Source organism: Kribbella sp. NPDC050281 (genome assembly GCF_040655855.1).
Lineage (GTDB): Bacteria > Actinomycetota > Actinomycetes > Propionibacteriales > Kribbellaceae > Kribbella.
Window position 1 is genome coordinate 1 of record NZ_JBFAKS010000046.1, and the last position, 56,207, is coordinate 56,207.

Annotated in this window: 53 protein-coding genes (1 of these 53 running past the window's edge); 24 read left to right on the forward strand and 29 right to left on the reverse strand. The window is 69.0% G+C overall.

Features of this window, described 5'->3' with window-relative positions; translation table 11 throughout:
• Nucleotides 1–159 precede the first annotated feature (159 nt).
• The 7 genes from AB0I34_RS36485 to AB0I34_RS36515 all read right to left on the reverse strand — a co-directional run bounded on the left by AB0I34_RS36485 (nucleotide 160) and on the right by AB0I34_RS36515 (nucleotide 9,029).
• A complete protein-coding gene (locus AB0I34_RS36485) occupies nucleotides 160–1,629 on the reverse strand; it encodes a glycoside hydrolase family 3 N-terminal domain-containing protein (RefSeq protein WP_360454450.1) in 1,470 nt (489 codons plus the stop codon).
• Between the two features lie 19 nt (nucleotides 1,630–1,648).
• Entirely contained in the window at nucleotides 1,649–2,488 is an 840-nt protein-coding gene (locus AB0I34_RS36490; protein WP_360454453.1) for a carbohydrate ABC transporter permease, read from the reverse strand.
• Nucleotides 2,485–3,459, reverse strand: a complete 975-nt coding sequence (locus tag AB0I34_RS36495) for a sugar ABC transporter permease (protein WP_360454456.1) — start codon at nucleotides 3,457–3,459, stop codon at nucleotides 2,485–2,487. The genes AB0I34_RS36490 and AB0I34_RS36495 overlap by 4 nt, the downstream gene beginning before the upstream one ends.
• Nucleotides 3,460–3,471: 12 nt before the next feature.
• Nucleotides 3,472–4,770 (reverse strand): extracellular solute-binding protein, encoded by a 1,299-nt coding sequence (locus AB0I34_RS36500; protein WP_360454459.1) that lies wholly within the window; start codon nucleotides 4,768–4,770, stop codon nucleotides 3,472–3,474.
• Nucleotides 4,767–5,993 (reverse strand): ROK family transcriptional regulator, encoded by a 1,227-nt coding sequence (locus AB0I34_RS36505; RefSeq protein WP_360454462.1) that lies wholly within the window; start codon nucleotides 5,991–5,993, stop codon nucleotides 4,767–4,769. The genes AB0I34_RS36500 and AB0I34_RS36505 overlap by 4 nt, the downstream gene beginning before the upstream one ends.
• A 271-nt stretch (nucleotides 5,994–6,264) precedes the next feature.
• Nucleotides 6,265–7,605: a GGDEF domain-containing protein gene (locus AB0I34_RS36510; RefSeq protein WP_360454465.1), complete on the reverse strand. Its 1,341-nt coding sequence runs from the start codon at nucleotides 7,603–7,605 to the stop codon at nucleotides 6,265–6,267.
• Between the two features lie 179 nt (nucleotides 7,606–7,784).
• Nucleotides 7,785–9,029: an MFS transporter gene (locus AB0I34_RS36515; RefSeq protein WP_360454468.1), complete on the reverse strand. Its 1,245-nt coding sequence runs from the start codon at nucleotides 9,027–9,029 to the stop codon at nucleotides 7,785–7,787.
• Between the two features lie 181 nt (nucleotides 9,030–9,210).
• Between AB0I34_RS36515 and AB0I34_RS36520 the strand changes: the two genes are divergently transcribed.
• The gene (locus AB0I34_RS36520) at nucleotides 9,211–9,675 is read left to right on the forward strand and encodes a hypothetical protein (RefSeq protein WP_360454471.1); all 465 of its coding nucleotides are present in this window, start codon (nucleotides 9,211–9,213) and stop codon (nucleotides 9,673–9,675) included.
• Nucleotides 9,676–9,939: 264 nt separating this feature from the next.
• Here the strand turns inward: AB0I34_RS36520 and AB0I34_RS36525 are convergent, their stop codons facing one another.
• The 3 genes from AB0I34_RS36525 to AB0I34_RS36535 form a co-directional block, all read right to left on the reverse strand.
• Nucleotides 9,940–10,911, reverse strand: a complete 972-nt coding sequence (locus AB0I34_RS36525; RefSeq protein ID WP_360454474.1) for a quinone oxidoreductase — start codon at nucleotides 10,909–10,911, stop codon at nucleotides 9,940–9,942.
• The gene (locus tag AB0I34_RS36530; RefSeq protein ID WP_360454477.1) at nucleotides 10,911–12,131 is read right to left on the reverse strand and encodes an MFS transporter; all 1,221 of its coding nucleotides are present in this window, start codon (nucleotides 12,129–12,131) and stop codon (nucleotides 10,911–10,913) included. Before AB0I34_RS36530 ends, AB0I34_RS36525 begins: the two co-directional genes overlap by 1 nt.
• 110 nt (nucleotides 12,132–12,241) lie before the next feature.
• Nucleotides 12,242–12,745 (reverse strand): MarR family transcriptional regulator, encoded by a 504-nt coding sequence (locus AB0I34_RS36535; protein ID WP_360454480.1) that lies wholly within the window; start codon nucleotides 12,743–12,745, stop codon nucleotides 12,242–12,244.
• A gap of 90 nt (nucleotides 12,746–12,835) precedes the next feature.
• Between AB0I34_RS36535 and AB0I34_RS36540 the strand changes: the two genes are divergently transcribed.
• On the forward strand, nucleotides 12,836–13,282 hold the full coding sequence (locus AB0I34_RS36540) for an ester cyclase (protein ID WP_360454483.1): 447 nt from the start codon (nucleotides 12,836–12,838) through the stop codon (nucleotides 13,280–13,282).
• Here the strand turns inward: AB0I34_RS36540 and AB0I34_RS36545 are convergent.
• Complete coding sequence (locus tag AB0I34_RS36545) at nucleotides 13,271–13,954, reverse strand: GAP family protein (protein ID WP_360454486.1); 684 nt, start codon at nucleotides 13,952–13,954, stop codon at nucleotides 13,271–13,273. The genes AB0I34_RS36540 and AB0I34_RS36545 overlap by 12 nt on opposite strands.
• A 110-nt stretch (nucleotides 13,955–14,064) precedes the next feature.
• Here AB0I34_RS36545 and AB0I34_RS36550 point away from each other — a divergent pair, with 110 nt between their 5' ends.
• The 9 genes from AB0I34_RS36550 (at nucleotide 14,065) to glsA (ending at nucleotide 25,756) form a co-directional block, all read left to right on the forward strand.
• Nucleotides 14,065–14,574, forward strand: a complete 510-nt coding sequence (locus AB0I34_RS36550) for a hypothetical protein (RefSeq protein WP_360454489.1) — start codon at nucleotides 14,065–14,067, stop codon at nucleotides 14,572–14,574.
• A gap of 103 nt (nucleotides 14,575–14,677) precedes the next feature.
• Entirely contained in the window at nucleotides 14,678–15,511 is an 834-nt protein-coding gene (locus AB0I34_RS36555) for a cytochrome c (protein WP_360454492.1), read from the forward strand.
• Between the two features lie 176 nt (nucleotides 15,512–15,687).
• Nucleotides 15,688–18,363 (forward strand): LuxR C-terminal-related transcriptional regulator, encoded by a 2,676-nt coding sequence (locus tag AB0I34_RS36560; protein ID WP_360454495.1) that lies wholly within the window; start codon nucleotides 15,688–15,690, stop codon nucleotides 18,361–18,363.
• Nucleotides 18,364–18,487: 124 nt separating this feature from the next.
• Nucleotides 18,488–19,036 carry a hypothetical protein gene (locus tag AB0I34_RS36565; RefSeq protein ID WP_360454498.1) on the forward strand — a complete coding sequence of 183 codons (549 nt, stop codon included), beginning with the start codon at nucleotides 18,488–18,490 and terminating at the stop codon, nucleotides 19,034–19,036.
• Between the two features lie 8 nt (nucleotides 19,037–19,044).
• Nucleotides 19,045–19,545 carry an RDD family protein gene (locus AB0I34_RS36570; RefSeq protein WP_360454501.1) on the forward strand — a complete coding sequence of 167 codons (501 nt, stop codon included), beginning with the start codon at nucleotides 19,045–19,047 and terminating at the stop codon, nucleotides 19,543–19,545.
• Nucleotides 19,546–19,756: 211 nt separating this feature from the next.
• Nucleotides 19,757–21,286, forward strand: coding sequence for a leucyl aminopeptidase (locus tag AB0I34_RS36575; protein WP_360454504.1), 1,530 nt, complete (start codon nucleotides 19,757–19,759; stop codon nucleotides 21,284–21,286).
• Complete coding sequence (locus AB0I34_RS36580) at nucleotides 21,283–22,944, forward strand: AbgT family transporter (RefSeq protein ID WP_360454507.1); 1,662 nt, start codon at nucleotides 21,283–21,285, stop codon at nucleotides 22,942–22,944. The genes AB0I34_RS36575 and AB0I34_RS36580 overlap by 4 nt, the downstream gene beginning before the upstream one ends.
• Before the next feature lie 15 nt (nucleotides 22,945–22,959).
• Nucleotides 22,960–24,756, forward strand: coding sequence for an SLC13 family permease (locus AB0I34_RS36585; protein ID WP_360454510.1), 1,797 nt, complete (start codon nucleotides 22,960–22,962; stop codon nucleotides 24,754–24,756).
• Between the two features lies 1 nt (nucleotide 24,757).
• Nucleotides 24,758–25,756 (forward strand): glutaminase A, encoded by a 999-nt coding sequence (gene glsA, locus AB0I34_RS36590; RefSeq protein WP_360454513.1) that lies wholly within the window; start codon nucleotides 24,758–24,760, stop codon nucleotides 25,754–25,756.
• 4 nt (nucleotides 25,757–25,760) lie between these two features.
• On the opposite strand, the gene AB0I34_RS36595 is transcribed toward glsA, so the two are convergent.
• Nucleotides 25,761–26,906: a trypsin-like peptidase domain-containing protein gene (locus AB0I34_RS36595; protein ID WP_360454516.1), complete on the reverse strand. Its 1,146-nt coding sequence runs from the start codon at nucleotides 26,904–26,906 to the stop codon at nucleotides 25,761–25,763.
• 20 nt (nucleotides 26,907–26,926) lie between these two features.
• Nucleotides 26,927–28,936, reverse strand: a complete 2,010-nt coding sequence (locus AB0I34_RS36600; RefSeq protein WP_360454519.1) for a hypothetical protein — start codon at nucleotides 28,934–28,936, stop codon at nucleotides 26,927–26,929.
• A gap of 260 nt (nucleotides 28,937–29,196) precedes the next feature.
• Here AB0I34_RS36600 and AB0I34_RS36605 point away from each other — a divergent pair, with 260 nt between their 5' ends.
• Entirely contained in the window at nucleotides 29,197–29,439 is a 243-nt protein-coding gene (locus AB0I34_RS36605) for a hypothetical protein (protein ID WP_360454522.1), read from the forward strand.
• Here the strand turns inward: AB0I34_RS36605 and AB0I34_RS36610 are convergent.
• Complete coding sequence (locus AB0I34_RS36610) at nucleotides 29,433–29,831, reverse strand: VOC family protein (RefSeq protein ID WP_360454525.1); 399 nt, start codon at nucleotides 29,829–29,831, stop codon at nucleotides 29,433–29,435. The genes AB0I34_RS36605 and AB0I34_RS36610 overlap by 7 nt on opposite strands.
• A gap of 230 nt (nucleotides 29,832–30,061) precedes the next feature.
• On the opposite strand from AB0I34_RS36610, the gene AB0I34_RS36615 reads away from it, so the two are divergent.
• Both AB0I34_RS36615 and AB0I34_RS36620 read left to right on the forward strand, forming a co-directional pair.
• Nucleotides 30,062–30,967, forward strand: a complete 906-nt coding sequence (locus tag AB0I34_RS36615; RefSeq protein ID WP_360454528.1) for a GTP-binding protein LepA — start codon at nucleotides 30,062–30,064, stop codon at nucleotides 30,965–30,967.
• Nucleotides 30,967–31,551, forward strand: coding sequence for a TetR/AcrR family transcriptional regulator (locus AB0I34_RS36620; protein WP_360454531.1), 585 nt, complete (start codon nucleotides 30,967–30,969; stop codon nucleotides 31,549–31,551). The genes AB0I34_RS36615 and AB0I34_RS36620 overlap by 1 nt, the downstream gene beginning before the upstream one ends.
• A gap of 7 nt (nucleotides 31,552–31,558) precedes the next feature.
• On the opposite strand, the gene AB0I34_RS36625 is transcribed toward AB0I34_RS36620, so the two are convergent.
• Nucleotides 31,559–32,044 (reverse strand): DUF6328 family protein, encoded by a 486-nt coding sequence (locus tag AB0I34_RS36625; protein ID WP_360454534.1) that lies wholly within the window; start codon nucleotides 32,042–32,044, stop codon nucleotides 31,559–31,561.
• A 70-nt stretch (nucleotides 32,045–32,114) separates the two neighbouring features.
• Nucleotides 32,115–32,810, reverse strand: coding sequence for a GAF and ANTAR domain-containing protein (locus AB0I34_RS36630; RefSeq protein WP_360454537.1), 696 nt, complete (start codon nucleotides 32,808–32,810; stop codon nucleotides 32,115–32,117).
• Between the two features lie 369 nt (nucleotides 32,811–33,179).
• Between AB0I34_RS36630 and AB0I34_RS36635 the strand changes: the two genes are divergently transcribed.
• Nucleotides 33,180–34,127, forward strand: coding sequence for a helix-turn-helix domain-containing protein (locus AB0I34_RS36635; protein WP_360454540.1), 948 nt, complete (start codon nucleotides 33,180–33,182; stop codon nucleotides 34,125–34,127).
• Nucleotides 34,128–34,152: 25 nt separating this feature from the next.
• On the opposite strand, the gene AB0I34_RS36640 is transcribed toward AB0I34_RS36635, so the two are convergent.
• Nucleotides 34,153–34,836: an ANTAR domain-containing protein gene (locus AB0I34_RS36640; protein ID WP_360454543.1), complete on the reverse strand. Its 684-nt coding sequence runs from the start codon at nucleotides 34,834–34,836 to the stop codon at nucleotides 34,153–34,155.
• Nucleotides 34,837–34,977: 141 nt separating this feature from the next.
• Here AB0I34_RS36640 and AB0I34_RS36645 point away from each other — a divergent pair, with 141 nt between their 5' ends.
• From AB0I34_RS36645 to AB0I34_RS36665, 5 genes are all read left to right on the forward strand, one after another.
• Entirely contained in the window at nucleotides 34,978–35,121 is a 144-nt protein-coding gene (locus AB0I34_RS36645) for a GPGG-motif small membrane protein (protein WP_360454546.1), read from the forward strand.
• A 662-nt stretch (nucleotides 35,122–35,783) separates the two neighbouring features.
• On the forward strand, nucleotides 35,784–37,211 hold the full coding sequence (rox, locus tag AB0I34_RS36650; protein WP_360454549.1) for a rifampin monooxygenase: 1,428 nt from the start codon (nucleotides 35,784–35,786) through the stop codon (nucleotides 37,209–37,211).
• A gap of 36 nt (nucleotides 37,212–37,247) precedes the next feature.
• On the forward strand, nucleotides 37,248–38,171 hold the full coding sequence (locus AB0I34_RS36655) for a 2-dehydropantoate 2-reductase (protein ID WP_360454552.1): 924 nt from the start codon (nucleotides 37,248–37,250) through the stop codon (nucleotides 38,169–38,171).
• 61 nt (nucleotides 38,172–38,232) lie between these two features.
• Nucleotides 38,233–39,228, forward strand: coding sequence for a cation diffusion facilitator family transporter (locus AB0I34_RS36660; RefSeq protein WP_360454555.1), 996 nt, complete (start codon nucleotides 38,233–38,235; stop codon nucleotides 39,226–39,228).
• Between the two features lie 64 nt (nucleotides 39,229–39,292).
• On the forward strand, nucleotides 39,293–39,586 hold the full coding sequence (locus AB0I34_RS36665; protein ID WP_360454558.1) for a DUF1905 domain-containing protein: 294 nt from the start codon (nucleotides 39,293–39,295) through the stop codon (nucleotides 39,584–39,586).
• On the opposite strand, the gene crcB (AB0I34_RS36670) is transcribed toward AB0I34_RS36665, so the two are convergent.
• The 5 genes from crcB (AB0I34_RS36670) to AB0I34_RS36690 form a co-directional block, all read right to left on the reverse strand.
• Nucleotides 39,587–39,961 carry a fluoride efflux transporter CrcB gene (gene crcB, locus AB0I34_RS36670; protein WP_360454561.1) on the reverse strand — a complete coding sequence of 125 codons (375 nt, stop codon included), beginning with the start codon at nucleotides 39,959–39,961 and terminating at the stop codon, nucleotides 39,587–39,589.
• Nucleotides 39,958–40,440, reverse strand: a complete 483-nt coding sequence (crcB, locus tag AB0I34_RS36675; protein ID WP_360454564.1) for a fluoride efflux transporter CrcB — start codon at nucleotides 40,438–40,440, stop codon at nucleotides 39,958–39,960. The genes crcB (AB0I34_RS36670) and crcB (AB0I34_RS36675) overlap by 4 nt, the downstream gene beginning before the upstream one ends.
• 185 nt (nucleotides 40,441–40,625) lie before the next feature.
• A complete protein-coding gene (locus AB0I34_RS36680) occupies nucleotides 40,626–40,769 on the reverse strand; it encodes a hypothetical protein (RefSeq protein ID WP_360454566.1) in 144 nt (47 codons plus the stop codon).
• A gap of 93 nt (nucleotides 40,770–40,862) precedes the next feature.
• Nucleotides 40,863–41,714: a helix-turn-helix transcriptional regulator gene (locus AB0I34_RS36685; RefSeq protein WP_360454568.1), complete on the reverse strand. Its 852-nt coding sequence runs from the start codon at nucleotides 41,712–41,714 to the stop codon at nucleotides 40,863–40,865.
• Between the two features lie 56 nt (nucleotides 41,715–41,770).
• The gene (locus AB0I34_RS36690) at nucleotides 41,771–43,183 is read right to left on the reverse strand and encodes an MFS transporter (protein ID WP_360454571.1); all 1,413 of its coding nucleotides are present in this window, start codon (nucleotides 43,181–43,183) and stop codon (nucleotides 41,771–41,773) included.
• A 137-nt stretch (nucleotides 43,184–43,320) separates the two neighbouring features.
• Here AB0I34_RS36690 and AB0I34_RS36695 point away from each other — a divergent pair, with 137 nt between their 5' ends.
• Both AB0I34_RS36695 and AB0I34_RS36700 read left to right on the forward strand, forming a co-directional pair.
• Entirely contained in the window at nucleotides 43,321–43,980 is a 660-nt protein-coding gene (locus AB0I34_RS36695) for a class I SAM-dependent methyltransferase (RefSeq protein ID WP_360454574.1), read from the forward strand.
• A gap of 62 nt (nucleotides 43,981–44,042) precedes the next feature.
• Entirely contained in the window at nucleotides 44,043–45,119 is a 1,077-nt protein-coding gene (locus AB0I34_RS36700) for an enolase C-terminal domain-like protein (RefSeq protein WP_360454577.1), read from the forward strand.
• Here the strand turns inward: AB0I34_RS36700 and AB0I34_RS36705 are convergent.
• Genes AB0I34_RS36705 through AB0I34_RS36725 form a run of 5 tightly spaced genes read right to left on the reverse strand, consistent with a single transcriptional unit; the run spans nucleotide 45,106 to nucleotide 50,680 of the window.
• Nucleotides 45,106–46,989 (reverse strand): Na+/H+ antiporter NhaA, encoded by a 1,884-nt coding sequence (locus AB0I34_RS36705; protein WP_360454580.1) that lies wholly within the window; start codon nucleotides 46,987–46,989, stop codon nucleotides 45,106–45,108. The genes AB0I34_RS36700 and AB0I34_RS36705 overlap by 14 nt on opposite strands.
• A complete protein-coding gene (locus AB0I34_RS36710) occupies nucleotides 46,986–47,411 on the reverse strand; it encodes a VOC family protein (RefSeq protein WP_360454582.1) in 426 nt (141 codons plus the stop codon). Before AB0I34_RS36710 ends, AB0I34_RS36705 begins: the two co-directional genes overlap by 4 nt.
• Nucleotides 47,411–49,093 (reverse strand): MOSC and FAD-binding oxidoreductase domain-containing protein, encoded by a 1,683-nt coding sequence (locus AB0I34_RS36715; RefSeq protein WP_360454584.1) that lies wholly within the window; start codon nucleotides 49,091–49,093, stop codon nucleotides 47,411–47,413. Before AB0I34_RS36715 ends, AB0I34_RS36710 begins: the two co-directional genes overlap by 1 nt.
• Nucleotides 49,090–49,947: a DUF427 domain-containing protein gene (locus AB0I34_RS36720; protein WP_360454587.1), complete on the reverse strand. Its 858-nt coding sequence runs from the start codon at nucleotides 49,945–49,947 to the stop codon at nucleotides 49,090–49,092. Before AB0I34_RS36720 ends, AB0I34_RS36715 begins: the two co-directional genes overlap by 4 nt.
• A 13-nt stretch (nucleotides 49,948–49,960) precedes the next feature.
• Entirely contained in the window at nucleotides 49,961–50,680 is a 720-nt protein-coding gene (locus AB0I34_RS36725) for an SDR family oxidoreductase (RefSeq protein ID WP_360454591.1), read from the reverse strand.
• A 178-nt stretch (nucleotides 50,681–50,858) separates the two neighbouring features.
• Here AB0I34_RS36725 and AB0I34_RS36730 point away from each other — a divergent pair, with 178 nt between their 5' ends.
• Nucleotides 50,859–53,606 carry an AAA family ATPase gene (locus tag AB0I34_RS36730; RefSeq protein WP_360454593.1) on the forward strand — a complete coding sequence of 916 codons (2,748 nt, stop codon included), beginning with the start codon at nucleotides 50,859–50,861 and terminating at the stop codon, nucleotides 53,604–53,606.
• On the opposite strand, the gene AB0I34_RS36735 is transcribed toward AB0I34_RS36730, so the two are convergent.
• Nucleotides 53,603–54,601 (reverse strand): aminoglycoside phosphotransferase family protein, encoded by a 999-nt coding sequence (locus AB0I34_RS36735; RefSeq protein WP_360454596.1) that lies wholly within the window; start codon nucleotides 54,599–54,601, stop codon nucleotides 53,603–53,605. The genes AB0I34_RS36730 and AB0I34_RS36735 overlap by 4 nt on opposite strands.
• On the reverse strand, nucleotides 54,598–56,052 hold the full coding sequence (locus AB0I34_RS36740) for a sulfatase (protein WP_360454599.1): 1,455 nt from the start codon (nucleotides 56,050–56,052) through the stop codon (nucleotides 54,598–54,600). The genes AB0I34_RS36735 and AB0I34_RS36740 overlap by 4 nt, the downstream gene beginning before the upstream one ends.
• 24 nt (nucleotides 56,053–56,076) lie before the next feature.
• Between AB0I34_RS36740 and AB0I34_RS36745 the strand changes: the two genes are divergently transcribed.
• Nucleotides 56,077–56,207, forward strand: the start of a protein-coding gene (locus AB0I34_RS36745; RefSeq protein WP_360454602.1) for an acetylxylan esterase. 883 nt of this gene lie beyond the right edge of the window; the window shows 131 of its 1,014 coding nt (coding positions 1–131); it begins with the start codon at nucleotides 56,077–56,079; the stop codon falls past the right edge of the window.

Sequence of the window (56,207 nt, forward strand, 5' to 3'; positions counted from 1 at the left end):
GCCCGCGGCCGGCCGGGGCGCCACGGGCGGGTGTTACGAGCGGCCGGCCGGCGCCGTGCGGTGGCTCTCCGGGGCCGAGGGCGGTGATGCGGCCGTGCTCGATCTGCAGCCAGCCCTCGAGGAGGGTCGGCGTGCAGATGCGGGCGTTGGCCACGGTGATCATGAGCCGAGTAGCCGCCGGGTGGCCGCTTCGGCGCAGACGCGGGCGCTGCCGAAGGTTTGGATCCAGCCGGCGAAGCCCGAGTAGTCCGTGCCCGGGACGCCCATGTCGACGACGATCATGTCCGGGTGCTGGCCCTGCAGCTCCCCGATCAGCTTCTCCTGCCAGTCGAACCGGTGAGCGCCGCGAACCATCAGCACCACCTGACTGTCCGCGCCGTACTCCGACCGGAATTCGCCGACCCCCGCCCGAGCCATCCCAGGCCCGTTGTACGTCTGCCCCGACAACCCGATGCTCTCGACAACCTTCCCGGCGTCCCGTAGCAGCTTCTCCACGCCCCAGCCGGACGAGCCGGCCGCGGGGGAGTGCGTCGGCTCCAGCCGGATGATCAGTACGGCGTCACTCCGCAGTACCGGATCCCCATGAGCTACCACCACCTGCTCGGCAAGCCGCCCACCGAGTGCGTTGTCCCGCAAACCGACATCGGCCTTTGGTCGAGTCCCGAGCCGAGCCAATCGATCGTTGGCACTCTGCAACCGCTCCAACGGCAGCCGTCCACTCTCGACGGCTTCGACCAGAGCAGCCGCCGCCACGTCCACGTCGTCGAGGAACGCCCACGATCCGAGGCACAGCGCGTCGGCTCCGGCCTCGATCGCCCGTACGGCGGCCTCCGGCAACGGCGCCACGTCGGCGATCCCGTACATCTCCAACGCATCGGTGATCACCACCCCGTCGTACCCGAGCTCTCCGCGCAGGATGTCGGTGAGCAGCACCTTGCTGATGGTCGCCGGTACGTCGTCCAGCTGCGGAACGAGGTCGTGCGACACCATGATGCTGTCGACCCCGGCCTCGATCGCGGCACGGAACGGATCGAGGTAGCTCGCCAGCAACTCCTCCCGGGAGACGTCGACAAGCGGCGTCGCCAGGTGCGCGTCGGTCCCGCTCATGCCGTGGCCCGGGTAGTGCTTGGCACATGCACTGACCCCGGCCGCCTGCAGGCCTTCGACCCAGGCTGCCGTGTGCCGGCTGACCAGGTCGCGGTCCGCTCCGAAGCAGCGGATCCCGTTCGGGCTCAGCGGGTTGACGGCCGTGTCCACCGCCGGCGCCAGGTCCCAGTCGACCCCGGCCTCGACCAGCGACAGGCCGATCTGGAACGCCGCCTGCCGGGTCAGCTCGACGTCGTTCAGCTCACCGAGCGCCCGGTTGCCGGGCATCGAGAAGCCGCCGAGGTTCGCCAGCCGGCTGACATCACCACCTTCCTCGTCGATCGACAGCAGGACGTGGTCACGCAGACCGTGCAGCTCGGCGGCCAACGTCTGGAACTGCGAACCGTCGACGATGTCTCTGCCGAAGATCACGAAACCGCCGAGGCCGGCCTCGATCCTCGGCCCGACCCAGTTGGGAACTTTGGGCCGGCCGAGTGCGGGGAACAGCACACCATGGGCGAGCCGGTCGAGCTCTGAACTCACAACATCCTCCTGAGGGGATTCATCCTTTGACGGCGCCGCTGGTCATCCCGCCGACCAGCCGGCGCTGGACCAGCAGGAAGACGACCAGCACCGGGAGCGAGAAGACCGCCGACGCCGCGATGGTGGCGCCGTTGTCGATGCCGTCGGAGGTCTGGAACGAGACCAGCCAGACCGGCAGCGTGTAGTTGCTCTGCGACTTCAGGAACACGTAGGCGAACAGGTAGTCGTCCCACGCGCTGATGAAGGCGAAGATCGAGGTGGCCACGATGCCCGGGGCGAGCAGCGGGAGCTGGATGTGCCAGAAAGCACCGAACCGGCCGCAGCCGTCGACCATCGCGGCCTCCTCCAGCTCCAGCGGGATCCCGTGCACGAAGCCGCGCAGCGTCCAGATCGTGAAGGGCAGTACGAAGGTCATGTACGTGATGATCAGACCGGGGACGAAGTCGATCGCCCCGACCGAGCGCAGCATCAGGTAGAGCGGGATCACCATCGCCGACCCCGGCACCATCTGGACCAGCACGAGCCCGATCAGGAAGGCCCGGCGGCCGACGAACCGGAACCGGGCCAGCGCGATCGAGGCGCCGAGGGCGACGACCAGTGCGATCAGTACGGTCGACACCGAGACCAGCAACGAGTTGCGGACGTAGTGCAGGAACGAGCCGTGCGTGAGCGCCGTACGGAAGTTCTCCAGACTGATCGGCCACGGGATGAACTCCGGCGTCGCCGACAGGATCTTGCCCGGCTCCTTCAGCGCGGTCGCGAACATCCAGTAGACCGGGAAGATCACGATCAGCGAGACGACGACCGCGATCACGTTGGGCACGGTCCGCTTCCGGCCGGGCGCTCCCGCGGCCCTCATGCGGTCACCTCGCCTTGCGCGAACAACCGGCGTACATAGAGCACGGCCAGGGCGGCGAGCAGGATGACGGTGATGATCGCGATCGCCGCGCCGCCGCCGTAGTCGTTGCGGGTGAAGGCCTCGAGGTAGGAGTAGACGCCGAGCGTCGTCGTACCGCCGTCCGGGCCGCCCTGGGTGAGCACCCAGAACGGCGTGAACGAGTTGACCGACCAGATGACTTCCAGCAGCACGAGTACGGCGAGCACCGGGCCGAGAATCGGCAGCGTGACATGGCGCGCCATCGACCACCGCCCGGCACCGTCCAGGCCGGCCGCCTCGTACAGGTCGTCGGGGATCTGGCCCATCGCGGCGTACAGGGTCAGCGCCACGAACGGCAGCCCCTTCCAGACGATCAGCGCGATGATCAGGAACAGCGCCTGGCCCGGCGACCCGAACCAGTCGTGCGCGGAGAAGTCACCGAAGACCTTGAGCTGCGTGATCACCCAGTTCAGTACGCCGTACTGCGGTTCGAACAGCCACCGCCAGATCATCGACGCGGACACCATCGGCATCGCCCAGACCAGCACCAGACAGACCGACAGCATCACCCGGGCCCAACTCGACACCTGGCGCAGCAGTGACGCGAGCAGGAACCCGATCACCATCAGCCCGGCGACACAGGCCACGCTGACGATCAGCGTGCGGAGCAGGACGGACCAGAAGTCGCTGTCGCCGAGCACCCGGGTGAAGTTGCCCAGGCCAACGAACGGCGCCTCCCCGGTGAACAGCGACCGCGGGCCGAAGTCCTGCACCGACAGCCAGATCAGCCGCACCATCGGGTACCCGAGCACGACCGCGAACGCGATCACGGCCGGCCCGACCAGCCCGTACGGCGTGAAGCGGGCAAGCCGGTTCGTCCGGACCGCCTCGTCGCTGCGTGGTGGCGTCGGCGCGGCGGTTCCCGCCTCCGGCGCTTGGGTGAGCGAGGTCATCAGCCGCTACCGTCAGCGCGGACCGGACTGGGCGTTGAACGCCTCGGTCGCGTGTTTGTCGTACGCCGCGGTGGCGCTGCCGATATCACTGCCCTTGGCGATCTTGGAGAAGAACTGCTCGTTGTAGCTCTCGGTCTCCAACGTCGCCTCACCCGGAGTCGCCGGCAGGGCCTGGCTGACGGTCGCGGCCTGAGCGCCGAGCTTCAGCACGTCCGGCACGTTCTGGGTCGGCAGGAAGTCGGTGACGACCGGGAGTTGGTGGATGGTCTGCGTCATCGTCTGCTGGAAGGTCTTGCCGGTGATGATCTTCAGCCAGTCGACCGCGGTCTCCTTGTTCGGGCTGTTCTGGGCGATACCGATGGTGGAGCCGGCAACGATCACCGGCAACGGCGAGCCGGCCTGGTAGCCCGGCATGATGAAGTAGCCGGCATCCGCGGCCGCCTTGGCGTTGATCTCCTTCACCGCGCCCGGTTCCCACGCCTTGACGTAGATCATGGCCGCCTTCTGATCGGCGAAGATCTGGTCCTGATCCGGACTGTCGGTGTTCGCGCCGATCGAGGACGGCGTCGAGCAGGCGTTCTGGAACTTCTTCCACTCCGCCAGGCCGGCCTGGTTCTCCGCGCTGCTCATCGTCGCGGTCCACTTGCCGTTGTCCTCGGTGGCGATCTTGCCGCCCTTGCCGAACAGGAACGGCATCCCGGCGAACCAGTACTGGCCGGGCATGTAGAACGCGGAGAAGTTGGGGATCGAGGTGTGCGCCTTGGCCAGCGTCGCGCAGTCCGCGACCAGCTCGTCAAGGGTGGCCGGCGGCTTGTCGATACCCGCCGCGGCGAACATCTTCTTGCTGTACATGACCACCTTCGTCCCGCCGTACAACGGAGTCGCGTACAACTTCTCCTGGTACGTCGATGGTCCGGCGAGGCCGGCCAGCCACTTGTCGGACGACTCGAAGCCGGCCTTGTCCGCGGTCAGCTCGGCCAAAGCGCCGGAGGCGGTCAGCATCGGGGTCTGGGTGTTGCCCATCTCGACGATGTCCGGCGGATTGTCCGAGGCCAGCGCGGTGGTCAGCTTGGTGACGATGTTGTCCCACTGCTGCACCTCGACCTTCACCTCTACGTCGGGGTGCTTCTGGTGGAACTGCTTGGTCACGTCGCCGATGATCTTGTTGTCACCTGGGCCGCCGGTCATCATCCAGACCGTGAGCTTGTTCGTCGGTGCTGCCTTGCTCGGGTCGGACCCGCCGCAGGCGGCCAGGCTGACGAACGCGGCTGAGATCGACGCGATGACACCCAACGTCTTCCAACGCTTCATGTCGGTTCCTCTTTCGCTGATTGGTCGACAGCGCAGCCGTCCAGCTGGGCCACGACACCGGGGGCGGACGTGGTGATCGAGGCGACCTGATGGCTCGCCACCCCGATCGCGGTGTAGTAACCGCTCAGTGCTGCGGCCATCGCACCCAGCAGGCCGCCGGACTCGCCGAGCACGGATCGGTGCAGATCGCTGTGCACACCGACGGTCTCGTACGTCTCGGCGCTCACCGTCTCCAGCACGGAGTCGCTGAACGCACCGGAGAAGCCGCCGGTGAAGACCACCGTGCTCGGCTCGTAGGCCAGAGCGACGATCGACACCAGGTGCAGCAGCGCCTCGTGGATCTCGTCGACGAGGCCGCCGAAACGGTCCGGGTCGGCGAACACATCGTTGGCCGAGCCGAGCTGATGGCCGGCCGCCTGTGCGAACGCGAGCAGTCCCGCACCGGACAGCAGGTCCCGCAGGCGTTCCTTGCGGCCGGGCAACCGCAGCCGGCCGAACTCGCCGAGCAGACCCTCGGGTCCGGCGAGCACCTGCCGGTTGATGGCGACCGCCGAGCCGAGACCGGTGCCCAGGCTGAACAGGACGACGGTCTCGTCCCTGGGCAGGTCGCCGTAGTGCAGCTCACCCAGCAGGGCGAGGTTGGAGTCGTTGTCGATGATCGTCGGTACGCCGAGCTCGGCGCTGACGGTCTCGACGAAGGTGGTGCCGAGGATCTGCGGCAGGTTGAACGCGCCGACCACCCGATCCTTGCTCGAGGCAACCACGCCGGGCAGGCCGATCGCGACCGACGTCAGCGGTACGCCGTCACCGTACTGCTCGACCAGACCGAGCACCCGGGCCGCGATCCAGGACGCCAGCTCGGCGGCGCCCAGGTCCCGCGGTGTCTCGTCCCGGCAGCGGATGATCGCCGAACCGATCCCGTCGGCGATCACCATCCGGCAGTACGTGCCACCGAGATCGATGCCGCAGACCAGCCCGGACCGCGGGTTGAACCCGAGCGCGGCAGCCTGCCGGCCAGGCCCTTCCCGGACGATCTTGTGCTGCTCCAGGGCCAGCCCGTCGGCGAGCAGGTCGTCCACGATCCGGGCCACGGTCGCCCAGCTCAGTCCGGTCTGCTCGACCAGTTGCCGTCGGTCGATCCCGGCACCCGACAGCAGCGCGGCGATGATCGCCCCGCGGTTCGCCGTCCGGGTCCCGGCACTGCCTCGCACCAGCTTCGTCATTTATTCTCACGATGAATAGAATTAGTTGAGCTGAGACAGTAATCCCGGGATGTGGTCGATGTCCAGGCATTCTGAGAATCAGTCGGCCGCCGTCCGGCGGCGGCGAAGTCGCCGGATCAGGAGGGTCCCCGACGGGCCGGCATGCCCAGTTGGCTGCGATCTTCGAGCATGAGCGAGCAGCTGATGTACCGAGCCGTGTTCACGAACAGACCAGCCGGTCCCGACTGGGTCCGGGACCTCGTCGCGTCGTACCTGTCCTGACGGGCGGCCGCTACTGGTCGGGGGTGTCTTCGGCTGGTTCCGTGGTGGGGGCTGCGACGACGCGGTTTCGGCCGGCTTGCTTGGCGACGTAGGTGGCGGTGTCGGCGGCGAGGATGAGTTCCTCGAGGGTCGTCCCGCAGGTGGGGTACGTCGCGGTGCCGACGGAGCAGGTGAGGCCGTTGAGAGTGGTCTGGCCGCGGGGCGTGGTGATGGTGACGGTCAGGGCCTCGATGCGGTGCCGGATGCGTTCTCCGGTCGCGGTGGTGTCCTTCGGATCGGTGGTGGGCAGCAGTACGGCGAACTCCTCGCCGCCGAACCTGCCGACCAGGTCGTCGGTCCGCACTTCACGGCGAAGCTCGTCCGCGATCGCCTTCAGGACCTGGTCACCGGCCGGATGTCCATGCGTGTCGTTGACGGTCTTGAAGTGATCCAGGTCGAGGAACACGATGCCGAGCGACGTCTGGGTCCGCGCTGCCCGCGCGAGTTCTTTCCCGGCCATCTCGTGCCAGAACACGCTGTTGGCCAGGCCGGTCTGCGGGTCGGTGCGCGCCGCGGTCTGGAACTGGCCGACAAGGAGCGCCCGGTGCAGACCCAGGATGGTCAGGAGCAGTACGACGACCGTCCACGGCTCATGCCTGAGCAGGCTGGCGGTGGCAACACCCAGGCCAAGTGATCCGGCGACGATCAGTTGATCGCTCAGCCGGCCGAGCGCCTTCTGGGCCGCGGAGTCCGGATTCGACAGCAGGACGGCGCCGACGACGAGTGCGTAGTTCACGAACCAGTACGCGAGCCCGGCGACGGTGACAGCGACGAGGCCGAGCGGCCCGGGCGGATAGCCCGGGTAGGTGTCGGGGGAGAGCGCGACCAGGGAGACCGCGCCGGCCGCGCCGGCCAGAACGATGGTGGCGGCGGAGAAGAACCAGCGGTACGGGGTGACGCGGCGGAGCCGGAACCACGAGTGGGTGTACGTCAGCGCGATCAACGCGAAGGCCAGCGGCGGTGGCAGGACCAGGACCCCGGCGAACGTCCACATGCCTTTGAGGTTCACGTACGGGACGCCCTCAGCGGCGACCTCGCGGAGGCGCTCGATGCCGCGCGCCGCTTCGACGTGGACGGCGGAGCCGACCGCGAGCATGCCGAGCCAGATCCAGTCCTGGACCCGGATGTCGATGGCACCGACAGTAGCGATCACCAGGGCGAACGCGCTCAGGTCGACGGCCAGGACATAGCCGACGACTACGGTCGGTGCCGACCACAGCCCCCAGCGGCTCACGCGCCAGGCGCCCAGGCGTGCGGTATCGGTTCGGCGGCGATGCCGCCGCCGCAATCGCCAATGCCGGATACTCGACATGAATCGGTCCCCCAACAAGCCTCACTCGTCCACGGACCAGGGTAGCCGCGAAATCACCCAACGTCACCGCCTCAGGCTGACCGGCCGGCGGACGATCCGGATGCCGGGAGGAGGTGTGTCGCCATGCGCAACAACGACTGGCACTGAGCAGCCACGCTGTCCTGCCCCCACAACCCTAACTAGTGCGGCGAAGTCGTCGTACGCCGGTAGCCGATGGCCGCGCCGAGCGCAGCGGCAGTCCCGAGGGCACCCGCGATCGCTACCACCGACGCGGGGTGCCACCGGTCTGCCGCGGCGCCGGCGGCCAGCACACCGAGCCCCTGCGACACGATGAGCGCAGTGCGGGCCAAGCCGAAGGCCTGGCCCCGCTGCGCGTCCGGCACGTTCAGCACGAACGACGCGTTCGCGGCGAGCTGGTACGACGAGCACAGTCCCGAGACCGCCCACAGGGCGACCGTCACCCACAGACCGGGGTGGATCAGACAGACGATCAGTGGGACACACGACCCGACAGCCAGGGGTCCCATCAGGGCCAATCGACGTGCGGGGGCGAGTCGGGTCAGGAGCAGCATGCCGACCATCTGGCCGGCCGGGTTCGCGGCGAGCAGCAGGCCGACCGCGAGTGGCCCTCCGCCGACGACTGCGGCGTACGGCGCGGCGAGGCCTTCGACACTCACGTAGAAGCCCGCCACACAGGCGAGCGCGATCAGGTAGCGCAATCGTCGATCGCCCCAGACCAAGCGAGCACCGGCCGACAACGAACCCCACCAGCTGACCCGGTCCGCCGAACTGGTGGCCGTAGGCAACGGGCGGTCCCGGACACCGAGCCGGACCAGCGCCGCGGACAGGAGGAACGTGGCCGCATCGACGGCCAGAGCCTGGCTCGTCCCGAAGGCAGCCACCAGGGTGCCACCAGTCACGAAACCGGCCAGTTGTGCGGCCTGCGCGGTCACATTCGACACCGAACTCGCCAGCACATAGGTGTCGCCGCTCAGGATCTCCGGCAACAGGGCCGCCCGCGCCGACTGGAATGGTGCCGCCAGCAACTGAACGGCCACCAGCAGCACGCACAGCAGCCAGATCGGCGCTCCAGGAATCGCCATCAACGCGACCAGCGCGGCTCGGGCGAGGTCGCACCACACCATCACCCGGCGCCGCGGGAACCGGTCCGCAAGCCACGACAGCAGTGGGCCGGCGGCGATGTCCGGCAGGAACGTCAGTGCGTATGTGACGGCCGACAGACCGGCCGACCCCGTCCGGTCGAACACGAGCACCGCGAGCGCGACCCGAGCCAACTGGTCGCCGATCACGGACCCGAGCTGGGCGCCCCACATCCACCGGAACTCCGCTACGGCGAACACTTCGCCGTACGTCGCGGGTCTGTCCGCCGGATCGGGACGAGCGGACTCGGCGGAGCGGGTCATAAGGACGAAGTTACCCCGCCGCCGCGGCCCACAGACCCGGTGCGGCGAGTCGGGGGGCCGCTCTGGTTTCAAAGCAGTTCGAGGTGGTCACTGGTCCGCTAGAGTGCTGACGGCCGACTCGTTGCCTTCGGCGCGTACTTCGACTCAGCGCCGTTTTGTTTCGCGAACAGAGAGTGCTTACGTGGTAATGGCTTGGCGGTTCGGCGCGGTCGGCGCCGAGTCCGTCATGGCCGTCGTGAGCGATGCGAGTCGGTTCGGTGCGTGGATCGTCGCCGTACCGCCGGTGGGGCACATCGACCCGAAATGGCCGTACGTCGGCGCGGTCGTGCGGAAGGCCACCGATCGCGAACCGCATGGCAGACATTCCTACGATCGACATCTGACCATCGCGGTCGTCGAGGCGTGGGACCCGCCGCACGAGTTCGTTCTGCGGCTGCGGAGCGGCCTGGGTGGCTGGATCCGGCTGTCCGTCAGAGTCCAGCCGAGACCAGGGGGATGCCTGGTCGAAGTCCGATCCGATCCGCTCACGGTTTCGGCGCGGCTTCGGTACGCCGGATCGGCCCGATCCCACGCTGAGGAGCGTTGCGCGGCGGTCGCCGAGAACCTCCTTCGCCTCGCCACAGACCTCGAGGCGGACAGCGGTTGAGGCGGCAGTTCCATACCGTGACAGCTTTCACTCAATGTCACTAGATGCTCCGAGGCGATGCTTCCGGCCCGCGAGCGGAGGTATGGTGCCTGGATATTAACGGGGAAGGTGGTCAGAAATGACTGCTGACAATGCACGGCACCGACGGTCCAAACGTCATTCATTCATCCAGCGACTGACGCTGCGATGGCATCGCGAGAGGCCCACGGACCCACCGCCACGCGACAATCCCAGGGCCAAGGAACCGTCGGAGCCGGATTCCGCCTAGGTCTTGTCCGGCAGGAGGACGATTGCGGCCTCTGAGAAGCCGGCCTCCAACGCCTGGTGGGCCTGGACAATCTTGGACAGTGGGTACGTGCGGATGGGGCGGGTGCCGAAGACGCCCTCGCGCCAGGTACGGAACAAGTCCTCGCTGGCTTGGAGGAGGGTGGCCCGGTCGGGGAGATGGTCGCCGGTGCTTGACCTGGTGACTCGGATTCGCCGCCTCTCGAGCGCGGCGGCATCGATGTCGGGCGCCCCGGAGGCGCTGCCGATGAGGTCGAGCGTTCCGCCGTCTCGCAGGGCCGCTACCGCTTCGTCGAAGGTCGCGCGACCCACGAGGTCATAGACAACGTCGGCGCCCGCACCTGCTGCGGAGACCTCCTTGGCGAGTTGCCCGGTGCCCGCAACCACAACGTGCTTCAGGCCGAGAGCCTGCGCGGCCTCGACTCGCTCGTCGCTGGCAACGGGCGTGATGACGGTGGCGCCAAGGTGCTGAGCCCACGGTGCGAGGAGTGAGCCGACGCCACCGGTCGCGCCGGTGACCACGACGATCTCACCGGGCTTGACGGCGTGGACTCGATGCAGCCGTCCCCAGGCGGTCAATCCGTTGGCGAGCAGGGATGCGGCCTCTTCGGAACCGAGGTCGTGCGGGAGTGGGATCGCATCCGTTGCCGGGAGCAACCGCGTCTCGGCGTACGCGCCCGGAGAGAAGTAGTAGCCGACCCGGTCCCCGACCGAGATCGAGTCCACGCCGGCTCCGACCGCGTCGACCACTCCCGCACCTTCGCCGCCGATGACTGCCGGCAACGTTGGCAGGGGAAAGGCGCCGCTCCGGAAGTAGGTGTCGACGAAGTTCACTCCGATGGCCTGCTGCCTGATCCGGATCTGGCCGGTGCCAGGCTCGGCCACTTCCTCCGACTCGTACTGCAGAACCTCAGGTCCTCCAGGCTTGTACATCCGCACGACCGCACTCATCACAATCCTTTCGTCGAAACAGGGTTCTTGTTCTGCCGGACGCCTTCGGTCGCGGCGATCAGGGCGGCGGCGACCAGTACCGCGCCCGCGGTGACGAACACGGTCCGCAGGCTGGTCGAGTCGACCAGCAGACCGCCGAGCGCTGACCCGCCCGCGATCGACACCTGCATCGTCGCGACCGCGATCGAGGCGGCCGCCTCCTGGCCGTCCGGCACGGCGTGCAGCAGCCAGACCTGTGCCCCGAGCGGTATGACGCCCCAGACCAGGCCCCAACCGACGATCAGTACGCCGACCACGGCCGGAGCCGGATGGAGGATCGGCATGGCCAGCACGATCACGCCGATGATTCCGGTGGCGCCGACGAGGCTGAAGACCAGACTGCGGCCGACCAGTGGTCCGCCGATCAGGGTGCCGAGGATGCCGGCCACGCCGTACAGCAGGAAGACGACGCTCACGGATCCGCTGCCCAGGTGCGCGAAGTCTTCCAGGAACGGGGTCAGGTACGTCGACGCGGCGAACTGACCGACGAACGCGATCACGGTGACGGTCAGCCCGATCCGGGCAGTCCCGCTCCCGAACACCCGGCCGAGATCGCGAGCCCGGGTGGTGGCCTCCGGGTGGATGTCCGGCAGGAAGACGAGTTGCGCGATCACGACGACAGCGCTGACCGCGGCCGCGACCGCGAAGGTGACCCGCCACCCGACCGCGTTGCCGAGGAACTGTCCCGCCGGTAGTCCGACGACGGTGCCGGCCGACACCCCGGCGATGACGATCGACTGCGCGCGGGTGCCCAGGCGTTCGCCGACCAGCTTCGGACCGAGTGGCGGTACGACGGTCCAGAAGCCGGCGATCGCGATCCCGAGCAGGATCCGGGCGAGCAGGATCTCGGTCAGGTTGTCGGCGAAGGGCGGGATGACATTGGCAACCACCACCAGTCCACCCAGTACGGCGATCAGCCGCCGCCTGTTGTACGAGCGGGCGCCGAGGTAGAGCAGCGGCGCGGACATCGCGGCGGTCAGGGCGGGGACGAGCACCATCAGCCCGCCCAGGCCGAGCGAGACGTGCAGGGACTCGGTGATGTTGGGCAGCAGGCCGACCGGGATGAACTCGGTGGTCACGATCACGAAGGCGACCAGTGCGAGGGAGGACACCGCGAGCCAGGCCCTGGTCGATGGCTGCTCGCTCGGTGCTGCTCCACGTCTCTGCACGATCGCGGACATCGGGACTCCAGCGGCTAGGTGGGCGGGCGCAAGCAACTATAGACAGTAGTTGTTGGCACAAACAAATACCTGGAGAGCGAACGTCGTCCTGGATGCCGCGGCCGGGCGGATCAGGTGTTCTTGGCGCGCCGTACCGGCGGGCCGAGCTCGATCGAGGCGACCTCGGTGAGCGCGGTAGTGAGTGCCTCGAGATCGACACCTTGGAGATGGTCGATCACGTTCCGGCGGACACTCGCGAGATGGACCGGCCACGCCTTCTGCAACCGCTTCAGTCCGTCCGGGGTCAGGACGGTCACTTGGCCCCGGCCGTCGGCAGCGGCCCGCACTCGCTCGACCAGGCCCTGCCGTTCCAGGCGCTCCACCACGCGGGTCAGGCCACTCATGGTGATCGAGACGTAGTTCGCCAACTCCCGCATCCGCAGTGACCGTTCGGGCGCCTCGGAGAGGTTCATCAAGACGTTGTACTCCGTGACGTTCAGGCCCTCCTTCTGCAGCAGATCTGCGTCGAGGACCCGGGGGATCACCAGGACGGCGCGCGCGAGCGCCCGCCAGGCCGCGTCCTCCGCGGGGGACAGCGGCTCGAGGCTGGCTGGGAGTGCAGGGCGTCTGGCCATCGGCTCAGGCTAGCCCGAATTTGCTTGCTCCAGCAAAGGAACCGGTAAGATGCTTGTGCAAACAAGCAGTTGTCAGCAAGGGAGCCGGACATGGGCAGCAGCGCAGTCGGTGACGCGGCGATCACCGTCGTACGCCGGAACAGTCTCGAAGTGCAGGGCGGAGGGGACTGGGACCTCTTCGACGAACTATGGTCCGACGACTTCGTCGACCACACGCCGCAGCCGGGCGCCGGGGCCGACAAGGCCGGTGTGAAGGGGCTCTACCTGGGGATCCGGGAAGCGTTCCCGGACTTCTCTCCCGAGATCCACTGGCAGGTTGCCGCCGACAACCTTGTCACCACGTACAAGACGTACCACGGCACCCATCGGGGCGAGTTCCTCGGCATCGCGCCGACCGGCAGGAAGGTCAGCTTCTACACCATCGATGTGATGCGCGTCGTCGACGGCAAGATCACCGAGCATTGGGGCGTGGCGACGCTGCTGGATCTCCTGCAGCAACTGGGAGCCGTACCTCGGTTCGGAGCGTCAGCGGAATAGGTCGAGGCCCTGGCCGATCAGGACCGTGGACAGGACGGCCAGGAGGACGACGAGGATCGTGTTCAGGTTGGCCAGGAGCCATTGCTCCAGGGATGCCAGGGCCGGGGCGGATCTCCGTGGGCCGGCGATCACGACTGCCAGGAGGGGGAGGAGGACGGTCAGGGACGCGGCGAGGACGAAGAGGGCGGCGGCGGTGAATTGCTCGCCGAGGGTGAGAGGGGAGCCGCCGATCTGGGTGCCGGCGCCGATGACCAGGGGGAGGTTCTTGACGTTCGCGAGGGCCGCGCCGGCGCCGGTCAGCGCGAGAGCCGGCCCGGAGAGGGTCGTGATCTTGTCGACGATGGCGGGGTGGGGCGGTGGCTCACCGGGCCGCGGACGCTTGCGCCAGTAGCGGACCGCCAGGACCGCGAACAGCACACCGATCGCCAGTTTGACCAGGTCCACGCCGTCGCGCGCGCCCTCGCTGCCGTCCTCGGCGACCGCGTCCGTCAGCATCACCACGAGCCCGGTCGCGATCGCGAGAGCCACAGCCCAGCCCGCGAAGAAGCTCAGGCCGGCCCGGATCGGTCCGCTCGACATCAGGACCAGCACGATGCAGATCATCGGCACCGGGCTCAGGGCGATCCCCATCGCTTGCGGCAGTACCGCGCCGAAGACCTGCCACAAAGTCACCACCCCCAACAGTGCTGGGCCCACGCACATCATGCCCGATCGCCACCGCGAACGTTGACCAACCGCTCGACGACGCGCCACTATCAAAGTCGTGCCCTAGGGAGGCGGCGATGAATCAAGGCCTGCTGAACTCGTTGACCGAGGCCGAGCGGCTGCTGGTGGCCGAGACGGAGCGGGACGCGTTGAAGAGCCTGGACGAGGACGAGCTCCTCGAGCTGCACCAGCGGATCCGGCGGGCTCGAACGAAGTACGTGAAGAACTATCGCCGTGGTGCGAGCGCGAGTGTGGCGAAGGTGGGCGGACGCGGTCTGTCCTACCCGAAGAACCAGCGCGACCGTGACAAGGCGGAGCTGTTCGAGACGGTGCTGGCGCAGGTGAGCCGGGCGGTCGCTGCGGCCGCGAGGCGATCGTCGATGGAGTTACGCAGCGAACGGCTCGAAGCGGCGCGCTCGGCCAAGTCCGGCGCTCCGGCGGCACGCGCTGCCGCCCAGCCTGTCCCCGCCGCTCAGTCCGGGTCGGTGGCGGCCCGGCGGGCGACCAAGACCACCGGAGGGTTGAAGAAGGACGCGTCCACCCGTGCCGCCGGCGCCCGCCGACAGGCCAAGCGAGACGCACGCTGAGGGTTCAAGGCAGAGACTTACGACGAGAAATCGCCCGAATCGGGTGATCCCGGCAGACGCGGCATCGTGTCTGCTGGTCGGGCGGCAGCCGGGAGGAGCGGAGATGCGCAGTGCGGACAGCGCGGGCGCACGGCCGTTGCGCCGAGGCCGACTTGCCAGGGCACTCCTCATCGGTGCCGCTCTGGTGACGGTCGGCCTGGCGTACGCCGTACTGGTGCCGAACGGCGCGGTGGGTGCCGACGGACCGCAGTCCCAGCAGATCGAGGAAGGCCGGAAGCTGTTCGCGGTCGGCTGCGCGAGCTGCCACGGCATCCATGCCGAGGGCGGGGCCGACGGCGAGGGAAACTTCACCGGACCCTCACTGATCGGCGTGGGCGCGGCCGCGGTGGACTTCCAGGTCAGCACGGGGCGGATGCCCGCGACGCAGCCCGGTGCCCAGATACCGGCGAAGCCTCCGGTGTACACCGACGAGGAGATCGCGGCGCTGTCGGCGTACGTCGCCTCGCTCGGACCGGGGCCCGCGATACCGCCGGAGGAGTACTACGACGTCAGCAACGCGACGCAGGAGGAAGTCACCCGCGGCGGTGAGCTGTTCCGGACCAACTGCACGGCCTGCCACAACTTCGCCGGCCGCGGCGGCGCGCTGCCGAACGGCAAGTACGCGCCGTCGCTGATGGAGACGTCACCCAGGAACCTCTACCAGGCGATGCTGACCGGCCCGCAGCAGATGCCGGTCTTCTCCGACGCGGTGCTCCTCCCCGAGGACAAGCGGGCCATCATCGCGTACGTCGTCAGCCTGCAGCAGCAGCGCGACCCGGGCGGCTTCGGGCTGGGACGGCTCGGCCCCGTCTCCGAGGGCCTGTGGGGATGGTTGCTCGGAATCGGCGCGCTCATAGCAGTGGCGGTATGGATCGGGGCGAAAGTTCCTCGCGCCTGAGGTCCACCGGCGCGCGGGCGAGCGATGCAAACGCTTGCGCGCGTCCAGAAACCGGACGACATGCCGTGCTCAGCATCTGCCGGAATCGCCGTAGACCGGTTAGTCTCGGTTTTTGGGAACGCAGGATCGAACAGTCCAACTGCAGAGCCGCCCAGCCAGGGGGAGGGGCGACGCGTGTGACGAGCCTGAAGCCCGACCGAGTGCAGCAGCAGTCCCAGCCCTCGGCGTCGGGTCGCATCCCGCGGCCGCCGTTGACCCTGGTGGCCCGCGAGCGGTTGCATTCTGCCCTCGATCTCGGCGTCCGGTCGCCGCTGACGATGCTGATCGCGCCGGCCGGTACCGGCAAGACGGTGCTGCTGTCGGACTGGGTGGCGCGCCGCAGGCGGTCGGGCCAGTCGGTGCTGTGGGTGCCCGGGCAGGCGCCGGGCGCGCTCGCCGGAGCCCTCGAGCATCTGGCCGGTCCCGACGTGGCGACACCGCCGGATCCGATCGTCATCGACGACGCCCATTTGCTGCCTGCGGCAACGGTTACCGGCCTGGCCCAGATCCTGAAGAAGTCGCCGCACGCCGTCCGGCTGTTGCTGGCCAGCCGGTACGACCTGCCGCTGCCGGTGTCCGAGCTCGAACTGCGCGGGATGGCACTGACCTTGCGGTCACGGGATCTGCGCTTCACCGATGCCGAGGCCACCCAACTCGTCCAGGCGCATGCCTCGAACGCCACCGCCGCGGACGTCCAGCTGTTCCAGGAGCGGACAGCGGGCTGGGCTGCCGCCCTGGTGCTCGCGGCGCGGACGCTCGCCGCCTCCGGGGACACCGGATGGTCCTTCGCCAACCAGCAGCCGGTGCTCGACCTGCTCCTGGGAGAAACGTTGAGCACCCTCGACGAGCGGGTCCAGGCGGTCCTCCTGAGCACGTTCGGGGCCGCGTCGGTGACCGGACACCAGGCGGCCATGCTGAGCGGCGACGCGGACGCCGGTGCGATGCTGGGGGATCTCGCCGGCAGTGGACTGCTGGTGACCGCATACGCCGACGATCCGGGCAGCGAGCCGCTCTACCGGTTCCACCCGCTCCTCGTCGAGCTGCTCCGGCGGCGGGTGGCCGGCCGCAGCGAGAACGCAGAGATCGTCACCGCGGCGCAGCATCGGTCGGCGCTGTACTACGAGAACCGCGGCGATGGCGGCAGCGCCCTACGCGCCGCGCTCGGCGCCGCCGACCCCGCGCTGGTTGCCCGGATCCTGCTCGGTCACGGGCCGGCGATCCTGGCCGCCGGCGACCTGAGCCTCGTCGCGGACGGCTTCGAGAGCCTTCCGGAAGGCTATGTCGAGCAGCATCCGCACCTCATCGGCGTCCGTGGGCTGCTGCGGCGTGCCACGGGCGACGTGACCGGCGCGATCATGGATGCTGCATCGGCGGACGACCTCGCCTGCGCGGCAGACCCGCAGCCGGTGACACCGGACGACAACGCGCTGGAGGCGGACGCCGTACTGCTGCGGTTGTGGGAATCGCGCTACGGCTGGCACGACGTCCACGCCGCGATCGGACGGGCGAGAACCCTGCTGGCGCTCGATCCCACGGACGCCTATGGCCGCCCGCGCGCCGTACTCGGACCTGAGCGGCTGGCCTGGTTGCTGATCGAGCTCGCGGCGGCGGAGACGTGGGCGGACGAGCTGGACGCCGCGCTCAGCCACCTGGACGAGGCACTCGTCACCGCGCGGATGGCCGGCCATCGGCGGCTGATCGGCGGGGGACTGGCTCACCGGGCCGTCGTGCAGTACGCGCGCGGCCAACTGGAGAACGCGGCCGGCTCGGCGCAGGCCGCTCTCGACGCGGCCGGCGAGCAGGGGCTTCCCCAGGAGTACGCCGTCCGTGCGCACGTCGTACTGGGCTTCGCGGCGCTGGGTCATCTGGACCTGGACAGCGCGTGGCGCCAGCACGAGCTGGTGGTGGCGACGGACGTGGCCGGCTCCGACACGGTGGTCTCGGGGCTGCGCGCCATCCTGCGAGCGGTGCTTCTCCTCGAGGCCGGTCGGCTCGAGGAGGCGCTGACAGAGCTCACCACCGATCCTTCGTCAGCCGGGCCGCTGCCGTCGTTCCTGTCGCGGGATCTGGCCCTGCTGCGGTTCCGGATGGCGACCATGGTCGGAGACCACACCGGTGCCGAGACGCAGTGCGACGTACTCGACCGGACCGGCAACACGTCAGAGGCCGACCTGATCCGGGCCATCACCTCCATCGTCCGTGGTGACGTCCAGACCACGCTGAAGCTGGTCGACGAGGCCCTCAACCGGCCGGACGTCCACCCTCCGCTTGCTTCTGCGGCCGCCTCGTTCCGGACCGTCCTGCTGGTGCGGATGGGCGACGAGGCCGCCGCCGAAGCCGCGCTGGTGGACACGCTGAACCGGGCCACGCCGCAGCGGATGCTGTACGCGCTCACCCCCGTCGGCCGCGAACCGGACTTCCTCGACCGGTTGCAGAGGCATGTCGCCGGGCCGAACCCCCATCCGTTCGCCGCCGCCACGCTCGAGCAGTTGTCGTCCTACCGGGCCGCCTGGAGCGAGGTCGGCGGTACGTCGCTCCTGGCGCGGGCCCGGCCGGACGCGCAGGTACCGCCACCGCGCCGCCTGGACGCGGTGATCGACGGTGCCCGGATCCGGCTGACGCCGCGGGAGGCCGACGTACTCGACCAGCTCGCGCTCGGGAACTCCTACACCGAGATCGCCCGCGCCCTGTTCATCACCGAGAACACCGTCAAGACCCACCTGATGTCGCTGTATCGCAAGCTGGGCGTCGAGAAACGATCCGCGGCCCTGCGAGTCGCCCGCACCGTCGGCCTCACGCAGCAGTCGAACTAGCGCGTTGGATTCATCCCCCGGATCGGGTGATCCGAGGGCCTCGGCGGCGGACAAAGGTGTTGGCAGGCGGAGCAGACAGGGCGGACACCGGGATGCGTCACAGCGGCTGCGGGACCGGACCACGGTGACGACGCCGCGCCCTGTCGCAGCGCTCGGGCGGCTCGCCGGCAAGGTCACGGGCCGGGTCGTCGAGACCGTTCCGCCGGACCTGATCCTCGACCACATCGACGTCGACGCCCTGGTCGACCGCGTCGATGTGAACCGCATCCTGGACCGCGTCGACCTGAACCACGTGCTCGACCGCCTGGACCTGAACCGCGTGCTCGAGCGCGTCGACGTCAACCACGTCCTGGACCGCATCGACCCGGATCGGCTGATCGACCGGATCGATGTCGACCGGCTGGCCGGGCGGCTCGACCTGCAGCGCCTGCTGGCCGGCGTCGACCTCGACGAACTGCTGCGGTCGGTGGATGTCGAGGCCCTCGTACGCCGGTCCGGCGTACCCGGTCTCGTGGTCGAGAGCCAGACCCAGTTGGCCGGCTCACTGCTCGATCTCATCCGCCGGCAACTCGCCGGGCTGGACGCCGTACTCGACCGGGTCGTGAACCGTCTGCTGCGCAGAGACATCGGGTCGCAGCCGACGACCCCACGCCTGCTCGAGGTTCGGGAATGAACGGGCGGATGACCGTCACGGGTCACTACGCCGGCGCCGTGAGCAGGCTCGCGGCCGCCGTACTCGACGTACTGATCGTCTTCGCGTCGTTCACGATCGGCTTCGCGGGCCTCGATCTGCTGACCACTGCCTTCTGGGGAGTGTCGGTACGGCGCGAGTCGACGGGGGCGACGATCGCACTCGCGGTCCTGGCGTTCTGCTACGCCTTCGGGTTCCTCGCGGTCGCCGCGCGGACGCCGGGGCAGGGGATCGTCGGACTCCGGGTGGTGCGGTCCGACGGCGGGACGATCGGACCCGGCCGGGCCTTCCTGCGGGTGTGCGCGTACGTCGTGAGCGTGCTCGCGGCCGGACTGGGGCTCGTCCTGATCGTCTTCCAGCGCGAGCATCGCGGCTTGCACGACCTGATCGCCGGGACAGCGGTCGTCTACGACTGGGGCGAGCGGCCCGCGGAGCTTCCCGGCCCGCTGTCGGACTTCCTCAGCCGGGCCGGCGACAAATCACCCGAATAGGAGGAGGTCGCCGCCTCGCCCGGTTGATGGGATTGCCTCCAGCGCGCGACCCCGACGCGCCAGTCGCCCCATGGAGGAGTTCCTCATGACCCATCTGGTGGTGCTCGGACTGGACAGCCGCGAGGACGCCGAGCGTGTCCTCCTGACCAAGGAGCGCGAGGAGGAGCTGATCGAGGCCCTGCAGTCCTGATCAGGTGTCAGAGGAGATTTCGTGAACGCCACCCCGGACGACTTCGACCCGATCCCTTCGACCCGGCACCGGATACCGGTCACCGTCGGCTCCCTGAAGCAGGCAGAGCAGGAAGCGGACGCGCTCGCGGTACCAGTTGCCTCTGGCACCGAGCCGCCGGACGAACTCGGCACCGACGCGGCCGGGCTGGCTTCGGCCGGCTTCAGCGGCACGCGCGGCCAGACCCTGGTCCAGACCCGGTCCAGCGGTCCTGTCCGGGTTGCCGTCGGGACCGGCGTACCCGATCAGGTCGACGTCACGCTCGCGCGTGATCTGGCGGCCGAGTTCGCCCGCGCGGTGCCGTGGCACAAGCGCCTCGCGATCGAGGTTCCGTCCCGGGCGACCGGTCTTTCGGCCGGCGACTTCGCCCAGGCGGTGACCGAAGGTGTGCTGCTGGCGCGCTGGCGGTACTTCGTCGGCCAAGGTGCGGACACCCCTCAGCTCGAATCGCTCCTGGTCGTCGCCTCCGACGAGGACGCCGCGGAAGTCGCTGCCGGAGTCGAGCGCGGCCGCACCATCGCCGAGGCGTGCAGCCTCGGCCGCGATCTTGCCAACTGCCCGGCGACGACACTGTCTGCTGTCCGGATGGCTGAGGTCGCGGTCGAGGTCGGTGCGCGGACCGGCCTGCAGGTGGAGGTCTTCGACAAGGACCAACTGATCGAGCTGGGTTGTGGCGGGCTGCTCGGCGTCAACCGTGGCAGTGTCGAGCCACCCAGGATGATCCGCCTGCGCTACGAACCCGCCGAGCCCACCGGCCGGATCGCCCTTGTCGGCAAGGGGATCATGTACGACTCCGGTGGGATCAGTCTCAAGCCGAGCGACGAGTCGCACGCGCAGATGAAGAACGACATGACCGGAGCCGCGGCCGTGCTCGCCTCCATGACCGCCTTGCAGGCTCTGGGCTGTACGACGGCAGTGACCGGTTACCTCATGTGCACCGACAACATGCCGTCCGGATCCGCGATGAAGCTCGGTGATGTGCTCCGGATGCGCAACGGTACGACGGTCGAGGTACTGAACACCGACGCCGAAGGCCGTCTGGTGATGGCCGACGCGCTGGCACTCGCGACCGAGGAGCCTGTCGACGCCATCGTCGACATCGCCACGCTGACCGGTGCCTGTCTGCGGACGTTCGGCGTCGAGATAGCCGGTGTCATGGGCAACAACTCGGCCGTGGTGGAGCAGCTGCGGAGTGCGGGTGATCGTGCCGACGAGCCGGTGTGGGAGCTTCCGCTGCATCGGTCCTACCGGTCGCAGCTCGACTCGTCGATCGCCGACCTCACCAACATGGGCGGGATCAACGCCGGTTCGATCACCGCGGGACTGTTCCTCGAGGAGTTCGTCGACGGCACGCCGTGGGCGCACGTCGACATCGCCGGAACGGCTCAGCTGCCGGCGCCGAGGACCTGGCGGAACAAGGGCGCGAGCGGGTTCGGCACCAAGTTGCTGATCGAGTTCGCCCGCGCGTTCGCCATCCCCGCCGGCGACAGCCGTCAGGCGGCGCCGCGATGAGCGCGGTCGAGGAGGTGCCCGCCAAGAAGGGGACGATGCAGAAAGTTCTCGACGGCATCGAACGAGCCGGCAACAAGGTCCCGCACCCGGCCATCATCTTCCTCGCCCTGATCTTCATCGTGATCGTGCTGTCGCAGATCCTGGCCTGGACCGGGGCGAGCGTCACCACCGAGGTGGCCGAGCCCCAGACCGTGCAGGTCATGCCCGAGTACGAGGCCGGGTCGAGCGTCGCCGGCTCGGACACGCCGCCGGCGCCGGCCATACCCGACTACGAGTTGCACACCGAGAAGATCACCGCCGAGAGCCTGCTGGACGGTGACGGCATCCGCTTCATCTTCACGACCGCCGTCCAGAACTTCAACGACTTCGGCGTCGTCGCGGTAATCCTGGTCGCGATGATCGGCGTCGGCGTGGCCGAGGAGGCCGGGCTGATCGCCGCGCTGATCCGCAAGATGGTCAAGGTGGCGCCGAAGGGCGCGATCACGTTCATCATCGTCCTGCTCGGCGGCATCTCCAGCGTCGCCTCCGATGCGGGCTACCTCGTGCTCGTTCCGCTCGGCGCGGCCGCGTTCGTCTCGCTCGGGCGACATCCGCTGGCCGGCATCGCCGCGGCGTACGCCGGTGTCAGCGCCGCGTTCTTCGTCAACATCCTGATCACACCGGCCGACGGCATCATCACCGAGGTCACCAACGAGACGGTCGCGCTGGTCGCGCCCGACGTACATCTCAACGTCACCCAGAACTATTTCTTCAGCATCGCCTCGACGATCTTCTGCGCGATCGTCATGACCATCATCACCGAGCGCCTGATCGAGCCCAGGCTCGGCAGGTACGACGCTTCGGAGGCGCCGGTCGACGCGCCGGTCGACCACCAGCCCAGCGACGACGAGATGGCGCTGGAATCGCGCGGACTGCGGTGGTCGGGGTACTACCTGCTGGTGGCCGTGGGCATCGTCTCGCTGCTGACCTTCCTCCCGGGTGCTCCGCTGCGCAACCCCGACACCGGCGAGATCTTCGGGTCGTCGCCGTTCATGAGCAGCCTGCTGTTCATCATCTCGATGCTGTTCCTCGCCGCCGGGCTCGGCTACGGCCGGGGCTCGAAGTCGCTGACCGGCAGCACGAACATCATCAACGCGATCGTCAAGACGTTCAACGGCCTCGGCGGGCTGATCTTCCTGATGCTGCTGATCGCGCAGTTCATTGCCTACTTCAACTACTCGAACATGTCGACGCTGGCCGCGACCGGCCTGGCCGACCTGCTCGAGCGTGCCGACATCGGGGCGTTGCCGCTGCTGATCGGCTTCATCCTGCTGGTGCTGGTCATCGACCTGATCATGCCCGGCGTGATCCCCAAGTGGGCGATCCTGGCGCCGATCTTCATCCCGCTGTTCTACCGCCTCGGCATCGCGCCGCAGACGGTGATCGCGGCGTACCGGGTCGGCGACGGACCGGTCAACGTCATCACGCCGCTGATGGTCTACCTGCCGTTCATCGTGCTCGTCTGCCAGAAGTACCGGAAGAAGGCCGGTATCGGCACGGTGGTGTCGATGATGCTGCCGTACACCTTCATCGTCCTGGTCACCTGGACGCTGTTCTACGTGCTCTGGTACGTCCTCGGCATTCCCTGGGGGCCGTCCGCCCCGGTCCACCTCGGCTAGGGCGGTACGAGCGCAATGGATGACGGCACGATCAGCCTGATCATCCTCGGGCTCACCGTCGCCGTGTTCGTGTGGAACCGGCTGCCGGTCGACCTGGTGGCGGTCCTGAGCGCACTGTCGCTGTGGGCGACCGGAGTCCTCGACTTCCCCGGCATCATCGCGGGCTTCGGGGATCCGGTCGTCATCTTCATCGCCTCACTGTTCGTGGTGAGCGAGGGCATCGACTCGACCGGCGTCACCACCTGGGCCGGCCAGACGATCGTGAAGTACGCCGGAACGCAGCGGACCCGACTGCTCGTCGCCGTGACCGCGTTGTGTGCGCTGCTGACGGCCTTGATCACGTTGAACGGTGCGGTCGCGGCGCTGCTGCCGCTCGTCGTCATGCTCGCCGTACGGATCGGGGAGCCGCCGTCGCGGATGCTGATGCCGCTCACCTTCGCCGGCAGTGCAGGATCCTTGCTGATGCTGACGGGTACGCCGGTCAACATCATCGTGTCCGAAGCGTCGAGCGATGCCGGTGCGGGCGCCTTTCCGTTCTTCTCCTTCGCGGTCGTCGGCGTACCGCTCGTCATCGGGACGATCGCCATCTCGGTGTTCCTCGGCCCGCGGTTGCTCCCGGCCGCACGCCCGGCGCACCCGCCGGCCGACCTGGCCGGGCATGCGCACACGCTGGATCTGCACTACGCCCTGACCGACGGCTTCTACCGGCTGCGCGTCCGCGAACTCTCGCCGTTGCTGGGCCGTGGCGTGGCCGACGTCGACCTCACGCCGTACCCGGGTGTGCAGATCGTCGGAGCCCAGGACGGGAACGGAGTGTCCCGGGTGAGCGACGCTCTTGCTGTTGACGACGTTCTCGTGGTGACCGGTCCCTCGGAAGAGGTGGGCAGCCTGACGATCGACTCCCTGCTCGCTGTGTGTATGGCGCCGACACCGGTCGACGATCTGCTGACGCGAGAAGCCGGGGTGGTCGAGGTCGTCATCCCGCCGCGGTCGTCACTGGTCGGGGAGACGGTCTTCCCGGGGATGCATCGGGCGCACGACCTGGTCATCATCGCGGTGCAACGGATGGCCAAGGACCGGGGCAACCAGCCCACTGAGCTCGCGGAAGGGGACGCGCTTCTGGTGCACGGCACCTGGGCCGCCTTGGACGAGCTGACCAGGGACCGCGACGTCCTGCTCGTGGATTCGCCGGATCTGGTCCGGCGCCAAGCCGTGCCGTGGGGTTCGAAAGCGTCGATCGCCGTCGCGATCCTTGCCGGCATGGTCGTTCTCCTCGCCACCGGTGCGGTCCCGCCCGCCCTGGCCGGGCTGCTGGCCGCCACGGCGATGGTGGCGACCAGGGTGGTCGGGCCGCGGCAGGCGTACCGCGCGATCTCGTGGCAGATCGTCGTACTGATCGGCGCGCTGATCCCTTTGTCCACAGCGATTCAGACCAGCGGCGGCGCCGACCGGATCGCCGACGTGATCATCGACGCGGTCGGGCCCGGCCGCCCGTATTTGTTGCTGCTGGCACTCTTCGTCCTCACGGCCACACTCGGCCAGGTCGTCAGCAACACCGCGACCGTGCTGATCGTCGCACCGATCGCGGTCGCGGCCGCCCAGGGGACCGGGACCTCGGTGCAGCCGGTCCTGATGCTCACCGCGGTCGCCGGTGCCGCGTCGCTGCTGACCCCGATCTCGACTCCCGCGAACATGATGATCATGAATCCGGCGGGGTACCGCTTCGGCGACTACTGGAGGCTCGGCCTCCCGGTGATGCTGTGGTGGTTGCTGACGGCTCTCGTGATCATCCCGCTGGTCTGGCCGTTCTGACATGCCGGCCGACGACAGGTACGTATCCACCGGCGGGCTGCCCGGAACGGTCGCGGTTGTCGAACTGGTCCAAGCGGCGTACGAGCTGGGCCGCGGGATCGGCGACGGGGCGGTGTCGGACGTGTACCCGGCGCTGGCCCGGGTCGACCCGGATGCGTTCGGCATATGTGTCGCGGCCAGCGACGGCCGGTTGGCCGAGGCGGGCGACTCCCGGAGCCCGTTCAGCATCATGAGTGTCGCGAAGCCGTTCGTGTTCGCGCTGGTCAGTCAGGCGATCGGTGTCGACGCGGTGCGCGACCTGGTCGGCGTCAACGCGACCGGTCTGCCGTTCAACTCGGTGCAGGCGGTGGAACAGCCCCCGGCCGGACGCACGAATCCGATGGTCAACCCCGGGGCGATCGCGACCACGAGTCTGACGCCCGGTACGTCGCTGGAGGACCGCTGGAGGTTCATCGTCGACGGCCTGTCCCGGTTCGCGGGTCATGAGCTCGCCCTGGACACGGAGGTGCTCGAGTCCGCGCTTCAGACGAACCATCGCAATCGTGCCCTCGCCGAGTTGCTCCGCAGCGACGGCGGCCTGGTCGGTGATGCGGTCGAGGCGACCGTGCTCTACACCAGGCAGAGCAGTCTGGCGGTCACCGCGGTGGATCTCGCGGTGATGGGCGCCACACTGGCGGACGGCGGTGTGTGCCCGACAACCGGCGTACGGGTGATCGACCCTGACATCGCCCGGGTGACGCTGGCCGTGATGACGATCGCGGGGTTGTACGAGACCTCTGGTGACTGGCTGCTCGACGTCGGCGTTCCGGGCAAGAGCGGGATCGGCGGCGGCATCGTGACTGTCTCGCCGGGCAAGGGTGCGCTGGGCACCTTCGCGCCGCGGTTGGACCACGCTGGCAACAGCGTCAAAGGCCAATGGACGGCACGCTTCCTGTCCCGTCACCTCGGCCTTGATCTGCTGGCCTCACAACCGGTCCCACCGGCCGCCGACGTGTCGTGAGTGCTCAGGGCTCGGCGAGCGTCAGCGTGGTGGTGGCCGTCTGACCTGCTCTGGAGTAGGTCAGCTCGATGGTGTCGCCGACCTTGCGGGTCAGCGTCGCGACGACGATCTGTTCGCTGCTCTGGGCCGGCTGGCCGTCGATCTTGGTGATGATGTCGCCTGCCTTGAGACCGGCCTTCACACCCGGGCCTCCGGGGTCGACCGAGACGACGAAGAGACCGGCCGGGTTGCCCGACGCGTTCGCGAGGGCAGGCGGGATCTCCTGGACCTGTAGCCCGGTCGTCGGATGTCCGGGCTCCCCGGTACGGACGAGTTCGTCGGCGATCGGGCTCGCCAGGTCCACCGGGATCGCGAAGCCGAGGCCGACGCTTCCGCCGCCGGCGACGCCGGACGCGTTCGGGACCGTGGCGATCGCGGCGTTCACTCCGACCAGATGGCCGGAGCAGTCCACCAGCGCACCGCCGCTGTTGCCGGGGTTGATCGCCGCGTCGGTCTGGATGGCGCCGATCAGGTGATGGGTCACTCCGTCGCCTGGCACCGGTACATAGCGATCGAGCGCACTGACGATGCCGGACGTGACCGTGCTCGCGAGTCCGAGCGGAGCACCGAGGGCGACGACAGGCTGTCCGACCTGCAGCTCAGCGGACGAACCGAATTCGATCACCGGGCGATCCTTCGCGGCATCCGCGGCCTTGAGCACCGCAAGATCGGTGCTGGGATCACGGCCGACGATCGTGGCGTCCGAACTCGTGCCGTCGCTGTACTGGACGGCCACCTTGCCGCCGTTGGCCGCGACCGAGATGACGTGGTCGTTGGTGAGAATGTAACCGCCGTCCTTGAAGATCTGCCCCGAACCGGTGCCGGCCGAGGCGCCGCTGCTGGCCGAGATCGTCACGATCGACGGCAGGATCTGGTTCGCCACCGGGATCGCCGCGCACATCGCCGTACTGGCGTCCGCCGAGGCGGAGGACGAGGCGTTGGCGGATCCTCCGTCGCGATCCACGAGCACGAAGACGAGGGAGGCGATCAACGCGCCCACGACGGCGCCACCCAGGATCGCCAGGGACAGGCCGCGAGTGAGCCGGAAGCGACCCCGGCCGTCCGGTGGTGTGGCTGCCGGACCGGGCTGTCCGTTGTCGGCCTGGACCATCTGGACCTCCTCTGGCCCACTCAGGAGTCGGAGCGCACCGATGGCACGTTGTGCTCGACGCTCCCGTCGCCCACCCGAGAATAGGTTCGCTGGGCGCCGGACATGTCACCCGATCCAGGTGAAGCCGGTACGGATGTGGCACGGTCGAAGTACAGGTAGGCGACGGCCGATCCGGTGAGTGGCATCGCGAGCGCGAAGAGCAGCGATGAGACCACGTTGATCAGGACGGGCGACAGATCGGTGGCCAGGAGCAGGACGATCCCGGCGATCGGTCCGACGGCCAGTCCCAGCCCGATGATGATCGCGAGCGGTACGGCGGTCCGCCACCAATGGCCGCGGACGAGCCTCCGGCTGCGTCTCAGCGCCGTACCTCCGGAGCAGTGCTCCGCCATGACGACCGGTATCGCGAACGCCCGGCTCGCCGCGTAGTACACGGCCACCGGGATCGTCGCCACGAAGAAGGCGAGTACTGCGAGTACGACGAAGTACTGCAGGGCCACCCGGATCAGCGGCCGCCGGCGCGAGAAGACATGGCGCAGCACTCCCATCGCGGTGACGGTCTCGCCTCGATCCAGCTGGTCGAGCATCCTCGTGACGGCCGCGAGCAGTACGACGTACGCCGCGATCGTGAGGATCGTGACGGCCAAGGTGATCAAGGAGGCCCAGAAGCCCGGAGCGTTCTCGGTCGGCGCGCCGAGGTCGGTGGGTGCGTCGCGCCGGGCCACCTGGAACCTGGCGAGAGTCAGAGTCGCCAGGCTCAGGACGATGAACGCTGTCGCGAACCCCGCGAACAGGCCTGGCCGCTGCCGGAACAGGCGCAGCGCGGCGACCACCGTCTGACCCCAGGCTCGCCGTCTTCTGGCGGGCAGAGGGGCAGCATCGGTCCACTGCGTTCGGCTCGCCGCGAACCAGATCAGCCCGATGAGCGCGGCGAGGACCAGGCCCAGCAGCCAGGGCCGGTCGAGGGTCTCGCGGACCAGGTTGGATCCGGTGGCGACCGCGGCGCAGAAGGCACCCGTGCTGCTCGGACCAAGCAACGTGCCGGCCGGCACCGTACCGCTGTCGTCCCGCCAGGTCTCCTCGGCGTCCTGGATCGGTGTGAGCCACGACGTTTTCATGTTCGGGCCGGTCGGCCCGTCGAAGAACGAGCGCTGTCGTTCGCCCCATCGGCCTTCGAATCCAAGCCAGGGGTACTCCCGCAGGTAGTCCGCGCGGGCCAGCGGTACGTAGGCGACCCGGGGACGGATCGCGGCCTGAGGCCGGGTGGTGTCGTCGCAGCCCAGTCCTTCCGAGCCACGACCGAGGTACAAGCGCTGCCCGTACTTGTTGGCATGTGAACCGGCCGCCGGGTAGACGACCGGATGGGTTCCGTCGACGACCTCGAGCTTGGCGTCGCCCCATCGGGCTCGCTCGGCGCCTCCGTGCTGGCTGAATCCGACCGCCGTCGGCTCCGTGGTCAGCGCGGCCGCGGGGCTCGCCGCGTCGAAGATGAGCTGGATCGATTCCCAGTCGCCTTCGTGGGTGTTGTTGTAGTCGTTGAAAACGTAGAAGAACCAGTACTCCAGCGAGAGCTTGCCGGGGAACGCCGGATCCGCGACGACATGGGCATAGACAGTGGCCGGGTGGACCGCGTTGATCAGCGCCGACCACTCGGCGTAGGTGCAGCCCGGACGCAGCGGATCACCCGGGAAGTCGAGGAAGTGCCCGGGGAACCCCGGGCTGATGTCCTTGCCCTTCGGCTGCGTCTTGACCAGGTCAGGCGGTCGCCACGGGCCTCGCAGCGCGACCTGTTGATCGCCGAGCACGGCCTCGACGTCGGTCGGCTGGAACTGCTCGCCGTCCTCGCACCTCGGCGATGCTTCCTGCAGTTTGACGACGGGGGAGTAGCGCTCGGCCAGCGCTTGCGCGGCGGGGTCGTCCGGCGAGGCGGTGGTGCCGGCTGCTGCTGAGTCCGGCAGCCAGAGCATCGTCACGGTGAGGAAGGCGAACAGCAGTGGCGGCAGGGATCGTCTCCAGGCGCGGGCCGTCATTTCCACAGCATGCGCACGACGTAGCGCTCCCCACACCATCCGGCTCTGGCGTAACTTCGGCGGCCGAGGTCACCCGATCCAGGTGATCCTCGCGCCCGTCAGTGATCCCGTCAGCGCAGAACGCAACGGGATGCGGGTTGCCGCGACGAACCGGACGTACCGGCAGCCGGACCGCGCGCGGTCTCCCCCTGTCCGGGGGAGGCCGAAGGCCCCGGCCGGCAGCAGAGTCGTGGGTGACGGGGTGCGAAAGGGGGCTTCCCATGGGCCATTACGTCATCAGGGTGAAGGGCGAACTGTCGCGCGACCTGACCGATGCCTTTCCCTCGATGACCGCCGATTCCGAGCCGGCGCAGACAGTCCTGCACGGGCACCTCGACGATCAGGCGGCGCTGGCCGGCATCCTCAACCACCTCGACATGCTCGGGATCAACATCATCGAGGTCCTGCAAGTCCCCTCGACCCGCCCGCCCGACGACGACCCCGCATCCAGCACCGCTCAGTGATTACTCCAGCCCCGGGTACACAGGACCAGGCGGTAGGAGTCCGGATCGGCGATCGTCACGCCCCAGGTGTCCCAGTACGGGTTGCGGGACGGAACCAGTTCGCCGCCGGCCGCGATCAGGCGTGCGACCAGTTCGTCCGGCACCGGCCCGTCCAGGTAGACCACCAGGAGGTCCTCCTCGGTCGGCTGCGGTTGCATCGGATCGCCGTCGATCTGCACCAGTTCGAGATGCCAGCCCGCCTCCGGCCAGCCGACCATCAGGAGGTGGTGGCCGTCCTCGGACTTCCGGTAGATCACGCTCAGCCCGAGACCGTCGACCCAGAACTGCTCGACGGTGGTCAGATCCCTGCTGGGACGGGCTATCCGCACGTGCGCCTGCTGTTCGATCGCCATGCGACCCACGCTAGGCAGCCGCCGGCGGATCACGTCACCGCGGCCCCGGCGGAGGCCTGCTCTGGCGGGTGGTGTATTGGCTGCCGATTGATGTGTCCTGACATGTCAGCGAGGTCACAGGGATCTGACTGACTGATCAGTCAGTTATCTTGCTACGCTCGACAGTGCTGCATTTGGGGCATTCCTGTCGATGGAGTGAGGTGCCGACCATGGCGCTTGCGGATGTGTCTGTGTCTCGCCGGAGAAAGGCCCGGCGGGAGGAGTCGAGGCTGGCCGACCATGTCGACCGGCTGGGGGCGGAACACCCACCGATCCCGCTCGACAGTGTCGACTACACGATGAAGCGGCCCGGCCTGCTCGCCGAGCGGTTCGGGTCAGTCCTGGCCTACATGTCGCGGGTCGAGCTCGAGGTCGAACGGAACGTTCTCGAACTCAACATCCTGCTTCCCGACCCACCCGAGGTCGACCAGCATTTCTACGCCGACGTATGGATGCCGCAGGAGACGCACCACGGCCTGATCCTCGACCGTCTCCAGGTCCTGGCCGGTCTCGATCCCACCACGCCCAACCTGACCGACGTGTCGTTCCGGCTCAAGCTGCTCGGAGCGCTCGGCCGGGTGGGCGCCGTACAGGACGTCAGCCGGATGCTGTACTACCTGACCGGGCTGGCCACCGAGCGATCGGCGGTGCTTGCCTACAACAAGCTTCACGCCGGCATGCTCGAGCTGGGGGAGCGGGCCGTCGCGAGGACCGTGGTCGCACCGATCCGCCGCCAGGAGCCTGGGCACTTCGCGTACTACCAGATCGCCGCCCGTGGTCTCTGGTCGCAGTTGGGTGGCTGGCAGAAGTGGCTGGTGCGCACGCTGCGGCGGACGACGTTCGGCCCGGTCGGTGCCGAGAACAAGCAGCAGCGGCTGGAGTTCGGCAAGGCGATCCGCGCGTTGGGCATCGTCACCGGTGACGACGCGGATCTTCAGCACTACGCCGATCAGGTCGGGCGGGTCGAGCACGAGTTGCTCTGGGCCAACCGGCGAGGTCTGCGGGTCCCGAAGTACGTGTTCGAGTCCTTCCGTCGTGCCGCCCACGCGGCCGCGGACCTGGACGGTGATCACCAACCCGCCCCGGGACGGGCCTGATGATGACCGCCGCCGCTTCCGGGCGCCCCTCCAAACGTGAGGCCATCATCGAGACGGCCGAGCGTCTGTTCGCCGAGCGCGGGTACGACGCGACGTCGACAGCGCTGATCGCGCACGAGGCCGGCGTACCGACCGGGCTGGTGTTCTACCACTTCGCCACCAAGTTGGATCTCCTGCTGGCCATCGTGCACGAGAGGCCGACACCAGGTGAGGTGCTCCGGACCGCCGCACGCGGCCGGTCGGTTCACCGGCGGTTGCGGGCCGTCGTGTCGTCCATGGCCGAGGAACTCGAACGTAATCGCGCGGCGCGGATCATCGTCTTCCGGGAGGCGCAGGCCCGTCCCGAGATCGCCGACCGCGCGGCAGAGTTGTTCGACGAAGCCACCACCACGGTCGCGGAGATCCTCAGCGGCGCCGAGGACGTCGTCGCCGAACCGGATCGAGTGCGGACCGCCGCGGATCTCATCGTCAGCCGCGTCTTCCTGGACATCATCGCCCTGGGTCAGGCCGACACCGCGACCAAACGCCACGCGGCGATGATCGACCTCATCGAGGAGTCACTCACCACGCCCCACGCCAAGTGACGTCGGCTCAGACGCCGTCCGGTTCGCGGGTCTGCCGGACGTACGCCGGGATGACGAACCAGAAGGTCAGGAACCACACCAGTACGGCGATCACGACGCCGATGGCGACCGGTCGGGACACGACGACGTCCAGCGCGAGCAGGACCCCACCGCAGACCGCGGTGACCAGGAAGACCAGGCCCGCGCGCAGCAGGTAGTCGGCGATCGTCACCAGGCGGTCGCGCAGGCCTTGGCGGTAGACGATGCGGTGCAACGAGATCGGTGCGAGGAACAGGGCGACTGCGAGCGCCGAGGCGATCAGCGTGCAGGCGTAGACGAGATGGGTGAAGTTGTCGGCGGCCTGGAAGGCGTTCTGGAACGCGATGCTCAGCAGGAACGCGAACAGGATCTGCGTGCCGGTCTGGGCCAGCCGCAGTTCCTGCAGCAACTCGTTCCAGTGCCGGTCGAGGCGCTCGCCGGAGCTCTCGTCCTCGCGCCGGTAGGGCTGGGTCATGGCTACCCGATCGTCCGGTGGTTTGCAGGTCTGGTACCCCACGTCACCTGCGCGTATGCGAGGTCGAGTACTACGGGAGTTCGCGGGTGTCGATGAGTTGCTGGGCGACGTCGCGGAGTTTGGTGTTGGTGTCCTGTGAGTAGCGCTTGAGGATGGCGAAGGCCCGGTCGCCGTCGACGTCGAAGCGTTCCATCAGGATGCCCATGGCCTGACCGACGAGCTTGCGGGCATCGACGGCCTGCGCCATCGATTCCTCGTGCCGCGCGGAGGCGAGGGCAACGGATGCATGCCGCGCAAGGATGTGGGCGATCGCCTCGTCGTCGGGACTGAACGCGTCCGGTGACGGGCTGTAAAGCCCGAGTACGCCGACTGTCGAGCGATTGCCGTCACCAGTCACCATCGGTACGTCGAGCACGCTGCGCACCCCGAGCGCGGCGACCTTCGCGGCCCACTCCGGCCAGCGGTCGTCGGTGGTGGTGTCACGAATCAGCACGGTGGTGCGTTCACGGAGCGCGGTCACCAGCGGCCCGCATTCGGAGGTGAGCTGCAGGTCGTACACGTCCGCGACGACCGGGTCGGTGACCGCGGCGATCTCCGCCTGCGATCCACGGGAGTACAGCGCCACGCCGGCGTAGGTGCAGTTGAGTGCGTGCAGGGCGAACTGGACGACGGCGTCGACCGTCTCGTCCACGCCCGAGGCGTCGTGCAGCTCGACCGCCAGGCGGGCGAAAGCCATCGCCGCGTCGTTGGCGTCCGGGTCAATCATGGCCACACAGCTCCTGGGGGTCACCAGGGACGCCCGCGTGTGAGCGCCCGTGGTCATCATGCAGGTCCTATGACCGATCCCGCCGCGCTGCGGGGTAACAACTCAGTGACCCTGCCAGGATTGTCGTTCTCCGGCCGTCGGAGGGTGCGTTCTCCGGATTGTGCCGCCGGAACGAGCCGTTTGGGGCGGTCTGGGCCCGCTGCGCCACTGAACGGGTCCAGACCTCGAGGCTTCCCACCGCGCGAGCGTTGAGCAACCTCTCTCCCCTCCCTGTGCCCCGAATGCCCGGATGGATGCATCGCGCCACTTGGCGTACCTTGGGGTCGGCTGTAGAAGTCGGCCGCTGGGGACTGTTCGCAGGATGGGTGCATGGAGTCCCTCACATTCGAGAGCCGCGATCTGGCGCGCACCGAGGAGTTCCTCAACCGCGCGTACACCACGATGCGGATCGGCGGCGGCACGGACGACGTGAGCGCGCGGATCACCCGCGAGGCGGTGGGCTCGATCAGTGTCGACCGGCTCGACATCGGCTTCGAGATGAAGTACGACGCCGACCCGCTCGGCAAGATCTGCCTGTGCGTGGTCGAGGCCGGCACCGTGCAGGACCACGCCACCGATGGCTGGCAGGACGCCTTCGGCCCGGGCGATGTCGTCTCGTTCGCCCCGCCGGATCGCCCGTACGTCGGCAAGGTCTGCCGGTCGCGCTACAGCATCACCATGTTCGATCCCGCGCTGCTCACCCGGACCGCAGGCGTTGACAACCGAACCGGTGGGCCGGTCCGGCTGCTCGGCCATCGCCCGCACTCGGCCGCGGCCGCCCGCCACCTGGTCAGCACGATCAACTATCTGGGCGATCAGGTGCTGCCAGGCTCGACGGTACGGACGTCGGTGTTGCTGCAATCCTCGGTCTCGCGCCTGCTCGCCTCGAGCGTTCTGGCCGCGTTCCCGAACACGGCGCTGATCGCGCAGGATCGGGCCGACGGACGTGACGCGCATCCGCGGACAGTGCAGCGGGCGATCGCCTTCCTGGAGTCCAGCGTCGATCAGGACGTCGCCGTCGGTGACGTCGCTGCGGCCGCCGGCGTGACTGTGCGTGCGGTTCAGACTGCCTTCCAGCGGCATCTCGGGACCACCCCGATGGCGTACCTGCGCCTGTTGCGCATGGCCGAGGTCCGCACCGAGCTCCTCGCCGGCGATCCGGCCAAGCTGTCCGTCACAGCCGTGGCAGCGCGCTGGGGCTTCCACCACCTGGGTCGCTTCGCCGCCGCCTACCGGGAGCAGTACGGCGAGTTGCCGAGGACAACGTTGGGCCGCTGAACCCGATCGTTGCCCTGGGCGACGGTCAGCAATCGCCGTCGAGTTGCAGCCGGCGACTGACGATGAGCCGGGCCACCCGCGCCAGCGTCTCGTCGCGGGCGTAGGCGCGGGCACGCAGGAGCGCCGAGGCATCCTCGATGGCCAGGCCCAGATGGCCCGCGATCATCCCGGTCGCCTGATGGACGACGGTGCGCGACATCCACGGGCTGCGGTCGTCGGGTTCGTCGCCGGTGGGTGGATCGTTGAGCAGCGCGACACCGAGTGCGTCGGCGACGAACTGCGAGGTCTGCGGGCTCTCCGTGAACGTCCGGCCGTCGGCGACGTACGCGCTGAGCACACCGAACGGGCGTCCGCCCGGGCGGATCGGGAAGCACCGGATGGTCAGCGGTCCGACCGCGGCCAGCGCCGAGCGGACGAACTCCGGCCACCGCCTGTCGGTCTCGAGGTGCGCCGCGACCGCCTCGCCGGCGCCGTAGGCCGCATGGCCCGGCCCCTCGCCGAGGACGTCCTGCAGGTCATCGAGCCGCGCGGCCGTCGAGTCGGTGGCGCTCAGCGTGACGCGGTTCGTGGCCGAGTTCTCGATCGTGATCGACGTACCGACCGCTCCGAGCAGGTCACGACAGGTGCGCCCCAGTTCATCGGGACGACTGCGCGCGGGCGCCACCGTGATCGCCTCGATCAATCGGGTGAGAATCGCACCGCGCTTCATGTCAGGCCCAGTACCCGCCCGGCCGCCGACCATGCCGGGCCGAGGTCCACCCGTTTGTGCGGGGTTGGGCGCGGGCACCGGATCGGAGCACGGGGAGTTCAGTTGCCGGGTGTTCGCCCGGCCCGTCTGATGGGAAGGGCCATGGCTCTCATTCTGTGGATCATCGCGGTGATCCTCGTGATCTCCGGGATCGTCTCCCTGTTCCGCGGCCAGGTGCTGTGGGGCGCGGCGCTGATCGTGATCGGCCTGCTGGTCGGGCCGGGTGGGGTCAGCATCTTCACCTAGATCTCTACCGGAAAACCGGTCGCCTGCCCCCACGTCGCCTCCGCGTGGGGGCAGGCGTCGTTCGGGGTCGGGATTGTCCGCCGGCCGGACGGATCCGCCGACCTGCCGAGCAAACCGGCAGTGATGCGCCCCCAACGGCAGGTGATGTCGCCGATAGCCACTTGTATGCCGCCAGCGATGACATAACCCGCTGGCGAATCATCAGACGCGGGTTCCGGACACGGCACCCGCCGCTGGGAGGGGGTCTGCGCTGGCTCTCCTCTAGCTGGCTCTCCAGGGCCGTCGACCGGTTCGGTGAGATCAACATCGCGATTTGGGGAGCGGAACAGTCCGGATCGGTGTAGGAACCCTCCCCGATCTCGGTGCACACCGGGGCGTGGCGGCGCTATGGCCACTGTCATCCGCCAGCCGGCAGGGAGCACTACCCGTGCCCTTGGCGACCAACTGGCGTCGACGGTACGCCGGGAGCTCGGGCGATGGCCGCGCCGCCGCACCGGGTCTTCCTCTGATAGGCCTGCAGTAGGCAAAAGAAAAGGCAAGGAGAATTGCACTCTCCCTGCCACTATCAACCTATAACGCACCGGGGGACTTGCCGCAAGCCCCGGGTTCTGCTGGAGAATCGCCGACCGAAACGCAGAACCTACGGAAATCAGGGGGATTGCATGATCGACGTGATCGTTGCCGGTGGCGGGCCGGTCGGCATGATGCTGGCCGCGGAGCTGCGGCTGCACGGTGTGGCCGTGGTCGTGCTGGAGAAGGCGCTGGAGCCGACCAAGATCGTTCGCTCGCTGGGTCTGCACGCACGCAGTATCGAGGTGATGGACCAGCGTGGTCTGCTGGACAGGTTCCTCGCGCTCGGCACGAAGTACCCGGTCGGCGGCTTCGCCGGCATCTACAAGCCGGCGCCGGAGCGGCTGGACACCGCACACGGATACCTGCTCGGCATCCCGCAGGCCATCACCGACCGCCTGCTGGCCGAACGTGCCGCCGAGCTGGGCGCCGACATCCGGCTCGGCTCCGAACTGGTCGGGCTGAGCCAGGACGACGACGGCGTCACCGTCGACCTGGCCGACGGCACCCAACTGCGCTCGCGCTACCTGGTCGGCTGCGACGGCGGCCGCAGTACGGTGCGCAAGCTGCTCGGCGTCGGTTTCCCGGGCGAACCCAGCCGGGTCGACACGCTGCTCGGCGAGATGGAGGTGACCGCTCCGCCGGAGACGGTCACCGCGGTGGGGACCGAGGTCCGCAAGACCCAGCTGCGGTTCGGCGCCATGCACGTCGGGGGCACCGTGTTCCGGTTCGTTGTGCCCGGCGCACCGGTGGTGTCCGAGGACCGTGCGGAGGCGCCGACGCTCGAGGAGTTCAAGCAGCAGTTGCGGCTGACTGCCGGCTCCGACTTCGGCGCACACTCGCCGAGCTGGCTGTCCCGCTTCGGCGACGGCACCCGGCTGGCCGAGAGGTACCGGTCCGGTCGGGTGCTGCTGGCCGGCGACGCTGCGCACGTCCATCCGCCGATCGGCGGGCAGGGGCTGAACATGGGCGTCCAGGACGCCTTCAACCTCGGCTGGAAACTGGCCGCCGAGGTCAACGGCTGGGCACCGGAGGGGCTGCTGGACAGTTATCAGATCGAACGGCATCCGGTGGCCGCCGACGTACTGGTGAACACGCGCGCGCAGATGGAGCTGCTGTCCACCGAGCCGGGTCCCCAGGCGCTACGCCGGCTGCTGGGGGAGCTGATGGACTTCGAGGACGTGAACCGGTACCTGATCGAGAAGAACACCGCGATCGCGATCCGCTACGACTTCGGCGAGGGCCACGAACTCCTCGGCCGCCGATTGCGGGACGTGGAGCTGAAGCGCGGTCGCCTCTACGAGCTGATGCACGAGGGCCGCGGACTCCTGCTCGACCAGACCGGCCGGCTGTCGGTGGCAGGCTGGGCAGATCGGGTCGACCACGTCGTCGACGTCAGCGAGGAACTGGACGTGCCCGCGGCGCTGCTGCGGCCGGACGGCCACGTGGCGTGGGTCGGTGAGGCCCAGGAGGATCTGGAGAGGCACCTCCCGAGGTGGTTCGGGGCCGCCGCAGGCTGAGCGATAACTTGTACGGGCGCTCAACGAGGAGGCTGTATGCGGATCGCAGTGATGGGGACCGGCGGGATCGGCGGGTACTTCGGCGGCCGGCTGGCGCTGGCCGGGCATGACGTCGCGTTCATCGCGAGGGGCCGCCAACTCGAGGCGCTGCGCACCCATGGCCTGCGCCTGGAGAGCCAACTCGGCGATGCGCAACTGCCCACGGTCGCGGTCACCGACGATCCGGCGCAGCTGGACCCGGTCGACATGGTCTTGTTCGGCGTGAAGCTGTGGGACACCGAGGCATCGGCCAAGCTGATCGAGCCGCTGCTCACCGAGCGTACCGGCGTGGTGTCGTTCCAGAACGGTGTGGTCAAGGACGACATCCTGCGCAGCGTTCTCGGCCCGGAGCACGTCATCGGTGGCGTCGCCTACATCGCCGCCACGATCGCCGAGCCCGGTGTCATCCGCCATTCCGGTCCGCTGCAGAAGCTGGTCTTCGGTGAGTACGACGGCAGCACCTCGGCGCGGGTGCAGGAGTTCTACGACGCCTGTGTGGCCAGTGGCATCGATGCCGAGATCAGCGGTCAGATCGAGCAGTCCATCTGGGAGAAGTTCGTCTTCCTGGTCGGCCTGTCCGGTACGACGACCACCGCCCGTACGCCGATCGGCCCGATCCGCAGCCACCCGCGGGCTCGCGCTTTCCTGCACGACGTGATGGACGAGGTCGTGCAGGTCGCGCAAGCCCAGGGTGTGCCGCTGCCGGCCGACTTCGCCGACGGACGGCTCGCGTTCGTCGACACGGTGCCCGCCGACATGACGTCGTCGATGCACCACGATCTCGACCGCGGCAACCGGCTCGAGGTGCCGTGGCTCAGTGGGGATGTGGTTGCCCGAGGCAACGCCCTCGGCATCCCGACGCCGTGCAACCGCGCGATCACCGACATCCTGTCGGTGCACAGCGAGGGCCGCGCGGGCTGACCAGACCGTGCGGTCGGCCACGTTGCCGCCGCTCCTGGACAAGCCGGGCTAGCCTCGGAGAGTGAGTTCCGGGCAGGAGGCTGCGGCTTCAGGTAACGGGGAGAGCTTCGTCACCGTGCTGGTGGCGTTGACGGCCAATCTGCTGATCGCGACGGCCAAGTCGGTGGTGGCCGTGATCACCGGGTCGGCGGCGATGCTGGCGGAGGCCGCACACTCCTGGGCGGACACCGGGAACGAGATCTTCCTGCTGATCGGCGAGCGCCGGGGCGCGAAGCCGGCCGACGCGACGCATCCGCTCGGGTACGGCCGGGTCGGCTACGTCTGGTCGATGTTCGCCGCCTTCGGCCTGTTCGTCGTCGGTGCGGCGGTCTCGGTCTGGCACGGCATCCAGTCGCTGCACGGTGGCGAGGGCGGTACGTCCTACGGCTGGGCGTACGCCGTACTCGGGATCTCGTTCGTGCTGGAGGGGATCTCGTTCGCGCAGGCGCTGCGGCAGACGAAGGCCGGTGCGTTCGAGCGGATGCTGCGGCCGCTGCGGTACGTACGGCTGACCTCGAATCCGGTGCTGCGTGCGGTGTTCGTCGAGGACCTGTCGGCGCTGATCGGCATCGTGATCGCGACGCTGGCCATCCTGCTGCACCAGCTCACCGGCGACCCGGTCTGGGACGCGATCGGATCGATCGTGGTCGGTCTGCTGCTCGGCGGTGTCGCGCTGTTCCTGATCAGCCGGAACATGGACTTCCTGACCGGCGAGGCGGTCTCGCCCCTGGGCCGCAACCGGGTCCTGCGCGCCCTGCTGGAGCACGACGCCATCGAGCGGGTCAGCTTCCTGCACATGGAGTGGGTCGGCGCGGACAAGGTCTTCCTGGTCGCCGCGGTCGATGTCACCGGCAACGATCGCGAGTCCGACGTCGCCGTCCGGCTGACCGCGGTCGAGGACGCGCTGAACGCGCGGCCCGAGATCCAGCGAGCGGTCCTCACCCTGAGCCGCCCCGGCGACCTCACCGACCTGCGCCCGGTCCAGCTCCCCGCCTGGTACGTCGACCCGTCAGCCTGAGCGCGCTCAACCAGGTTGTCGTTCCGGAAGGGAGACGTCCGGAATGGGGGCTAGCATCTGCCGCGTGGACCTTCTTGAACTGCACTTCGAGGGCGAGATCTGGGAGTGGCGTGGGCCGGCGCCGTACTACTTCGTCACGGTGCCGGAGGACGAGGCCGCGGAGCTGCAGGAGGTCGCCGCGGCGGTCACCTACGGCTGGGGTGTGGTGCCGGTCCGCGCGACGATCGGCGGCACCGAATGGACGACGTCGCTGTTCCCGAAGGACGGCGGCTACGTGCTCCCGCTCAAGGATCGCGTCCGCAAGGCCGAGGGCATCGGGGAAGGCGACACGATCTCGGTCACGATGACCCTGGCCTGATTAGGGCCAGATGGCCTGACTGATCGCGACGCCGAGGAAGACGCTGCCGAGACCGGCGACGATGCTGACGGCCACGTTCGCGACGGCGAGGAACCGGCCGCCGTCCTCGAAGAGCCGCAACGTCTCGTACGAGAAGGTCGAGTACGTCGTGAGCGCGCCGCAGAACCCGGTACCGACGACGAGTTGGACCTGATGCGGCAGTGCGGACGCCGTACTCGCGCCTGCCACGACGCCGAGGATCAGCGAGCCGACGACGTTGACGGAGATCGTGCCCCACGGGAACGCGGAATCGTGGCGCTTCTGGACGGCGCGATCGGTGAGGTAGCGCAGCGGCGCTCCGATCACGGCGCCGGCGATGACGAGGAGCACGCTCATCGGATTCTCCCGACGACCAAGGCTCGGGTCGCGGTGACCGTCGCCCAGACGGCGATCAGGGCACCGGCGACCGTGGCGGCGAGGTAGAGGAGCGCCGTTCCGGGATGCCGGCCTGCGATGAGTTGCTGGATGTCGAGCGCGTACGCCGAGAACGTCGTGAACCCGCCGAGTACGCCGGTGCCGAGAAAGGGGCGGATCAGCCGTTGCCGGGTCAGGACCTCGCTGACCACGACCATGAGGATCCCGATCAGGCCGCAGCCGACGACGTTGATGACCAGGGTCGCCCAAGGGAAGGAGCCGGGTGGCGTCGGCCACGCTTGCCCGACCAGATACCGAGCCACTGCCCCGATGGCGCCGCCGGCCGCGATGACGCTCAGGACAGCCGTGTCCCCGGTACGGCGTACCGGGCGGTCGTGGCGCAGGTCGACATCAGGGTCGACGGGTTCCCAGGGGGCCCGGTCCGTCCGCTCGTGCTGCATCCCTTCGATCTCCTACCTGGACAGGCGTCGGCGCTGAGCGCCGCACGGTTCGACAGGTAGGGACTGTTGGCCGCCGGGTGGCGACGGTTCGGTCCGGCGAGCCCCACCGCCGGTCAAGCCCCGCCAGCATACCTAGCCTGCCGGCCGTGCCGATCGCCCAGTCCGCCTGCCGGCCGGTCGGCAGGTCAGAACCGATCGAACGGGAACTCCCGCGACTGGAGGCCGAAATGGGTGTCCAGCAGTACGTCGTCGTCCGCCGCCGTGGACTGGGAGCGCTCTCCCTCCAGAAGCCGCAGTAACGCCATCATCCTGCGGGTCGCCTCGCACATACCGGATCACCCCCTCCTGAGACCTATCGGCCCCAGCCCCCGAAACGTTTCGCCCGACCTTGTTGCAATTGGCAACAGGCCGCGCTCTCCGGCTCAGGGCGTGATGTCCGCGGTGCCTCGGTCGAGGAGGTCGAAGGCTGCGGCTGAGGCGGACTCGGGCTGGGCGGTGTACATCAGCAGGCGGTGGGCCGAGCCGTCCGGGAACTGCACCGCCTCGTAGCCGAGCTCCAGCCGGCCGACCATCGGGTGCTGGAAGACCTTCGTACCGAAGGAGCAGTTCAGGACGGAGTGGCTCGACCAGAGCCGGGCGAACTCCGGGCTCTTCATGGAGAGTTCACCGATCAGCTCGGCCAGGTAGCGGTCGTCCGGGTGCCGCCCGGCGACCAGCCGCAGGGACGCCACGGACCGCTCGGCCTCCAGCTCCCACTCGACGTACAGCTCGCGGGTGTGGGGGTCCAGGAACAGCATCCGGGTCAGGTTCGGCCGGGTGTCGGGCGAGTCGGGGCTGTGCTCGTCGTAGTGGCCGGCCAGCAGGCGGTGGGCCGTGGAGTTCCAGGCCAGTACGTCGCTGCGCCGGTCCATTGCGACCGCGGCGACACCGCTCATCGCGGTGACCAGGCGCCGGGCGCCGTCCCGAGCCGCCTCGGACTCCGGTGCCTGTGGGCGGCGGTGGTTCGACGGGCGGGCCAGGTTGCGCAGGTGGGCCGTCTCGTCGTCGTCCAGGCGGAGTGCCCGGGCGATGGCGAGCAGGATCTCGTCAGAGGCCTGTTCGCTGTGGCCCTGCTCGAGCCGGGTGTAGTAGGTCATGCTGACCCCGGCCAGCTGAGCGAGTTCCTCCCGGCGCAGTCCCGGCACCCGGCGGGCGCCGTACGAGACCATGCCGACGTCCTGAGGCTGCAGCCGGGCTCGCCGGCTGCGCAGGAAGTGTCCGAGGTCGGTCTCCACGAAGTCCATCGTAGAGCCGGTGCCTGGGTCCCACTCGGCACAATTCCGGCACATGGTCACTCGCCGCCCTTCGCCGGCCGCAGCAGAACACCAGTCAGTACGGCGCCCAGCACAGCCAGGCCGGCGTTCACCCAGATGGCTGTCGTGACCCCGTTGATCACCTGGTCCGGGCCGTCCGCGCCGTGCATGGCAGCCGTGGCGATGGCGCTCATCACCGGGATGCCCATCGTGATGCCGACCTGCTGGCTCATCGTGGTCAGACCGGTCGCCAGGCCCTGCTCGTCGTCGGGCAGGTTGGACGTCGCGGTGACCATGAAGCCGACGATGGCGATCAGGTTGGCCACGCCGCCCACGAACGTGGTGATGAGCAACAGAACCATCCAGCCGCTGGAGGTGCCCAGCAGCACCAGCGGGACAGTGGCCGCTGCCTGGAGCACGAAGCCCGTCACGATCGTCTTGCGGGAACCGATCCGGCCCAGCACCTTCGGTGCGACCAGGCCGCCGAGGACTGTGCCGATCCCGAGGACCGCGAACGACAGCCCGGTCGTCAGAGGCGAGTAGCCGAGCACCTTCTGCAGATAGAGGGTCAGCAGGAAGACCAGCGAGGTCTCGGTGGCGAACGCGAGCAGACCGGCCAGGTTGCCCCACCGGACCGACGGACGACGCAGTACCGGCAGCGGGACCAGCGCGTCCTGCACCCGCCGCTCGACCAGGAGGAAGCCGACCAGCAGGATGACGGCCGCCGCCAGCGCGATCAGAGCATGGGCGTCGGTCCAGGAGGTCTCGCCGACCCTGGTCAGGCCGTACACAAGGGCCAGCAGGCCGCCGGTCGCGGTCAGTGCGCCCCAGACGTCCAGCCGCAGCCGGTCCTTCGGCCGGCCCTCGACCAGAGTGCGCGGACCGAGCAGCAGCACCATCGCTGCGACTGGGATGTTGATGAAGAAGGCCCAGCGCCAGCTCAGGATGTCGGTCAGCAGGCCGCCGAGGATGGCGCCGGTGGTGAAACCTGCAGCCATCAGAGCGCCGTTCAGGCTGAGCGCGCGCTCCCGCAGCGGTCCTTCGGGGAACGAGGTGGTCAGCAGCGACAGTGCGGCCGGGGTGACCGCTGCGGTAGCCAGGCCCTGGGCGATCCGGGCTGCGATCAGGATCGTCGGTGTGGTGGCGAGTCCACCGGCCAGCGAGGCGAGGCCGAGGACGGCCATGCCGATGAGGAAGAGGCGCTTGCGGCCGAACAGGTCGGCGACGCGGCCGAACAGCAGCGTGAAGCCGGCGGCGCAGAGCGCGAACGCGGTGGCGATCCACTGCAGGTGCGCGAGGGGCAGCCCGACGTCCTGACCGATGGTCGGCAGCGCGACGTTCAGGATGGAGAAGTCGACCGCGAGGGTGAAACCGGCGGTCAGCAGCACCAGCAACACCAGTCGCTGCCGCGAGGGGCTGACCGTGGGGGTGGTCAGGCCGACGACACTCATGGGAGAAAGTCCTTTCGGAGGTTGGTTTCTCCACTGTCGCGACATCGGACCCGCCGTACCTCACTCCCTTCTGCCTAGCACTGACAGTGACAGGCACAGCCAGGTCACAGGCACGGCCGGACGGCATGATGGACGGCATGAGTGCGATCCGTGAGCTGCCGAGAGTGGTGCCGGCCGAGCCCGGCAAGCCGGTCCGCAAGGAGGCAGCAGCCAGCCAGCAGGCGTCACTCAACCTCGCGGTGCACCCGTCGTCGTGGTCGCAGGACCAGGCCGATGAGGTCGTACGGCGCTACACCGAGCTGGCACCGGAGTGGGACGGCGAACGTGGTGGCTACCGGCCCGTGCCTCTCGCGGACGCGCTGCAGCGTGGAGGACCGTGGCCCGACGGACTCTGTCTGGAGGTCGGCTGCGGTACGGGTCTGCTGACCGGTCTGATCGAGGACGTCTGGTCGCGGGTGGTGAGCATGGATCTGACCTGGGAGATGCTGCGCCGGTCGTCAGCGCAGCAGCGGCTGCAGGGTGACGCGTCGCGGTTGCCGGTGCGGGACAGTTGCGCGCAGGCCGTCGTACTGGCTGATGTGCCGTTGTTCGCGGACGAGGTGGTACGGGCGCTCGCGCCCGGCGGTGTGGTCGTGTGGTCGAACGCGCTGGGCGTGGACGCACCGCACCACGTTCCGATCACCACTGTGCTGGGCGTCCTGGAGGATGCGTCAGGCCGATCCTGGTCTGCGGTGACCTCTCACGCCGGTTGGGGACTCTGGGCCGTACTGCGAGTCAGGGCCAGCGCAACCGCCTAGCCCGAACAGGACGACGCGCCTCTCGCATCCGGTGCCCGGCCGGTTGGACGTAGGGTTCCAGGGTGACTCTCTCCCGGCATGTGGTCCGCTCCGTCACGACCGCCGAGGTCGGCTCGCGCTATCTCCGGGCCGTGGGACGGAACTCCTTCCGCGGTCATCACGGCAGCGGCAACACCTCGACGGCGTACGTCGTCGAGACCGACCGCGGGGCCAGCGGCTGGGGACTGCCGCTGTACGACGGTGATCCGGCGCGGCTGATCGGCAAGAACCTGGCCGAGCTGATCGATCCGGCCCGGGGAGTGGTCGATCCGGCCGCGGAGTTCCTCGACTATCCGCTGCACGATCTGGCCGCGCGGATCCTCGACGTACCCGTGTATGCGATGCTCGGCGCGGCCGGGGCGCCGCGGGTGCGGAGCTACAGCGGCGGGATCTACTTCGACGATCTGGACCCCGACGACGCGCCGGCCGGGACGGACGCGATCCGGGCGAACCTGGCGCAGGACTACGAGTTCGGCTTCCGCGACTTCAAGCTGAAGCTCGGCCGCGGCTACCGCTGGATGGACCCGCAGGAAGGCCTCGAGCGCGACATCGAGGTGACGCTGCTGACCCGCGAGCTGTACCCGGACGCGGACATCCTGGTCGACCCGAACGACGGCTACACCGCGAACGCGCTGACCGCCTACCTGGCCGCCGTGTCCACCTGCCACCTGTACTGGATCGAGGAACCGTTCGCCGAACGCTGGGAGGACTTCCGCTTCCTCCGCGAGCACCTCGCGACGCTCTCGTGGCAGCCGAAGATCGCCGACGGCGAGTTCGATCCGGACGAGGACCACATCCTCCGGCTCGCGCAGGAAGGCCTCGTCGACGTCGCCCTGATGGACGTCGTCGGCCACGGCCTGACCGCCTGGCGCCGCACCATGCCACGCCTCGCCGAGACGTCGGCCGAGGCATCCCCGCACGCCTGGGGGATGCCGCTCAAGTCCTTGTACGCCGCGCACATCGCCGCCGGACTCGGCAACGTCTCCATCATCGAAGGCGTCCCCGGCAACACAGTGGGCACCGACGGAAACGGCTACACCCTCGCCGACGGCCACCTCACGCTGTCCGACGAACCCGGCTTCGGCATCACGTTGAAGTAGCCAGCTGCTCGTCGTACGCCAGCTGGATGGCCTGGTTGAGGACGGGCAGGTCCTGGGGGCCGTCGTGGCGGTGGTCGTTGATGAAGAACGTCGGGGTGCCGGCCACACCGCTGCGGTCGGCGGAGTCCACGTCCTGCGCGACGCGAGTGGTGTGGTCGTGCTGGACGAGGTCCTCGCGGAAGCGGTCGACGTCGAGACCGAGGTCGGCGGCGTACCCGAGCAGGTCGTCGAGCTCGAGATTCTGCTGGTTGGTGAGCAGGAGGTCGTGCATCTGCCAGAACTTGCCCTGCCAGCCGGCGGCCTCGGCGGCCTCCGCGGCGAGCTGGGCGTGCGGGTGTACGTCGGGCAGCGGCAGGTGCCGCCAGACGTAGCGGATGTGATTGTTCTCGGCGAGCAGCTCCCGGGCCGTCGGTGCGGCCATCTGAGTCCATGGGCATTCGAAGTCGCCGTACTCGACCACTGTCACCGTCGCCTCGGCCGGACCGCGGATGTGGTCGCGGGACGGGTCGACCGGTGGGGCGAGGTCGATGGGCAGGGTGGCGGTCCCGAGCAGCGCACGGGTGCGGGTGCGGACCGACAGCAATCCGATCAGCCGGTAGAAGCTCACGCTCAGCACTGCCGCTGCGATGGCGGCCGCCAGCACGCCGAGCTTCGCTTCCTCCAGCGTCGGGCCGGTGAAGGCGAGGTCCGCGATCAGGAACGAGACGGTGAACGGTACGCCCGAGATCATGCCGCTGCCGAGTACTCCGGCCCAGCCGACCGACGGACGTACGGCGCCATGCGTGGTCCGAGTGAGGATCCACGAGGTGCCCGCCACGGCGATGGGCTTGCCGATGACGAACGCGACGACGATCCCGACCGTGACCGGCGCGGTCACCGCTGCCTTCAGCAGGTCTGCGTCGATCACGATCCCGGCGTTGGCCAACGCGAACAGCGGAACGATCACGTAGCTGGTCAATCGGTGAAAGGCGTGCTGCAGCCGCGCGTTCGCTGACAGCGTCCCGGTGAGCTCACGCGTTGCCGAACGGGCGAGCTCCGGCGTCGGCTGCTCGCGGAACAGCCGGACCAGAGTGGTCGCCTGCTCCAGCGCGTCCCGGCGCGGCACGTACGCCGACGTAGCCAGGCCGACCGCGAGACCCGCGACGACCGGGTCGATGCCGCTGGCAAGCAATCCCGCCCAGACCACGAGCGCGAGCAGGGTGAAGACCGGCCGGCGGTAGCGGTATCCCAACCGCGTGCTGGCGAGGACTCCGGCGTACGCCGCGATCGCGACCAGCAGGCCGGTCAGGTGGATCTCGCTGGTGTACGCGACCGCGATGACGAGCAGGGCGACGACATCGTCGACGACGAACACGGTGAGCAGGAACGTCCGGATTCGATCGGGGACGTGCTGCCCTGCCACCGCGAAGACACCGAGCGCCAACGCGGTGTCGGTCGACATCGCCGCGCCCCAGCCGTGGACACCGGAGCCAGAGCGGTTGATCGCCAGATAGATCAGGACCGGGATGACCATACCGGCCAGACCGGCTGTGACCGGGAGGATCATCCGGCGCCGCTCCCGCAGTTCGCCGAGGTCGAACTCGCGCCGCGCCTCCAGTCCGACGACCAGGAAGAACAACGCCATCAGCCCGCTGTTCACCCAGGTACGCAGATCCAGCTCGGCCGACCACGGCCCGATGCGGACTGCGAGAACCCAGTCCCAGAAGGCGTCGTACTGGTCGGTGGCGACGTTCGCCCAGATCAGCGCGAGCACGATCGCGGCCGCCAGGATCGCGGCGCTGGCCGCCTCGGTCCGCAGGAAGGCACGCAGCGGACTGCTGGCCGGGCCGACCATGGACATCGGCAGCTCGCCCGGGTCCTTCGGCTTCATGAGCGCCTGATCTCCTGCAGGGTCCAGGTGTTGCCGTCGGGGTCGGCGAAGTCGGCCATGCTCGCGTAGCTGCGGCGGTCGGGATCCACACCGGGTGCGAACCCGCCGTCCCAGGTGTCCACCGGAGACTTGTGCCGGATGTCGGAGACCTTGATGCCGCGGGCGGCCAGCTCCTCGTGCGCAGCCGCCAGATCGGCGACCACGAGGTAGTTCGCGCGCGCCGAGCCGGGCGCCGCGTCGGTCAGCCCGTCGCCGAACTGGATCGAACAGGCCGAGCCGGGCGGGGTCACCTGGACGACCCGGAACCCGTCGCGCGGGTGGTAGTCGACGTCGAGGGCGAAGCCGAGCTTCTCGGTGTAGAAGGCCTTGGCCTCGTCGACGTCGTGGACGGCCAGGGTGACGACTTCCAGTGAAAATTCCATCACATGTCCAGAACTAGATCGGTGGTCGGTCGGGCGCAGCAGACCAGCGTCTGACCTTCGGGCGGTGGCTCCAGCGGCGTGGGGGAGTAGGTGACCTCACCGGACAGCAGCGGAGTGATGCAGTTGTGGCAGACACCGGTGCGGCAGCTCCAGCGCGTCGGTACGTCGCAGGCCTCGGCGAGCTCGAGGACACTGCCGTCCCGGAACGGCGTGGAGATGCCGCTGCGGGCAAAGGTCACCAGCGGCCCGTTGCCAGGCGGTCCTGGTGGCTGGTGAGGCGGTTGCGTGGTCTGGTCGGTGATGCCCGGGTTCGTCGGCGGCAGTGCGCCGAACAGTTCGGTCCGGATACCGGCCGGATCGATGCCGATCGCGGTGAGCGCCTCGCGCATGTCCGTCATGAACCCAGCCGGTCCGCAGATGTACGCCGTTGCGTCGTCTGGGAGGGCCAGGTCGACCAGCTTGTCCTTGGTCAGGCGACCCTCGGTCGCGGTGTAGCAGATGTACTCGTGCGTGTTGGGCAGAGACCTGAGCAGCTCCCGCGCCTCAGCCGCCAGCGGATGCTCGTCCGGCCCTCGAGCACAGTGGATCCACCAGACCTCGCGCGTACTGCGTTGTTCCGCGAGGTCATGCAACATCGACAGGACCGGTGTCAGCCCGATCCCAGCGGAGAGCAGCACGATCGGATCGGTCGATTCCTCCATCACGAACTCGCCCCGCGGCGCAGCAACCTCCAGTACGGCGCCCGGCCGCAGGTTCGTGGTCAGGTAGCTGCTCCCGATGCCGTGGGGTTCGTGCTTGACGCTGATCCGGTACGAGCCGGTCCCGGGCGAGGAGGACAGCGAGTAGCTCCGCACCGGGACCGGCAGACCGGCGTCCGCGAGTTTGAACGTGAGGTACTGGCCGGCGCGTGCGACCGGCAGCCGGCTCCCGTCCGCCGCGGCCAGGCGGATCGAGGAGACGGTCGCGCTCTCCGGGATCACCTCGGTCACCCGCAACGGACGGAAGCCGTCCCAGGCCGGCTTGGGGGTGGTGGTCTCTTCCAGCAGATCGCGGAACGAGCCGAGCCAGCCTGGACTGAGGGCGGGGATCTGTGTCGCGATGCGCAGCTTCGCGACATCCCGGTTCGGTAGGTAGAGCAGGGCGTCGGTCTCGGTGACGCTCAGGGCACCCGGACCGGTCCTGGTCTTGACGATCTGGTCACCGGCCTCGATGTGGCCTTCCGTGATCACCCGGCAGTAGAAGCCGGGCCGGTGACGGCTGACCAGCAACGCGGGCAGCTCGGGTTCGCCCATACGCAGGCCGACGCGGTAGCAGGTGACCCGCGGCTGGGTCACCTCGAACTCGGCCTCGCCGATCCGGTACCGGTCGCCGATGCACACCTCGTCGTCGGGCAGTCCGTCGACGGTGAGGTTCTCGCCGAACTGCCCGTAGACGAAGTCGTCCCGCCCGAAGTGCTGCTCCCAGTACCGGTACGAGTCGATCTGATAGACGAGTACGGCGCGCATCTCGCCGCCGTGCCCGGCGGTGTCGCCCTGCCCGTCGCCGTCGATGTTCAGCCGCCGGACCATGACCGGGCCGTCGACCGCCTCCTTCCACACCCCGGTGTAGACGGTCTTGCCGTTCCAGCCGACGTCCTTCGGCCGGCCGACGTTCACCGCCAGCACTGTTGCCGCATCGCTCATCCGGACAGTTCCTCCACGGTCAGATCGCGGTCGACCCCATGCGAGATCACGCTCTGTCCAGGCTCCAGCCGCAGCCGCGTGCCGTCCAGTTCCACCTCGACCTTGTCCGGCTCGAACGAGATCATCCCGGAGATCCGCCGTACCTCAGTCCAGGCGTCCTCGTAGCCCCACGCCGCACCGCGGGCGTCGCCGATGTCCCAGTAGCTGCACAGACCCTTGTACGGGCAGAAGGTCTGGCCCTCGACCGGGGTCAGCGCCGAGTCGTCCACGTCCTCGCGCGGTACGTACCACCGCGGCGCGAAGCCCGATTCGTAGAGAGCGAGCGGCCGGGTGGACTCGGCGACGATGCGGTCGCCGTCGCGGACGACGAGATGGCGGCTGGTCTGCCGGATGTCGATCCGGTGGTAGGCGTCGGCGGCGTGGCCGACGATCCGTTCGTCCTCCTCGTAGAAGGCGTCCATCGCCCGCCACGCGAACGCGACGCGTCCCTTCAGATCGCTCGCGTGATCGGGCAGTGCGGTGTGCTGCCAGGCCGCGCGGGTCTTGCTGCTGTCGCCCGCGGTCACGGTGTACCACGTCGTCTCGCCGAGGTCGCGATGCTGCGTGGTCCGCTCGGCGGCCTCCAGGACACCGGTCACGATGTCACCGATCGGGAAGTACGCCACCGGATACCGCGCAGGCTCATGCAGCAGTACGACGTCCGCACTGTCGGCGATCCACCGGTCGCCGAACTTCACCCGCATCCGCCGGCGCAGCGGCTCCGCGAACAGCAGTCGCTCCGGCAGTGGGTCGGGGACCAGGAATCGGCCGATCGCCGCGGTGGCGAGCGGACCCTGTTGCCAGGAAAGGCCCATGGTTCGGCTCCTCTCAGATCAGCGGTTCGCCGCCGTCGATGCGCAGCGTCGTACCCGTCAGGAAGGTGTTGGTCATGGCGAACAGCACCGCCGCGGCGATGTCGTCGGTGGTGCCGATCCGCCGAGCGGGATTGCGGGTGCTCATGTCCTCGAAATAGTCCGCCTTGCCCGCGTCGCCGAGGGCGTCCCAGGCGCCGGTGTCGATCACGCCGGGGGAGACGGCGTTCACCCGGATCGGAGCCAGTTCGAGCGCGAGCGACCGGGCCAGTACGTCGGCTGCGCCGTTGGTGATGGCCACCGCCAGGGTGCCGACGGCGATCTTGGCCGCGGCGACGCCCGAGAACAGCGTGAACGAGCCACCCTCGCTGATCCGCACCGCCAAGTGCTTGGCGAGCATCAGCGGGCCGATCACCTTGGTGTCGAACGACAGCCGGACCTTCTCCTGATCGAGGTCGGCGAGCTTGCCGCGCGCCCGGGCCGAGGCGGTCGAGACGATGTGATCGACGCTGCCGATCCGTTCCCCGAGGGCGGCGATGGTGGCCTCGTCGGTGAGGTCGACGTACTCGGTCCGGACGCCCGCGTCTTCGGCGTACGCCTTGGCGAGAGCCTCCTGGTCCCGGCCGGCCGCGATGACCTGTGCCCCCGCGTCTCGCGCGGCCGTGGTCACGGCGCGGGCGATCCCGCCGCCGCGCCCGATCACGAGCACGGTGCGGTCCTGGAGTGGTGCGGCCATGGCGAGGGTCCTTTCGGAGGGCAGCGGATTACCGGACGCGAACGAATCGCTGCGGCGATCCGCGGCCCGGAATGCGGGTCCGGGCGCCCGGCATGAGCCTGCGGGACGGGGACCCGCGTCCGCATCCGCCACTGGCCAGCCAGGTCCGCCCGTGCTCGCCAGCCGCTAGCGTGATGGCGTGCATGGGCAGGCCGAGCCGCCGGGTTGGCGGCGTGCGATCGAGTTGACGGGCCGCGACCTGGAGTGCGGCGTGCTCGACCGGCTGATGGGCGCTGTCCGGGCCGGCGAGAGTCGCGCTCTGGTGCTGCACGGCGAGGCCGGCGTCGGCAAGAGCGCGCTGCTCGACTACCTCGAGACGCAGTCGGCCGGATGCCGGGTGACGCGTGCCTCGGGGGTGCAGTCCGAGATGGAGCTGGCGTTCTCCGGTCTGCACCAGCTGTGCGCACCGGTGCTGGACCGGATCGATGTGCTGCCGCCACCCCAGCGGGAGGCGCTACGGACGGTGTTCGGCATCAGCGCAGGCGCCGCACCGGACCTGTTCCTGATCGGACTGGCTGTGCTCGGGCTGCTGTCCGAGGCCGCCGAGCGGGAGCCGCTCGTCTGTCTGGTCGACGACCAGCAGTGGCTCGACCGGTGCTCGGCGCAGATCCTCGCCTTCGTCGCCCGCCGGCTGGACGCCGAGTCGGTGGCGATGGTCTTCGCGACCCGCGCGGTCGCCGGCGACCTGGCCGGCGTGCCTGGGTATCCCATCGGCGGTCTGCACGACACGGAGGCGCGCCGGCTGCTGGACGCCGTACTGACGGGGCCGATCGATGCGCAGGTGCGGGACCAGTTGGTCGCCGAGGCGCACGGGAATCCGCTGGCGCTGCTCGAGCTGCCGCGTGGGCTCACTCCGGCGCAGTTGGCCGGCGGATTCGGTCTACCAGGTGCGGGGACCATCGAGGAGAGCTTCGTACGCCGGGTGAACGCCGTACCTGACGAGACCCGGCGGCTGCTCGTGCTCGCCGCCGCCGATCCGTCCGGTGACGACCTGCTGGTACGACGTGCCGCCGGGCGACTGGGGATCGGTCCGGAGGCCGCGGCAGCGGCTGCCGACGCCGGGCTGGCGGAGTTCGGGACGCGGATCCGGTTCCGGCATCCGCTGGTGCGATCGGCGGCGTACCGGTCGGCGTCGGCCGGGGAACGGCGTCAGGTGCACGGCGTACTGGCCGAGCTGACCGACGCCGAGGCCGATCCGGATCGGCGGGCGTGGCACCGGGCGCAGGCAACGCCCGGACCCGACGAGGAGGTCGCTGCCGAGCTCGAGCTGTCGGCCGGGCGGGCGAGTGCGCGGGGTGGACTGGCCGCGACCGCTGCTTTCCTGCAACGCGCGGCCGCGCTGACGTTCGACCCGGCAAAGCGCGCTGGCAGGGCGCTGGCGGCCGCGCACGCGGAGCTCGGGACCGGCGCCTTCGACTCGGCGGCGGACATGCTCGCGATGGCCGAGGCAGAGCCTCTGACCGACCTGCAGCAGGCCCGGGCCGACCTCGTTCGTGCGCAGCTTGCCTTCTTCACCAACCGCGGCAACGACGCACCACAACTGATGCTCAAGGCGGCCAAGCGGCTCGAGACCATCGATGTCGGGTTGTCCCGGGCGACGTACCTGGACGCTCTGTCGGCCGCGATCTTCGCCAGCCGGCTCGCGACCCCGGGCGGCGACGTCATCGACGTCGCCCGTGAGGCAGCCACGGCACCGCGGCCGGTGGTGATGCGGTCGGCGGACCTGCTCCTGGACGGTACTGCGCTGTACTACCGGGACGGATACGCCGCTGGAGCGCCGACACTGCACCAGGCTCTGGCGGCGTTCGGCACCGACGTGTCCGTCGAAGAGGAGCTGCAACTGCTGTGGATGGCAACCACCACCGCACTGCGGCTGTGGGACGCGGACCGGTGGGAGCAGCTGTCCAGGCGGCACCTGCAGCTCGCCCGCGAGACCGGTGTGGTCAACGATCGGGCGCTGGCGCTGACCTCACTCGCCTATGCGAGGTTGTTCGCCGGCGATCTGGACGCGGCGGCGTCGCTGACCGACGAGGTCCAGGCGGCCAACGAGGCGACCGGCGGGAACCTCGCGCCGTACGGGCGGCTCGCGCTGGCCGCGTTCCGCGGCGACCGGACCGAGACGCTGGCGCTGGGTGAGGCCACCAAGAAGGACGGGTCGCGGCGTGGCGAGGGGATCGGGATCGCGTTCGCCGAGTGGGCGGCCGCAGTCCTCGACAATGGCCTCGGCCGCTACCGGGACGCGGCCGAGGCGGCGGAGCGAGCCTGTGAGGATCCGCGCGACGCCTTGTCGATGATGTTCGTACCGAGCGAGCTCGTCGAGGCCGCCGTCCGCAGTGGGTCGATCGACACGGCGTACCGCGCCTGCGAGCGGCTCGGCGAGATGGCGACGGCGACCGGCACCGACTGGGCGCTCGGAGTCCACGTCCGATCGCTGGCACTGGTCAGCGCGGGTGACACCGCCGAACGGCTCTACCGCGAAGCGATCGCCCACCTGGACAAGACCCGGCTGCGGGTCGAGCTCGCCCGCGCCCACCTCCTGTACGGCGAATGGCTGCGGCGCGAGCGTCGTCGTACCGATGCCCGGGAATATCTGCGGACGGCGCACGGAATGTTCGACGCGATGGGGATGGCCGGCTTCGCCGAGCGGGCTCGCCGGGAGCTTCAGGCCGCTGGGGCTGCCGCGCGCAAACGCGTCGTACCGGCTCAGAGCGAGTTGACCGCGCAGGAGGCGCAGATCGCGCGGATGGCCCGCGACGGCCTGTCCAACCCGGAGATCGCCACCCGCCTGTTCATCAGCGCCCGCACCGTCCAGTACCACCTGCGCAAGGTCTTCACCAAGCTCGGCATCACCTCCCGCAGCCAGCTCGACCGGGTGCTGCCGCCCTAGCCGCTGGGCGGCTTCTCGGTCAGGGTCGCCTGGGCGTCGAGGACGTCGATGGCGGCCAGTGACGTCCGGTACCACCGCACGCTGCGCTGGAAGACCGACTGGAAGAGATTGCTGATCACCGAGAACCGGAAGTCCCACCCGCAGAGATCCCAGCTGTAGTCGTCCACGCCGGCGGCGCGCAACGCCTCCCAGTAGCGCCGCAGCAGCTCACGATCGCGGGCGAGCCGGTCGCCGGTCGGGACCACCGACAGGCAGTAGGCGAGATCGTGCGGCCCGAGCCCGGGCTTCAGCTCCGACCAGTCGATCACCTTCGGCCGTGGGTCGTCCGCGCTGAAGAACACGTTGCCGAGGAAATGCAGGTCGCCATGGACGAGCGTGATCGCGCGACCGTCGGCGACGCGGGCCAGGAACTGGCGCTCCCACCGCTCCAGGATCTCCTCGAGCACCGAGCGCTCGGCGTCGTCGAGCTCGGTCGCCGTCGGGAAGAACTGGGCGGCCTCGTTGCGCACCGCCGCGGCGTTCCGCTTGATCACCTCACGCGGCAACGCCTGCGCCGAACTGGTCACCGACGGCTCCGATGCGCTGAGGAGATACTCCGGTACGTCGTTCCAGAACCGCGCGTGCAAACCCGCCAGCATGTCGATCGTGCCGTGCAACTGGGTCTCCGACACCTCAGCACCGACCACGCGGTAGCCGGCCGCCTCCAGGTCCTCGCTCAGCAACAGGACTTCGTCACCAGCGTCCGTGGCCCCCAGCAACCGCGGCGCCGGATGATCCCACCGCGGCGCGAGCTCCTGGAAGAACCGGATCTCACGCCGCGCCGCCGCCACCCCGGCGCCTGTCGCTCGCTTGGCGATGACAGTGGACTGGGTTCCACCCACCGAACGCACTCGCAGCCGCACGACCTCGGCCTCCGACGCCGCAAACGTGTCCACCACTTCCACACCGGACACCGGCGTACCTAAGGCTGCACTCACCTCGGCGGTGCTGGTCATGAGGCCCACGGCCAGTGCGGGCGCGGCGTCGTCGGGCCGGCGTACGGGATGTCCTGGTAGTGCTGCTGCAGGTCGGCGAGCCGCTGGGTCAGTCCGGACCGGATCTCGGCGTACGTCGGATCGTCGGCGACGTTCACCAGCTCCTCCGGGTCTTTCAGAAGGTCGTAGAGCTCCCATTCCGGTTCGGACAGCTGCTCCGACGACCCGGGTACGCCGAGGCCGGCGCCGTAGTAGTGGATGAGCTTGAACTCCTTCGTCCGTACGCCGTAGTGCGCGGGCGCATGGTGATTCGGATCGTCGTGCTCCCAGTACCGGTAGTACATGGCGTCCGGCCAGTCCGCGACCTCCTCACCGCGCAGCAACGGCAGGAAGCTCCGGCCCTGCGACGTGGGCAGAACGCCGGCGGCGTCCATCCCGGTCATGTCCAGGAACGTCGCGGCGAAGTCGACGTTGGTCACCATCGCATCGCAGGTGCTGCCGGCCGGGATCCGGCCCGGCCAGCGGATCAGCATCGGCATCTGCAACGACTCGTCGAACATCAGCCGCTTGTCGAACCAGCCGTGATCGCCGAGGAAGAACCCCTGGTCGGACGTGTAGACGACCACCGTGTCCTCGGCCAGCCCTTCGGACTCCAGTACGTCGAGCAGCCGGCCCACGTTGTCGTCGATCGACTGGACGCACTGCAGGTAGTCGCGCAGATAGCGCTGGTACTTCCACCGCTTCCGCTCGGTCCGGTTCTCCGGCCCGCGCAGTTCCTCCGGCAGCTCCTCGCCGAGCTCCTCCGCCCCGAGGTCGTCCGCCACGGACATCCGGACGCTGCGCACCGCCCGGCTTCGGGTGGAGTAGTCGTCGAACAGCGTGCTCGGCTCGGGGATCGAACCGACCGGATAGAGCTCCTTGTGCTTCTCGTCCGGCACCCACGGGCGGTGCGGCGCCTTGTGATGCACCAGCAGCAGGAACGGCCGGTCCGGGTCGCGCTGCCGCAGCCAGTCGATGCTCTGGTCCGTGACGATGTCGGTGGCATACCCGGCCACGGTCTGCGCCCCGTCCGGTCCGATCATCAGCGGATCCACGTAGTCACCCTGCCCCGGGAACACCTGCCAGGAGTCGAAGTGCCGCGGCGCGGACTCTGGTCGCTCTCCGAGGTGCCACTTCCCGAACAGGGCGGTCTGGTAGCCGGCCCCGTGCAGCACCTCCGCGAACGTCGGCACGCGGTAGTCGATGTCGGTGTAGATCGAGGCGACCCCGTTGATGTGGCTGTACGTACCGGTCAGGATCGAGGCCCGCGAGGGCGAGCAGATCGAGTTCGTGCAGTAGGTGGCGTCCATCCGTACGCCGTCCTGGGCCAAGCGGTCCAGGTGCGGGGTCTGGTTGACCTTGCTCCCGTACGCCGAGATGGCGTGCGCGGCGTGGTCGTCTGACATGATGAACACGAGGTTGGGCGAAGGCATGGTTCCACCTTAGGTTTGTTGCCCATGGCCATGTTCGATTTTTCCCTCGACAAGCTCCGCGCGTACCGGCCCGAGGTGGCCGCACCCGCCGACCTGGTCGATTTCTGGCGCCGCTCCCTGGAGAAGGCGCGGACCGACGACCTCAACGCGACGTT

Bases quoted from the DNA above. Each gene is read 5' to 3' on its own strand.
- AB0I34_RS36610 (WP_360454525.1), bottom strand. From the start codon at position 29,831: ATGGCGATCGAACAGCAGGCGCACGTGCGGATAGCCCGTCCCAGCAGG.
- AB0I34_RS36680 (WP_360454566.1), bottom strand. From the start codon at position 40,769: ATGTGCGAGGCGACCCGCAGGATGATGGCGTTACTGCGGCTTCTGGAG.
- AB0I34_RS36695 (WP_360454574.1), top strand. From the start codon at position 43,321: ATGAGTGCGATCCGTGAGCTGCCGAGAGTGGTGCCGGCCGAGCCCGGC.
- AB0I34_RS36580 (WP_360454507.1), top strand. From the start codon at position 21,283: ATGAGCGCGGTCGAGGAGGTGCCCGCCAAGAAGGGGACGATGCAGAAA.
- AB0I34_RS36540 (WP_360454483.1), top strand. From the start codon at position 12,836: ATGGGCAGCAGCGCAGTCGGTGACGCGGCGATCACCGTCGTACGCCGG.
- AB0I34_RS36585 (WP_360454510.1), top strand. From the start codon at position 22,960: ATGGATGACGGCACGATCAGCCTGATCATCCTCGGGCTCACCGTCGCC.
- AB0I34_RS36710 (WP_360454582.1), bottom strand. From the start codon at position 47,411: ATGGAATTTTCACTGGAAGTCGTCACCCTGGCCGTCCACGACGTCGAC.
- glsA (WP_360454513.1), top strand. From the start codon at position 24,758: ATGCCGGCCGACGACAGGTACGTATCCACCGGCGGGCTGCCCGGAACG.
- AB0I34_RS36535 (WP_360454480.1), bottom strand. From the start codon at position 12,745: ATGGCCAGACGCCCTGCACTCCCAGCCAGCCTCGAGCCGCTGTCCCCC.
- AB0I34_RS36525 (WP_360454474.1), bottom strand. From the start codon at position 10,911: ATGAGTGCGGTCGTGCGGATGTACAAGCCTGGAGGACCTGAGGTTCTG.
- AB0I34_RS36640 (WP_360454543.1), bottom strand. From the start codon at position 34,836: ATGAAGCGCGGTGCGATTCTCACCCGATTGATCGAGGCGATCACGGTG.
- AB0I34_RS36605 (WP_360454522.1), top strand. From the start codon at position 29,197: ATGGGCCATTACGTCATCAGGGTGAAGGGCGAACTGTCGCGCGACCTG.
- AB0I34_RS36725 (WP_360454591.1), bottom strand. From the start codon at position 50,680: ATGGCCGCACCACTCCAGGACCGCACCGTGCTCGTGATCGGGCGCGGC.
- rox (WP_360454549.1), top strand. From the start codon at position 35,784: ATGATCGACGTGATCGTTGCCGGTGGCGGGCCGGTCGGCATGATGCTG.
- AB0I34_RS36495 (WP_360454456.1), bottom strand. From the start codon at position 3,459: ATGACCTCGCTCACCCAAGCGCCGGAGGCGGGAACCGCCGCGCCGACG.
- AB0I34_RS36735 (WP_360454596.1), bottom strand. From the start codon at position 54,601: ATGACCAGCACCGCCGAGGTGAGTGCAGCCTTAGGTACGCCGGTGTCC.
- AB0I34_RS36595 (WP_360454516.1), bottom strand. From the start codon at position 26,906: ATGGTCCAGGCCGACAACGGACAGCCCGGTCCGGCAGCCACACCACCG.
- AB0I34_RS36550 (WP_360454489.1), top strand. From the start codon at position 14,065: ATGAATCAAGGCCTGCTGAACTCGTTGACCGAGGCCGAGCGGCTGCTG.
- AB0I34_RS36705 (WP_360454580.1), bottom strand. From the start codon at position 46,989: ATGAAGCCGAAGGACCCGGGCGAGCTGCCGATGTCCATGGTCGGCCCG.
- AB0I34_RS36655 (WP_360454552.1), top strand. From the start codon at position 37,248: ATGCGGATCGCAGTGATGGGGACCGGCGGGATCGGCGGGTACTTCGGC.
- AB0I34_RS36630 (WP_360454537.1), bottom strand. From the start codon at position 32,810: ATGATTGACCCGGACGCCAACGACGCGGCGATGGCTTTCGCCCGCCTG.
- AB0I34_RS36600 (WP_360454519.1), bottom strand. From the start codon at position 28,936: ATGACGGCCCGCGCCTGGAGACGATCCCTGCCGCCACTGCTGTTCGCC.
- AB0I34_RS36530 (WP_360454477.1), bottom strand. From the start codon at position 12,131: ATGTCCGCGATCGTGCAGAGACGTGGAGCAGCACCGAGCGAGCAGCCA.
- AB0I34_RS36570 (WP_360454501.1), top strand. From the start codon at position 19,045: ATGACCGTCACGGGTCACTACGCCGGCGCCGTGAGCAGGCTCGCGGCC.
- AB0I34_RS36720 (WP_360454587.1), bottom strand. From the start codon at position 49,947: ATGGGCCTTTCCTGGCAACAGGGTCCGCTCGCCACCGCGGCGATCGGC.
- AB0I34_RS36510 (WP_360454465.1), bottom strand. From the start codon at position 7,605: ATGTCGAGTATCCGGCATTGGCGATTGCGGCGGCGGCATCGCCGCCGA.
- AB0I34_RS36715 (WP_360454584.1), bottom strand. From the start codon at position 49,093: ATGAGCGATGCGGCAACAGTGCTGGCGGTGAACGTCGGCCGGCCGAAG.
- AB0I34_RS36620 (WP_360454531.1), top strand. From the start codon at position 30,967: ATGATGACCGCCGCCGCTTCCGGGCGCCCCTCCAAACGTGAGGCCATC.
- AB0I34_RS36690 (WP_360454571.1), bottom strand. From the start codon at position 43,183: ATGAGTGTCGTCGGCCTGACCACCCCCACGGTCAGCCCCTCGCGGCAG.
- AB0I34_RS36645 (WP_360454546.1), top strand. From the start codon at position 34,978: ATGGCTCTCATTCTGTGGATCATCGCGGTGATCCTCGTGATCTCCGGG.
- crcB (WP_360454561.1), bottom strand. From the start codon at position 39,961: ATGAGCGTGCTCCTCGTCATCGCCGGCGCCGTGATCGGAGCGCCGCTG.
- AB0I34_RS36505 (WP_360454462.1), bottom strand. From the start codon at position 5,993: ATGACGAAGCTGGTGCGAGGCAGTGCCGGGACCCGGACGGCGAACCGC.
- crcB (WP_360454564.1), bottom strand. From the start codon at position 40,440: ATGCAGCACGAGCGGACGGACCGGGCCCCCTGGGAACCCGTCGACCCT.
- AB0I34_RS36500 (WP_360454459.1), bottom strand. From the start codon at position 4,770: ATGAAGCGTTGGAAGACGTTGGGTGTCATCGCGTCGATCTCAGCCGCG.
- AB0I34_RS36635 (WP_360454540.1), top strand. From the start codon at position 33,180: ATGGAGTCCCTCACATTCGAGAGCCGCGATCTGGCGCGCACCGAGGAG.
- AB0I34_RS36555 (WP_360454492.1), top strand. From the start codon at position 14,678: ATGCGCAGTGCGGACAGCGCGGGCGCACGGCCGTTGCGCCGAGGCCGA.
- AB0I34_RS36490 (WP_360454453.1), bottom strand. From the start codon at position 2,488: ATGAGGGCCGCGGGAGCGCCCGGCCGGAAGCGGACCGTGCCCAACGTG.
- AB0I34_RS36740 (WP_360454599.1), bottom strand. From the start codon at position 56,052: ATGCCTTCGCCCAACCTCGTGTTCATCATGTCAGACGACCACGCCGCG.
- AB0I34_RS36625 (WP_360454534.1), bottom strand. From the start codon at position 32,044: ATGACCCAGCCCTACCGGCGCGAGGACGAGAGCTCCGGCGAGCGCCTC.
- AB0I34_RS36515 (WP_360454468.1), bottom strand. From the start codon at position 9,029: ATGACCCGCTCCGCCGAGTCCGCTCGTCCCGATCCGGCGGACAGACCC.